The organism is Nonomuraea soli, from assembly GCF_013761175.1.
GTDB classification, from domain to species: Bacteria; Actinomycetota; Actinomycetes; order Streptosporangiales; family Streptosporangiaceae; genus Nonomuraea; species Nonomuraea soli.
The window spans coordinates 114480-170426 of record NZ_JACDUR010000009.1; the positions used below are offsets into that span (position 1 = coordinate 114480).

Sequence of the window (55947 nt, forward strand, 5' to 3'; positions counted from 1 at the left end):
CTCCAGGTGGGCGATCCCCTCGACCCGTCGACCGACGTCGGCTCGATGGTCGACGACGAGGCGGCCGAGCGGGTGGTGCGCTGGAGCGCCGAGGCGGGCGGCACGATCACCGTCGGCGGGGGCCGCAACGGAGCCGTCATGTCCCCGACCGTGGTGGCCGGGCCCGCGCCCGGCTCGACGCTGGTCAGGGAGGAGGTCTTCGGCGCGTGCGTGGCCGTCCTGCCGTACGGCTCGTTCGAGGATGTCGTGGAGACCTGCAACCGCAGCAGGTACGGCCTGCAGGCCGGCCTGTTCACCCACGACGTGCGCCGCATCCTCGCCGCCTGGCGCGACCTGCAGGTCGGCGGGCTGGTCGTGAACGGCTCGTCCAACTTCCGCCTCGACCACGTGCCCTTCGGCGGTGTGAAGGACTCGGGCGTCGGCCGCGAGTCGCCGCGCTGGATGATCGAGGACTTCACCGTGACCAAGACCCTCCTGCTGCGCGGGACGTCCATCTGGGGAGAGCAGTGACCACAGCAGCCGAAGCCCTGGTGAGCCAGCTGGAGGAGCTCGGGGTCGAGATGGTCTTCGGCACCTGCGGGCACACCAACATCGCCGTGCTCGACGCCCTGGGCCGCAGTTCCGTCCGCTTCGTCATCGCCCGCCACGAGCAGGCCGCCGCGCACGCCGCCGACGGTTACGCACGGGCCTCGGGCCGGCCTGGCGTGGTCCTCGTGCACGTCGGCCCGGGGCTCACCAACACGATCACCGGCGCCATGACCGCGGCACTCGACTCGGTGCCGCTCGTGGTGATCTCCGGCGACATCCCCTCCTACTACCGGGGCCGCCATCCGCACCAGGAGATCAACCTGCACGCCGACGCCGACCAGGCCTCGCTCTTCCGTCCGTTCGCCAAGCGGGTGTGGGACGTGCACCGCCCGGAGGACCTGGGCCGCGCGGTCGAGCGGGCGTTCTGGACCGCGACCACGGGACGCCCCGGCGCGGTGCTGGTCAACGTGCCGATGGACGTCTTCTCGCGTCCCGCCTGGCCCTACCCTCGCCGCAGTGTGACCGGCCCGCCCGGCCTTCCCGCCGGTACGGCGGAGCGGATCGCCGCCGAGCTGGCCGGGGCCGAGCGCCCGCTGATCTACGTGGGCGGCGGCCTGCGGGAGGATGCGGCCGCGCTGATCACCCTGGCCGAGCACCTCGACATCCCGATCGCGCACTCCCTGATGGCCAAGGGCACGGTGCCCGACGCCCACCCGCTGCAGCTGGGCATGACCGGCTTCTGGGGCAGGGAGCTCACCAACGCCTACGCCCGCGAGGCCGACGTGGTCCTCGCCCTGGCCACCCGCTTCGCCGAGACCGACGCCAGCTCCTGGGATCCCCGCTTCACCTGGGACTTCTCGCGGACCACGCTGATCCAGATCGACATCGACCCGGCCGAGCTGGGCCGCAGCTACCCGGTCTCGATCGGCGCCGTCGCCGACGTGGGCCTCGCGATCAGCGCCGTCGCCGAGGCCGCCCTGTCCCATCCGCCGGTCGAGCGGGCCGATCTCAGGCGGCGGATCGCCGCCTCGCAGGTCTTCGTCCACGACCGCGGCGAGGACTTCCCGCTGCGTCCCCAGCGCATCCTCACCGACCTGCGCGAGGCGCTGCCGCCCGACACGATCCTGGTGACCGACGTGGGGTGGAACAAGAACGGCGTCGCCCAGTGCTACGAGCTGCCGCAAGGGGGGCGTTTCATCACGCCCGGAGGCGCCTCCACGATGGGCTTCGGCCCGGCGGCGGCGGTGGGCGTCCAGCTGGCCCTGCCGGAGCGGACCGTCGTGGCGCTGATCGGCGACGGCGGGATGAGCGCCCAGCTTCCCGCCCTGTCCATGGCGGTCGAGCAGGACGCGCCCGTGCTGTTCGTCGTGATGAACAACCAGTCGCACGGCACGATCTCGGACCTGCAGTCGACGTTCTTCGGCAGCGGTTTCGGCTGCGACTTCGCCTCCGGCCCCGACTTCGCCGCGCTCGGCGTGGCGTGCGGGGCCGACGGCCATGCCGTACGCGCTCCACGAGAGCTGGCTACGGCCCTGCGCCAGGCCGTCACCAGGAGAAGGCCTGCCGTCATCGATGTCCCGATGGTGAACGAGCCGGTCCCCACCCCGGGCCACTGGAACATCAAGGACATCTACCAAGGCATCTTCTAACCGTTGCCGGACAGATATTTCACCGGCCTTTCCAGCACGTTATAACTAACGTACTAGTTCGTGAGTTACGGCACTCAGAGGTGAACCGTGAGAATCACGCTCGTCGCCACCGCCCTCTTAGCAGCCTTGACCGCCTGCGCCCCTCCCGGACAGTCCGGGAGCACGGGCACCCAGGCCTCAGGACCTATCAAGATCGCCAACATCAACGCCCAGAGCGGCCAGCTCAGCTCCCTCGGCCAGTGGGAGAACAAGGGCGTCAAGCTCGCCATCAAGGAGGTCAACGCCGCCGGAGGCGTCAACGGCCGCCAGATCCAGCTCGACCTCTTCGACGACCAGGGAGACCCGACGGTCGGCACCAACCTGGCCAGGAAGATCGCCGCCGAGGGCTACATCGCGATGCTCGGCACCGCCGAGAGCGCGGTGACCCTGGCCATGGCGCCCATACTCAAGGACGCCAAGATCCCCAACATCACCTCAGGGCAGTCGCCCAAGCTGGCCGAGCTGAAGAGCCCCTTCCTCTTCCTCAACGCCCCGACCAGCGTCACCTTCGACGAGACGCTCGCCAAGTACCTGGTCGACGAGAAGGGCTACAAGAAGATCGCGCTGATCAGCAACAACGGCGCGTACGGCAGCGGCGAGCACGACGCCTTCCTCACCTCCCTGAAGACCAGGCGCGTCACCCCGGTCGCCGACGAGGTCGTCACCCCCGACCAGAAGGACTTCAACGCCAACCTCGCCAAGATCCGCGAGCAGGACCCCGAGGTGCTCTTCATCGGCGCCGAGGAGGTCCAGTCGGGCCTCATCGCCAAGCAGGCGCGCGAGCTCGGGCTGAAGGCCGTCATCGCGGGCGGCGCGCCGATCGGGACCGACGTCTACGCCACCACCGCCGGGCTCCCGAACGCCGAGGGCTCGATCGTCAGCTCGCCCTACCTGAGCAACGAGGCCAGCGACGCGATCAAGGCCTTCGCCGCCAAGTACAAGACCGAGTACAACGAGGACGCGCGCATGCACGTGGCCAAGGCCTACGACGGCGCGATGATCATGGTCGAGGCGCTCAGGGCCACCGGCGGCGAGGGCGGCCAGAAGCTCGCCGACGCCATCCGCGCCGTCAAGCGCGACGGACTGCTGGGCGCCTACACCTACGACGAGTTCGGCGTGGGCATCCACGAAACCAAGATCGGCCTGGTCAAGGACGGCAAGGTCGTTCCCGAGGCCGCGAGCTGACGTGCAGGTCCTCCTTCAGACACTGATCGGCGGCATCACGTTCGGTGCGGTGTACGCGCTGGTCGCCATGGGCTTCTCGATCGTCTACCGCACCATGGGCCTGGTCAACTTCGCCCACGGCAGCGTGGTGATGATCGGCGCGTACGCCGCATCGACGTTCTACATGGCCACCAGGCTGCCCTTCGCGGTGGCCATGGTGGTGGCGATCGTGGTGACCGGCCTCATCGGCCTGATCATCGAGCGGTTCCTGCGCCCGCTGGAGAACAAGGACTTCACGCTGATGCTGATCGGCACGATCGGTTTCGGCGCCGTGCTGGAGGCCCTGGCCATCCTCATCTGGGGAGCCACCGGGCACGCCGTGCCCAACCCGGTCGCCACCGAGCCGATCGACCTCGGCGGGGTGCGCATCCCGACCTACAGCCTGCTGGTGATCGGCGTGGCGGCCCTGGCCACCGCACTGCTGGCGCTGTTCCTGCAGCGCACCAAGACGGGCGCGGCCATGCAGGCCGTCGCGATGGACCACGAGGCGGCCACCGCCTGCGGCATCCACGTCGGCCGCAGCAACGCGACCGCCTTCGCCATCGGCGCGTGCCTGGCCGCCGTGGCCGGCAGCCTCATCGGGCCCATGCTCTACGTCAACCCGACCATGGGCGGCACGCTCGGCATCAAGGGCTTCGCCGCGGCCATGCTGGGCGGCTTCGGCAGCATGCCGGGAGCCATCGTGGGCGGCATGGCCTTCGGGCTGCTCGACGCCTTCGCGGCGGGCAACTTCCAGGAGTACTCCGAGCTGGTGACGTTCGTGGTCTTCGCCGTGGTCGTGATGATCCGGCCGATGGGCATCTTCGGGGAGGCGACGGTGAACCGGGCATGAGATGGCTCCTCGGCATCGCCGCGTTCGCCGCGGCCTGGCTGCTGCCCTACGCCCTGGGCGGCTACTCGATGCACGTGGTCGACGTGGCGATCATCTTCGCCGTCCTGGCCATCGGGCTGGGGCTGACCATGGGCGTGGCCGGGCAGATCAACCTGGCGCAGGTCGCCTTCTTCGGCGTCGGCGCCTACGCCGTGGCGATCCTGACCACCGGGGCCGGGCTCGGCTTCTGGACCGCCTCGGTGCTGGCCCTGGTCGCCGCGGTGGTGGCCGGGCTGCTGGCGGGCATCCCCGCGCTGCGCATGCAGTCGCACTACCTGGGCATCGTCACCCTCGGCCTGGCGCTGGCCTTCATCAACTGGGTCACCAACGCGCACGTCGCCGGTCGCGCCGAGGGCATCAGCGACATCCCGGTGCCGCCCATGTTCGGCATCGACCTGTCCAGCGCCTACCTCTTCTACTACGTCGAGCTGATCGTCTTCGTGGTCTTCCTGGCGCTGGCGCTGTTCGTCACCCACTCGCCGCTCGGCCGCCGGCTGCGGGCCATGCGCGACGACGACCTGGCCGCCGGCGCGCTCGGGGCCGAGATCCCGCTCCTGCGCATGACCGCGTTCGTGCTGTCCGGCCTCTACGGCGGCGTGGCGGGCGTGCTGTACGCCGGGCTCATCCGCTTCGTGGCGCCCGAGACCTTCAGCATCGGCAACATGTTCCTGCTGCTGGCCATGGTCATCATCGGCGGGCGCTCCAGCATCGTCGGCTGCGTGGTCGGCGCGCTGGCGCTGGCCTTCGTCCGCGAGGCGCTGCTCGACGTGTCGGCTTTCGCCCAGCTCGGCTACGGCGTCATCGTCGTGCTGGTGGTCGTCTTCTTCCCGAAGGGCCTGGCCGGGCTGCTCTCCCGGCGCAAGGCGGGCGGCCGGGCCAGGCTCGGCCCCTTCCAGGAGTACGGCACGGCCGCCGCGGACGAGGGCACCGTGCTGGAGGTCGAGGGCGTCACCAAGCGGTTCAGGGGCCTGGTCGCCCTGGAGGACATCACGCTGTCGGTGCCCGCCGGGCAGATCCGCGGCATCGTCGGGCCCAACGGCTCGGGCAAGACCACGCTGTTCAACGTGGTCAGCGGCTTCTACTCCCCCACCAGGGGCCGGGTGCGGCTGCACGGGCGCGACGTGACGAACCTGGCGCCCTACCGGCTGTCGTTGCGCGGCGTGGCCCGCACCTTCCAGAACCTGCGGCTGTTCGAGGACCTGAGCGTGCGGGAGAACGTCCTGCTCGGCCTCGACCGCACCCGCACCGCGTGGATCTGGCGCTACCTGGCGACGCCCTGGGCCGTGGCCCGCTACTCGCGCGGGCTGAACCGGTCGGCCGAGGAGATCATCGCCAGGTTCGGCCTGCAGGAGGTGGCCGACGCCGTCCCGCGCGCGTTGCCGTACGGGATCCAGCGGCGCGTGGAGATCGCGCGGGCCATGGCCATGTCGCCCTCCCTGCTCCTGCTCGACGAGCCCGCCGCCGGGCTCAACGGAGAGGAGGTGCGCCAGCTCGCCGAGATCGTGCGCTCCATCCGCGGCTCCGGGGTCACGGTCGTGGTGATCGAGCACAACATGGGCCTGGTCATGTCGTTGTGCGACCACGTGACCGTGCTCTCCAGCGGGCGCGTGATCGCCGACGGCCCGCCCGACGAGGTCGCGGTCGACCCCGACGTGGTGGCCGCCTACCTGGGGGACTCCATGGCCGCCCCGACCGAGAGCGAGGTCGAACATGCTGAGGGTTGAGGGCCTGAGCGTGCACTACGGCGGGGTCCGTGCCGCCCACGACGTGAGCTTCACCGTGGTTCCCGGCCAGTCGCTGGGCATCATCGGCGCCAACGGCGCGGGCAAGACCTCGACGCTGAAGGCGGTCATGGGCCTGGCCCCCCGCCAGGCCCGCGGCCTGCGCTTCGGCGAGGTCGACCTGCTCAAGGCCGCCCCGCACACGCTGGTACGGCACGGCCTGGGCTACGTGCCCGAGGGCAGGCACGTCTTCCCGGGGCTGCCGGTGGAGAAGAACCTGCTGCTCGGCGCCTACACCTCGTCGTGGAAGCAGACCCCCATCGACGAGGTCTACGAGCTGTTCCCCGTCCTCAAGGAGATGCGGCACCGGCTGGCCGGGGCCCTGTCGGGCGGCCAGCAGCAGATGCTCGCCGTGGGCAGGGCGCTGATGTGCCGGCCCAAGGTGATGTTGCTGGACGAGCCGTCGATGGGCCTGTCGCCGATCCTCGTGGCCGAGATCGCCGCCGTGCTCAAGCGCCTCAACGACGACGGCCTGGCCATCGTGCTGGTGGAGCAGAACGCCAAGCTCACCTTCGAGGTCACCACCACCTGCCTGGTGATGGAGAACGGCGAGATCGCCGCCACCGGCACCTCGGCCGACCTGCGCCACGACCCTCGGGTCAGGCGGATCTATCTGGGCCTTTGAGGTAGGACACGACCATCTCCCCCACCATGCGGCGCAGGCGGGCGCGGTGTTCGGGCGCGGCCATGTCGCGCCCGAACAGGGCCCCGAAGGTGTGCTGGTTGGCGACGCGGAAGAAGCAGAACGCGCTGATCATCATGTGTACGTCGATGGCGTCGGCCTCGGTGACGAACTCGCCCGAGGCCGTGCCGGAGTCGAGGATGCGCTCGATCAGATCCAGCACGGGCGTGCCGAGGTTGGCCAGCACCTCGGACTTGCGGATGTGCTCGGCCTGGTGGATGTTCTCGATCGCGACCAGCTTGATGAACTCGCGGTGCGCGTCGTGGTGGTCGAAGGTCAGCTCGGCCAGGGTGCGGATGGCCTCGACGGGGGCCAGGTGCTCGACGTCGGCGGTGCGCTCCACCTCGCGGACCTCGGCGTAGGCCTTCTCCAGGACCGCGATGTAGAGCCGTTCCTTGCTGCCGAAGTAGTAGTAGATCATGCGCTTGGTGGTGCGCATGAGCGCGGCGATCTCGTCGACCCGCGCACCCGCGTAGCCGTTGCGGGCGAACTCGCGCTGGGCGACCTCGAGGATCTCCGCCCGGGTGCGTTCAGCGTCGCGCTGGCGAGTGGCTTGCGGCAAGGTCACGGGCTCATCCTAGAGTGCTGCACCGCCAGCCGGACCGGGGCGTTGGCCGCGCCGTAACCCTGGTAACCGCCGAACCGCTGGACGAGCTCGAAGAAGACCCTGCCCACGGTGACCGTGTACAGGTGCAGGAACTCCCCGTGCTCGTCGCGGTCGTACAGCACGCCGAGCTCGCGCAGCTCGGGATCCACCTCGTGGCGGGCCTCCAGGTCGTCGTAGTAGTTGGCGGGGATCGGCAGCAGCAGCCCGGGGTGTTCGGCACGGAGCCTGCGGGCGAGCCTCAGCAGGTCGGCGCAGGCCAGGGCGACGTGCTGGCTGGGCGGCTGCCCGGCGGCGTGGGCGACGTTGAGCACCATCCTGGTCCCGCCTCCGGTCATGGCCTTGCTGCGCAGCAGGCCGTAGGGGTCGGCGAACTCCAGGCTCTCCTGCGGGCTCAGGCCGAGCACCTGGCGGTAGAACAGCTCGGCCTCGTCGAAGTGGTGCACCGGCTGGGCCAGGGCGATGTGGTCGATGTGGGTGACGTCCTGGGAGCCGGCCCTGGCCGGGTCGAAGTCCTGGAGCCAGCCGCCGGGCTGGGCCGTACGGCAGAAGAAGATCTGCGTGCCGTCGGGCGCGGCGATCGCGTCGAGCTTGGCCTCGTCGCGTGCCCGTACCCTGGGCAGCACCGGGGCCAGCAGCGACTCGGCCCGCTTGACCGCGTCGGTGGGCTCCGGGCTCTCCAGGCCGATCGCCGTCAGGGCCGCCTCGTGCCCGGTCGCGTGGAGCAGCAGGCGGGCCTCGCCCTGCTCCCACAACTCGACGGGCTTGGTGCCGTGCACGCCCGTGCGGGTGAAGCCGAGCGCGGAGGCCAGGTCCCGCAGCCCGCCGGTCAGCTCGGCGAAGGCGAACCCGGACGGGGCCGCCGCCTCGTGCGCCGTCCCTTCGAGCGCGATCAGGGAGCGCATGGCGTCCAGGGCCGTACGGCGGGCGTCGGTCTGGCGGAAGTGGTCGTTGAAGACCTCCAGCGACAGCGGGCCCCGGTATCCGGCGGCGCGCACATGCGACAGGAATCCGGGCAGGTCGAAGCCGCCCTGTCCGGGGAAGCACCGGTGGTGGCGGCTCCATTGCAGCACGTCCATGGCCAGCAGCGGCGCGTCGGCCAGCTGCAGGAAGAAGATCTTGTCACCGGGTATCGCCTCGATGCCGATCGGGTCGGAGCCGCGCGACAGGATGTGGAAGCTGTCCAGGCAGACGCCCAGGTTCGGATGGTCGGCCGCGCGCACGATGCGCCAGGAGTGCAGGTAGTCGTTGACGTGCCGGCCCCAGGCCAGCGCCTCGTAGGCGATGCGGATGCCGTGCTCGGCGGCGCGCCCTGCCAGCAGCCGCAGGTGCTCGGCCGCCAGATCGTCGTCCCCGGCCGCCAGGGGTGAGACGTTGGAGCAGACCAGCAGCAGGTCGGCCCCGAGACGCTCCATGAGGCGGAACTTGCGGTCGGCCCGGCGCAGGTCGAGCTCCGGCATGGCCTCGAAGTCACGGAAGGGCTGGTAGAGGTCGATGGTCAGGCCCAGGTCCGCCGCGCGCCGCCGTACCTCCTCGGGAGGCAGCGGGCAGGTGATCAGGTCGTGCTCGAAGATCTCGACCCCGTCGAACCCCGCCGCGGCGATCGCCTCCAGCTTGTCCACCAGGGTCCCGGACACGGACACGGTGGCGATCGACTTACGCATGGACGATCTCCTTGAAGTGGGCGAGCATCCGCTCGCTGTCGGGCTCGCGTCCTGTGAACAGGCGGAAGGCGTGCACGGCCTGGAAGACGGCCATGCCGCCGCCGTCGAGGGTCCTGCAGCCGTGCGCGCGGGCCTGGCTGAGCAGTTCGGTGACGAGCGGGCGGTAGACGATGTCGGCCACCCACAACGGCGCCTGCAGCAGCTCGGCCGGCACGGGGATGCCTGGGTGGTGCGCCATGCCGACCGGTGAGGTGTTGACCAGGCCGTCGGCCTCGCCCAGCAGCTCGGGCAGTTCCTCGCGGCCTGCGTACCGTACCCGGGAGGCGCCGAACCGGTCTCCCAGCTCGCCCGCGAGCCTTACGGCGGGCTCGGGGTCGGCGTCGACGACGGTCAGCCGGTCGGCTCCGAGCGTCAGCAGCGCGTGGGCGATCGCCGCGCCCGCGCCTCCGGCGCCGAGCTGGACGATCCGCCGGGTGGGCACGTCGGGCAGGCCGCGGGCGAAGGATTGCGCGAAGCCCGTCCAGTCGGTGTTGTGGCCCACCGCGCGCTCGCCGGTGAACACGACGGTGTTGACGGCGCCCAGGGTGGCCGCGTCGGGCGACAGCTCGTCGAGATGCGGGATGACCGCCTGTTTGTGGGGGTGGGTGATGTTCAGCCCGTCGTATCCCATGCGCCGGGCCGTACGGACCAGCTCGCCGACGTCCCCGCCCAGCACGTCGGTGTCGAGCAGCCGGTAGACGTAATGCAGGCCATGGTGGGCGGCCTCGTCCTCGTGCAGGGTGGGGCTCAGCGAAGGGCCGATGCCGGAGCCGATCAGTCCGATCAGGTACGACTTGTTCACGGCTCTAATGTACGGACTAGTACGTTAACTGCCTAGAGGGCCTTGACACGCGCCACAACCCGCGACCACGATGACAGCCACGTTAATTAACTATCTAGTTCGTAAGATAGTTGGCCAGAGGAGCCGTCGTGATCGACCCACCCCCCGGGACACCACGCAAGGCCGCGGTAGCCGCCTGGATCGGCAGCGCGCTGGAGTACTACGACTTCTTCATCTACGGCAGTGCCGCCGCCCTCATCTTCTCCAAGGTCTTCTTCGACGCCTCCGACCCGGCGACCGCCACCCTGCTGTCGCTGGCCAGCTTCGGCGTCGCCTACGCGGCCCGTCCCGTCGGCGCGTTCTTCCTGGGCCACGTCGGCGACCGCTTCGGGCGAAAAAAGATCATGGTCTTCACCCTGATCCTCATGGGCGTCTCGACCTTCCTCATCGGCTGCCTGCCCACCCGCGACCAGGTCGGCGGCCTGGCGCCGGTGCTTCTGGTGCTGCTGCGCGTGCTGCAGGGCCTGTCGGCCGCCGGAGAGCAGGCCAGCGCCAACTCCATGACGCTGGAGCACGCGCCGCAGGAGCGCCGCGGCTACTACACCAGCTTCACCCTGAACGGCACGCAGTTCGGCCAGATCCTGGCCACCTTCGTCTTCATCCCGGTCGCCGCGCTCCCCGAGGAGCAGTTGCTCAGCTGGGGCTGGCGGGTGCCGTTCTGGCTCAGCGTCGCCGTGGCCGTGGCCGGGTGGGTCATCAGGCGCAAGCTCGACGAGACCCCGGCCTTCGAGGCGGAGAAGGCCCAGGGCACCGTCCCCAGGCTGCCGCTGGTCGTGCTCTTCCGTGATCACTGGCGGAGCGTGCTGCGCGTGATCTGCGCCGCGCTGATCGCCACGGTGAGCACCATCTTCACCGTGTGGGCGCTCAACTACGCCACCAGCGACGAGATCGGCCTCGACAAGGCCACCATGCTGTGGGTCAGCGTCGCCGCGAACGCGGTCGCCCTGATCGCCCTGCCGATGTGGGCCAGGCTCTCCGACCGGATCGGCCGCAGGCCGGTGTTCCTCATCGGGGCCGTCGGCAGCCCGATCATGATCTTCCTGTACCTGGCCGCGATCAACTCCAAGAACTACCCGCTGATCTTCCTCGTCGGCATCCTGACGCTGGGCGTCGTCTACAGCGCCTCGAACGGCATCTGGCCCTCGCTCTACGGCGAGATGTTCACCACCCGGGTACGGCTGTCCGGCACGGCCATCGGCACCCAGATCGGCTTCGCCGTCGCCGGGTTCGCGGTCGCCTCGGCCGCCGGCATCGTCACCCCCGCGGGATGGCTCGGGCTCCACGGCTGGACGGGAGTGGCGGTCTTCACCGCGATCCTGTGCGCAATCAGCGCCGTCGCGGTGGCGACGGCGCGTGAGACCCATCGGGTGCCGACGGCCGAGCTCGGCCTCCCGGCAGGAGAGCCGACAGCGGCCCGATAGCGGGGACAAGGCCCGCCACCACGCCCCTGCGGTGGTGGCGGGCCTTGCGGTCACCGGACGTAGAAGAGGTAGGTGCGCTCGGGACCGGGCGATCCGGCCCGGTCGACGCTCTTCACCTCGAGCCGGTGCGGACCGGCGGCGGAAGGAGTGAACGGGATGACCGCCGTGCCGTCGGCCGCGGCGGGCACATAGGCGTACGTCGGATCGGACGAGTACAGGGTGTAGAAGTAGCCGGCGACCTCGTCCGCCCCGTTGGGCGCCAGCACGATGTCGCCCCGGACACCCACGCCGCCGCTCCACTCCTCCTCCGGGTAGGTGTCGCTGGTCACCGAGGGCTCATGGCCGGGCGGCGTGGTGTCGACGCCGAAGGCCGCCCACTCGCTCCAGCCGCTGGTGTCGAAGCCGTCCTCCGACCTCACTCGCCACTCGTAACGTCCGCCGTCGGCCAGACCGCCCTCGGGCACGGTCAGGCGTGCCGGGACGTGGTGCTGACTCGAAGGCTCGCTGGTCGCCTCGCCCAGGAGCTCGCCGCCGACCGGCCGCCACTGGAAGCGGCCCCAGATCTGCTGCGGCCCGGTGCCCGCGGTGTCGCCGTCGCTCATGTCGGCGGCCAGCGTGGGCGTCGCGGTGGGCTGGTAGCCGGTGGGCACGCACGGCGCGGGCCAGAAGTAGCAGTTGTCACCCGGCTCGATCCGCATCCCCGCGGGCTTGGCCGGCGGGTTGTTGAACGAGATGCTCAGCCCCGGGCTCAGGTACTTGTGCATCTCGAACTCCTGGACGTCGCGCGGGTCGGCGGCGCGCAGTCCGAAGGTGAGGTGCCGCGTGCCCGCGGCGGCCGCCTTCGTGACGGCCGCGGCGACCTTCCAGGTGACGGTGGTCGTACCGGAGCAGCTCGACACACCCAGCTTCTCGATCCACGACGGCTGGCGCAGCCAGGTGGTCGACTCGGTGATCTCTCCGGTCAGCCACAGCTCCACCGGCGTGCACTCGCCGGCGTTCCGCTGGACGTACAGGGCCGCGTCCAGGATACGCGCGCCCGTCACACCTGAGGTGTCGAGCCGGAAGAAGGCCCGGTCGAACCTGCCGACCCTGGCGTCCTCCGTGCTGTTCCAGAACGACTGCCGGGGCCTGGTCAGCGAAACGTACGTCCACGCCTGCTTCGCTCCCACGAAGATCGGGGGAAGCGGGTCGGCGTGAGCGGCGCTCGGCACCGCGGTGAAGGCGAACGCCGTCATCGTGACGGCGACAGCCGTACGAGCCAGTCGACTCATGCGTCTCCAATCGGGGGATCTGTGGTGATCAACGATCCCCCGGCCGGCTATACGCGCCCTATACGGAGCGATACGACCTGATATGGACGGCGAGCGGGAGACCCATGTCCTCCGCCATGGGCAGGGCGCGCGCCCAGTGGCGGTCCGCCTGCTCGTGCTCGCCCAGGGCGTGGTGGATGCGGGCCAGCCCGTCGAGCGCCCTGGTCTGCTCGTACCTGTCGCCTCGCGGCTCGGCCAGCGCCAGCGCCGCCTCGTAGTGGGCACGGGCCTCCCACAGGTGGCCGCCGTGCCGCAGGAGGTCGCCGTACTCCACCCTGACCTCGCACTCCAGCTTGTCGTACTCCAGCTCGACAGCCATGTCGTAGGCGTGCCGTACGCAGGCCAGGGCCTCCTCCTGGCGGCCCGACACCCGCAGGAGTTCGGCACGGGCCTGCAGCGCGGTCACCTCCCTGGCCCGCATGCCCGCCACGCGCGCACCCTCGACGGCGAGCTCCACGCAGGCGCCCGCCCTGGAGAGCTCGCCGAGGGCGATGGCGGCGCGGGCGGCGCTGGTGGCGGCCTGGATCACGGCGTCGGTGTGATCCAGTTCCGTGGCGAGCTCCAGCGCTCCTTCCAGCACCCGCAGAGCCTCCCGCTCCCGGCCGAGGAGCGTGAGCACGTCACCGTGAAAGGCCATGACGACGGCCTCGGTGTAGCGCTCCCCTGCCCCGCGCGCCCACTCGACCGCCCGCGCGAAACCCGCCTCGGCCTCGGGGAAACGCCCCACCCGCTGGTGGAGCGAGGCCAGGAACCTCCTGGACGACCAGGTGAGGCGCTCGTCGCCGAGCTCTTCTGCGACCACGCCCGCCTGCTCGGTCAGCTCGACGGCGCGAGGCAGGTCACCGCTGTGCGACAGGCTGGAGGACAGGTTGAGGAGGCTCAGGGCGAGCAGGCGCCGGTCGGGCAACCGGCGCGCGAGCGACACCGCCGCCTCCTCCAGCTCCAGGACGTCGGCGGGGTGGGCGGTCTTCATCACGTAGACGCCCAGGTCGCGGGTGAGATGCCAGGCGGGCAGCTCCAGGCCGAGTGTGCCGGCCCGGTGGACCGCCGCCACCAGCGTCGCCTTCTCCTCCGCGAACCAGGCCGTCGCCTCCTCCGCGCTCTTCAGCGCGGGAGCCTCGCCCGGTGTGCGCCGCAGCCCCAGGTCGAGGGGCATGCGGCCGGGCTGGAGCAGGTCGGCGCCGACCCTGGCGGTGTGGGAGAAGTAGTCGAGCACGCGGTTCACGGCCACCAGCCGCTCGGGACCGGGTTCCTCCAGCTGCGCGCGCTCCGCGGCGAACTGCCTGATCAGGTCGTGGAAGGTGTAGCGGCCCAGAGCGGGCTGCTGCAGCATCTGCGCGTCGAGCAGCGCCTCCAGGAGCAGGTCGGCCTTCTCCAGGGGCACATCGGCCAGCGCCGCGACCGCGTAGGCGTCGGTCTCGACGCCCGGCGTCAGGCCCAGCAGCCGGAACAGCCGCTGCTGGTCGGTGTCGAGCTGCTGGTACGACAGGGTGAAGGCCGCCTCCACGCTGCGGTCGTGGCTCGATAACTCCGCCAGCCTCCTGCGCTCGTCGCGCAGGCGGCCGACCAGGCTGTGGACCGTCCACTGCGGCCGGTTGCCGAGCCTGGCGGCGGCCAGGCGGATCGCGAGCGGCAGCCGTCCGCACAACTCCACGGCCTCGGCCACCGCCTCGGGCTCGGCCCGTGCCCGCTCCCCCACGATCGTGGCGAACAACGACGCGGCCTCCGCGGGCGGCAGCACGTCGAGCACCATCGGCCGGATCCCGTCGAGGTCGGCCAGCCTGCGCCGTGATGTCACCAGCACGAGGCAGCCGGAGGATCCGGGCAGCAGCGGCCGCACCTGCTCGGCGCTGACCGCGTTGTCGAGCACGATCAGCATGCGCCGCCCGGCCAGCTCGCTGCGCCACAACGCCGAGCGGGCGTCGAGCCCGGCCGGGATGCGGTCGTCGCCGACACCGATCGCGCGCAGCAGGACGGCGAGCGCCTCGGCGGGGCAGGTCTCCTGGTACCCCGCGGTGTGCGCGTGCAGGTCGACGAAGAGCTGGCCGTCGGGGTACCACTCGGTGAGCCGGTGGGCGACCCGTACGGCCAGCGCCGTCTTGCCCACCCCCGCCATGCCGTCGATGGCCGTGATGATCACCACGCCGTCGGCGGTGCGTTCCTCGTCGAGCCTGGCGAGGATCTGGGTGATCTCCGCCTGGCGGCCGGTGAAGTCAGGCACCGAACGCGGTAGCTGCGCGGGCCTGCGCCTGCTCGGGCCCTGGTCCGGCTCCAGCGCGGGATCCCTGGCCAGGATGCGCCCGTGCAGCTCCGACAGGCCGGTGCCCGGCTCCAGCCCGAGCTCTTTCGTCAGGCGCCGCCTGGCCCGGGTGTAGGCCTCCAGTGCCTCGCTCTGCCGTTGCGCCCGGTAGAGCGCGAGCATGAGCTGGCCGGTGTAGCGCTCGCGGTAGGGATGGGCCTGGGTCAGCGCCGTCAGCTCGCCGATGACGTCGTCGTGCAGCCCGAGCGCCAGATCGGCCTCGACGCGGTCCTCCAGTGCCGCCAGCCTCAGCTCCTCCAGCCGCACGGCCTCTTCGCGCAGGCACAGCTCGCCGGCCAGGTCGCCGAAGGCCGGCCCGCGCCACAGAGCCAGCGCCTCGCGCAGGATCCGGCTCGCCGTCGGCGCGTCGCCCGCCGCCAGCGCCTGCGCTCCGGCCTGCGCCTGCTCGGCGAACCTGTGCGCGTCGACCGCCGGCGCATCCACGGCCAGCACGTAGCCGGGCCGGCCCCTGCCGGTGATGGTCTCGGAGCCGAGCACGCGGCGCAGCTGCGAGACGTGCTGGTAGACGTTCTCGACGGCCGAGGCGGGTGCGGCGTCGGTCCACAGCGCCTCGACCAGCCGGTCGACGTCGACGGCCCGGCCGGGCGAGCAGAGCAGGACGGCCAGCAGCAGCCGCCGCTTGGGCGGCCCGAGCGGCACCGCCTCCTCGCCCATGTGCGCCGAGACCGGCCCCAACACTCCGAACCTCATGGTGCCCCCGGCGGTGCGCTGTGTCGCAGCGATGCTGCCAGTCGGGCGCGACTCTGGCAAGAGGTTCTCCATGCCGCCGTACAGGCCGCGTATAGGGCCGCGCGCAGGGCCCGCCGTCCCACCGGATCGGGATGTTCTACGTCGCCCCTGACGCCGGACGGCCGCCGTGACGACTACTGCTCCTTGAGCCGCCGCGCTTCCTTGCGCACCTCGGCCTGGATCGAGCGCTCGTGCTCCAGCCAGGCGGGGTTCTCGTCCTTGAGCTCGTCGATCTCCTCCGTCGTCAGCGGCCCGTCGATGCCCGCCCGGGCCAGCCCGGAGATCGAGACGCCGAGCTTGGCCGCCACGACCTGCTTGGGGTGGGGGCCGTTGCGGCGCAGGTCGGCCAGCCACGCCGGCGGCTGGGCCTGCAGAGAGTTCAGCTCCTCGCGGGAGACGACGCCCTCCTGGAACTCGGCAGGAGTGGCCGACAGGAGCACACCCAGCTTCTTGGCCGCGGTCGCGGGCTTCATCGTCTGGGTGCTCTTCGGCTTGGCTGAGGTCATGGGTCAAGGGTAGTCAGTCGCGGGCGCCCGCCCGGACATCGGTACCCTGAGCGAGTGACTGACGGCAAGGAGTTCCGGCTGGCCTACGTGCCCGGTGTGACGCCCGCGAAGTGGGTCAGGGTCTGGACCGAGCGGGTGCCCGACGTCCCGCTCACCCTGATCCAGGTGGCTCCGGGACAGGCGGCGGCGCTCCTGCTCGACGGCGGCGCCGACGCGGCGTTCGTGCGGCTGCCCGTCGACCGCGAGAGGCTCAGCGCCATCCCGCTCTACGTCGAGACCACCGTGGTCATCGTGCCCAAGGACCACGCGGTCGCCGCCGCCGACGAGGTGACCGTCGCCGACCTGGCCGACGACGACGTCTTCCATCCGCTCGACGACAGCCTGGAGTGGGCCGAGCGTCCCGGGCAGCCGGCCTTCACCCGCCCTGAGACCACCGCCGAGGCGGTCGAGCTGGTGGCGGCGGGCGCGGGGCTGCTGGTCGTGCCGCAGTCGCTGGCGCGCCTGCACCATCGCAGGGATCTCACCTACCGCCCGGTCGTGGAGACGCTCCAGTCGCAGGTCGCGCTGGCCTGGCCGACCGAGGCGACCACGGATCTGGTGGAGGACTTCATCGGCATCGTGCGCGGGCGCACGGTGAACAGCTCGCGTGGCCGAGCCCAGGCCGACGATCCTCCCCGCCGTGCGCGCAAGCCCGCTCCGCCGAGGAAGAAACCCGCGCAGGGAAGCGGAAAACGGCGCCGAACTCGGTGAATGTCGGTTTGTTGGCGCTTGTCCGATAAACTGGTTGTCCGTGAGCCTGCGTCCGGTGGTACTCGTGACCGGCCCCTCCGGGGTCGGGAAATCCCTGTTCGCTCAGCGGACCGGTCTGCCGGTGCTCCGGCTGGACGACTTCTACAAGGAGGGGCACGACCCGACCCTCCCGCTGCTGCCCGACGGCAGCGCCGTCGACTGGGACTCCCCGCTCTCCTGGGACGCCGACGCGGCGATGGAGGCGGTGCTCGCCCTGGCGACGACCGGCCGGGCCGAGCCGCCGCGCTACGACATCTCCACCAGCTCGCGCGTCGGCGTCGACCACGTCGACCTGGGTGAGGCGCCCGCGTTCGTCGCCGAGGGCATCTTCGCCGCCGAGCTGATCGCCCGCTGCCGCGAGCACGGCGTCCTGGCCGAGGCGCTGTGCCTGCGCGGCAAGCCGATGCAGACCTTCCGCCGCAGGCTCTGGCGCGACCTGCGCGAAGGGCGCAAGTCGCCGTTCTTCCTCGTACGGCGGGGCTGGATGCTCATGCGCGCCGAGCACTCGATCGTCGAGCGCCACCGCGCCCTGGGCGCCCGCGTCTGCGGCAAGCCCGAGGGCTACACCCTGGTCGAGCCCTTCGCCCAGGCCCCACTGGTCACCACGCCGGTCACCCCACCTGTCACCACGCCGCTTTCCACCCAGGGCTGACCGGGACCGCCGTCCCGAACCCGAGGCCGCCGGTGCCGTTCCACACGTGCAGCGTCCCGGTCTCGGCGTGCACCGCGACCAGGTCGTCGCGCCCGTCGCCGTTGACGTCACCCGCCGACACCAGGCTCTGGGCGTACGGCTCCCAGCCGTGACCCGAGCTCACGCCGGGACCGTAGGCGTCGTTCCCCGTGCCCCTGCGCATCGACAGCCGCGAGGGGTCGTCCTTCCTCACGAGGATCAGGTCGCCGATGCCGTCACCGTCGAAATCGCCGGCGACCGGCCGGTGGTGCCCGGTCAGCCCCTGGCCCAGCCACGCCGTCAGGGTCGCGGGAGTCGCGCGGCCGAACTGGTTGCCGCCCTGGCCGTGCCACACCTGCAGGACGCCGCTCTCGCGGTGGACGGCGCCGATGTCGGGGCGCCCGTCGTCGTCGACGTCACCCAGCGACGTCAGCGTCTCGGCGTACGGCTCCCAGCCGGGGCCGAGCCGCTCGGGGCCGGCGAAGGCGTTGCCCCCGAGTCCTTTCCATACGTACAGGTAGGAGCCGTCCTTCTTGGCGGCGAGCAGGTCGGCGACGCCGTCGCCGTCGAAGTCGCCCGCGACCGGCCGCGTGTAGGCCTCCCAGCCGCCGCCGGCCGCGACGGGCGCGCCGAAGCCGTTGGATCCGTTGCCGTTCCAGATGGTCAGCGTCCCGGTGGAGGTGGAGAACAGGTCACCGGCGCCGTCGCCGTCGAAGTCGGGCTCCGCCGCCGCCCCGACGCCCGCGACCTCGGGGTTCTCGGCGTGGGTGAGGGTCTCCCAGCCCAGGAAGTGCGAGACGCCCGCGGGCCGCTCCCGCTCGACGAACTGCTCGGCGTAGGGGAAGTCGCCGTAGCCCAGGCGGGTGCTCAGGGCGTTGAAGCCGACCTCCAGGTGCGCGTCCAGCCGGTCGAGCTCGACGTCGCCGCCGCACAACCACGACGGCACCATCCTCGTCAGCTCCACCTTGGCGTGCAGGTCCATCGCCCGTCGCAGGCGGTGCTTGGCCTTGGCGTACAGGTCGAGCCCCTGGATCGCGGCCGTCTCGGCGACGTGGGAGATCGCCGCGATGCCCCAGCCCGCGTACCAGAAGTCGCGGCAGGTCTCCTGGGTCAGCCCGTCGACGAACGTGGTCTGGTCGTGCCAGTAGTCGACGATCTCCGCCTTGGTGTCGTAGGTGCTGCCGGGCGGCGCCTTGGGCAGGGAGCCGTCCGTCGTGAGGTAGATGTAGGCGGGCAGCCTGCCGTTCCAGGTCCTGACGGCCCTGTCGAAGGAGGCGCGGTCGTCGAGGTGGACGGCGATGCCGATCGCGGCGTCCGTCATGATCAGTTCCCAGTTGCCGTTGTTGTTCGGCGCGCCCTTGATCACCGTCGGCAGGTAGACGGTGCGCAGCTTGCCGGCGAACCTGGCCGCCTGGGACCAGCCCGGATAGGTGTGCTTGACGAGCTCGGCGGCGCGCGAGAAGTTGGCGCCCGCCCAGCCGGTCTGGAGCGGCGCGTTCGCGCCGGTGTGCTTGGTGATCACGGCCGACCAGGCATCCATGATCTGGATCGCCTTGACGGCGTAACGCGGGTCCTTGGACAGGTACCAGCGCAGCGCCAGCGTGTAGGCGGCGTTGGCGTCCTTGCGCTCGTCGGAGCACCCGTTGTCGGGCGTGGACGAGGGGCCGCAGTTCACCTCGGAGCGGGGGTGCGGGGTGTACGACAACGACGCGTACGAGCTGGCCTGCAGCGACGCCCACGCCGACTTCCACGGCTGCCTGCCGAGGTTGGCCCTGACGAAGTCGAGCTGGGCGCGGCTGACCAGGACCCCCGGATGCGTGAACGCCGCCGCACCGGCGGGCGCCGGGACGGCCAGGCAGCTCGCCACGATCATCGCGGCGACGAGGAGGGGACGGGTCGGGCGCATGGGTCTCCTTCGGGGAAGGAGACCCATCCAAGTGAGCCGCGTGATCACCCGTCAACGGGCTGCGCGGCCGACATACCCGGCGCATACCTTTCGTTCTCAGTTCTCCAGGTTGGCGGCTCCCGCGCCGTACCGGGCGCCCTTGACAGCGTCCGCGGGCACGGCCGCCTCCAGCGCGGCCCGCTGCTCCGCCGTCAGGACGACGTCGGCCGCCGCCGCGTTCTCCTCCAGGTAGCGCAGGCGCTTGGTGCCCGGGATCGGGATGACGTCGTCGCCGCGGGACAGCAGCCACGCCAGCGCCACCTGCGCCACCGTCACTCCTGCCTCCGCCGCGATCTTCCGCACCTCGCCGACGAGCTTCTCGTTGTGCTCGGCGTTCTCACCCGCGAACCTCGGCAGGTGGCGGCGGAAGTCGTCGGCCGGCAGCTCGCCGGCGGCCACGCCGCCCAGCAGGCCGCGGCTGATCGGCGAGTAGGCGACCAGGGCGATGCCCAGCTCGCGTGCCACGGGCAGGATCTCCCGTTCCAGGCCGCGGGTGAACAGGGAGTACTCACTCTGCAGGGCGGCGATCGGATGCACGGCCTGGGCCCGGCGCAGCGTTTGCGCGCCCACTTCCGAGAGGCCCAGGTGCCCGACCTTGCCCTGATCGACGAGCTCGGCCATGGCGCCGACGGTCTCCTCGATCGGGATGTCGGAGTTGCGGCGGTGCATGTAGTACAGGTCGACGTGGTCGACGCCGAGGCGGCGCAGGGAGGCGTCGATGGACTGGCGCACGTACTCCGGTCGGCCGTCGACCGCGCGGTAGGTGGGGTCGTCGGTCCTGACGATGCCGAACTTGGTGGCCAGCACCACCTCGTCCCTGCGGTCCCTGATGGCCCTGCCGACGAGCTGCTCGTTGCGGCCCCTGCCGTACATGTCGGCCGTGTCCAGGAAGTTCATGCCCAGGTCGAGAGCACGATGGATGACGGTGATCGACTCGGCGTCGTCGGCGGCGCCGTAGAACTCGGACATGCCCATGCAGCCGAGCCCGATGGCGGACACCTCGGGGCCGGTCTTGCCCAGATGACGCTTTCTCATCTCCTCATCGTGCGTTCTAGAGCACGCTCTAGGTCAAATCGGCGGGTCTCCCCGGAGGCCGGGAGCGTCACCCGGGTGCCGTTGACCGTGACGTGACCGCCGCGCGCCAGCGGGCAGGCCACGTGACCCGTCGTGCCGTCGATCTGCAGGAGCACCGCGCGATCCACCGTGATCCCCTCCAGGGTGCCGGGCTCGTGGAAGACGGCCTGGACCAGGCCGCCGTGCCGTACGGCCTGCACCCGCGTGGTGTTGGCCAGGACGGCGACCTCGTCGTCGCCGGCCTGGTAGGCGTAGCCGGGGGTGCGGGCGTGGCCGAGCCAGAGCTCCATGACCTCGGCGGTGATCTCGCGATCCGGCTGGGAGCGGTTGATGTCGGACCAGCGGCCCGTCCTGGCGCCGGTCCTGATGGTGAGCTCGCCCGGTTCGAGGAGGCGGTAGCCGCGGGTCGTGGGCAGGGCCGTCTGGTCGATCGTGGTGTGGACGTGCGCGCCCGTGATGCCCGCGCCGAGGGCGACGTATCCGTCGTCGAGGAAGAACCACGCCTTGCGCGCTCTCATCCCGTCGCGCTCCAGATGCATCGCCGCCACGCCGTACCAGCCGTCGGACAGCACCCCCGCGAACGGCGAGCCGCCCCTGTCTCGGTCGAGATGGTTGGGCGCCGGCGGGCCAGGCCCCTGGACCGCCGTGGTGCCCGGCACGTGCCGCCAGTCCAGGACCGGGCTGAGGTCGGGATGGTCCTCGCCCTCGCGCCACAGGTGGAGCGCGCCGTCGCACAGGTGCCGCCCGCCCAGGCCCTCGCCGTTCATCGACTCCGACAGGACCGTGCGCGTCGAGGAGAGCTTGACCGCCGCCGACCACGCCGGGCGGAAGACGGCCAGGTAGTCGGAGCGCCAGAACGCGCGGGCGCCGCTGGGCCGCTCGAAGCGGATCAGCTCATCGGCCCTCGGCGCGCCCGCGCGGGCCAGCGCCCCGGCCGCCCCCGCCAGCTCGCGTGCCTGCCCGGCGTTGCCCTCGCGCGAGCTCTCCCGGCCCATGCAGGCGATGTCGTAGCGGCCGCCGTGGATCATCCAGCGCTGGCCGTCGAGGAGGAAACCGGACAGGACGGCGAGTGCCCGCGGCGAGAAGGCGTACGGCGTGCCCGCGGCCAGGTCGGCGAAGGCCGCCGTGTCCACGGCGAAGGCGTGGCCGTAGCCGCCGTTGTAGAGCTGGGGGCCGTGCTGGTGGAAGCTGTGGTCGGGCTGGACTCCCTCGGCCTCGCCGGTGACCAGCAGGGCCTCTACACGGCGGAAGGCGTCGGCGAGGCCCTCCTCGTCGCCGGTCAGGAGGCAGCGGCGGACGGCGACCTGGGCGGCCCAGATCAGGTTCTGGCCGGTCATGTTCTCCCAGGTCGCCCTGGCGAGAACGGCGGTGACGGCGTCGCTCGGGGCGTTCAGGATCAGCGCCGCGTCACCCAGCAGCCGGGGGGCGCCGAGCTGGTTGTACCACCAGTTGGGGCAGACGGGGTCGAGGTCGAGCCAGGCCCGGAGGGCGATCGCGGCCTGATCGGGCGCCGATGCGGCCAGGGCCCTGAGACGGACGAGGTGCTCGAAGGGCTCCCAGTCGGCGACGTCCCGGCCGGCGTAGTCGATGTCGGGCCACCGGCCGTCGGGCGCCGGAGGCACGGGGTCGGCGCCGGGTGTCAGGAGTGCCAGGAGCTTCGATCTGACGGTGTCCATGGGAGGCGTTCTCCATCGCGCGCTTCGATGAGCGGGATGATAGCCGCCGACGGCGCCGGCCGGTGCGGACCGGCGCCCCCCGAGCTCACGCGACCGCGCCGACCGGATGGGCGAGCTCGCGGTAACGCCCCGAGTGGAAGATCAACGGCTCCCCTCCCGACCGCTGGAACCGCTCCACCTCCCCCACGAAGATGTGATGGTCACCCCCGTCGTGGACGCGCACCGTCCGGCACACGAAACTCGCCAGTGTCCCCGCCAGCAACGGCGGCGCCCCGTCGGCCAGCTCCACCCCGGCGAACTTGTCGGCCGCCGGGGTGGCGAACCGCTGCGACAGGTGGTCCTGGTCGGCGGCCAGGACGTTGACCGCGAACCGCTCGGCCCGCAGGAAGAGCGGCACGCTCGGCGCCCGGCCCGACAGGCACCACAACGCCAGAGGCGGGTCCAGGGACAGCGAGGTGAAGGAGTTGACCGTCACCCCGGCCCGCTCCCCCTGCGCGGTGACGGTGGTGACCACGGCCACCCCGGTCGCGAACTGCCCGAAGGCCTCGCGTAAGGACCTCATGCCGCCACCCGCTCCAGGTAGGCGGCGGCCCGCTCGGCGTCCATGAACCACTCGGAGAAGTCGGCCGGGTCGTCGAACCCGTTGACGAAGCGGGAGGCGATCGCCGGCACCTGGCCCGCGGTGCCCAGGAGCGCCAGGTGGTGGGGCTCGGCGGGCGCGAGCAGGGCGTTGGTCCAGGCGGTGACGTGCTGGGCCTGCGTCCAGAACCGGTCGAAGGTGCGCCGCATCCAGGCCGCGTCGAACGGCTGCCCGCCCCGCTCCAGGATGGCCTCCAGGTAGGTGGCGGCGCACTTGGCGGCGTTGTTGCTGCCCTGCCCGGTGATCGGGTCGTTCAGCACCACGACGTCGGCGACGCCGAGGACGGGCGCGCCCGAGGGCAGGATCGCGACCGGGTGACGGACGGTGGGGGCGAAGCGGCCGGTCAGCACGGCGTTGGCGTCGGTGAGCTCGATCCCGGCGCAGCGCTCGGCCTCCCACGGGAAGAAGTCCTCCAGGATCCGGCGGCTGCGCGCCAGGTGCTCGGCGGGGCCGCGCACGTCGTCCCAGCAGTCCATCGGCCCGCCTGGGGCGCCCTCGAACACCATGATCTCGCAGGGCCCGCTGTGCGTGAGCGCCGGGAAGACGAAGTACTCGCCCACTCCCGGCAGGAGGTTGAAGCAGACCGCCGAGTGCTCAGGCCGCGGGGCGAGGCCGTGCACGTAGGTGACCGCCAAGGCCCGTTGCGGGGTGGCGTACGGCGAGCGCGCCGGGTCGCGCTCGAACAGCGAGGCGATCTGCCCCTTGCCCGCGGCGACCAGGACCAGGTCGTACTGGGCGGCGTAGTCCTCCAGGTCCGCGGCGGTGGCGTCGTGCAGGACGAGCTTGCCGCCGAGCCGTTCGAACTCGGCCAGCCAGGCCGGCATCTTCACCCGCTGGTCGACCGAGCGGGCCGGGGTGTCGAGGCGGGCGGCCCAGCCGATGGCCTTGCCGCCTCCGGGTGCCGGCACCGACAGTTCGATGCCCTCGATCGGCGGGCAGGAGTCCGACCACAGGTCGAGCCCGAGGGCCCGCTCGTGGGCCTGGGCGGTGCCGAACATGGCCTGGCCGGACATGACCCGGCCGTCGCGGATGGACTCGGGGGTGCGGTTGGAGACCACGGTGACGTCGTAGCCGTTCTGGAGCAGGCCGATGGCCAGGTGCAGTCCGGCCTGTCCGGCACCGACGACGAGGATGGTGCGCATGAGGGTGTTTCCTTCTCTGTCCGAAGCTGACGGGGTGATCGGCGCCTGACAGAAAAGGTAGGACGGGGCGGGCCCGGCGAGCCATCCGCTGAGCGCGGATCTCATCCACCTGGCGCGGCGCCCCGGCGTAACGTCTCCGACGGGGATCGTCCGTACTTCTCGCGATACTGGGCGGCGAACCGTCCCTGGTGCAGGAAGCCCCAGCGGGCGGCCACCGTCGTCACCGTCTCCCTGGCCGGGTCCCCCGCCGCGAGCTCCTGGTGCACCCGCTCCAGCCGTACCTGCCGCAGATGGGCCATCGGCGTCAGTCCCAGGTGCGCGCGGAAGCCCTCCTGCAGGGAACGGCCGCTGACCGCCACCGCCCTGGCCACGTCGTCGGTGGTGAGGGGGAGGTGGGCGTGGCCTTCGATGAACTCCACCGCGCGCCGTACGGTCTTCGGCAGCGCGGGGGGCCGCGGCGAGGTCAGCCGTTCGAGGTAGTTGGACGGCTGGCTGGTCAGCAGCGAGGCGATCAGGGCGTTCTCGAGATGCGCGACCGCCAGCGGCTGGGCGGTCAGCCCGTCCTCGTGCTCGGCCTCGCGCACGATGAGGTCGAGCATGCCGCGCCAGGCCCTGGCCCAGCCCTCAGTCATGTCCACGCCGAGGTCGAAGACGACGGGCCGGTCGAGCCGCTCGCCGAGCAGCTGCTGCACCGCGTTCTCGATCGCGTTGCGCTCGAACTTGACGATCAGCTGGGGGCAGCCGGCGGCCCACCGCATGTCGAGGTGGCGGGTCGGCGACGGCAGCGCGGCCAGGGAGGGCGTCGAGACGATCTCCGTGTTCCCGCCCCTGATCAGGCTCCGCCCCGCGAGCGGGATCATCATCAGGAAGAACGTGTCGAGGTCGCCCGGCTCGATGCGCACGTCGGCGCCGTAGTCGAGGTAGTTGACGCGGACCGATCCGAGCTGGACCGAGTTGAACCGGGCCGACAGCAGGCCGGGCTCTCCCACCAGGTCCAGGCGGTGCGGGCAGAACACCTTGGCCACCTGGTCGCGGATCTCGTCGAGGTCGGTGCCGGCGAACACCGGACGGCTGCTGAGGAGCACACCAGATGATCGTGGGAGGGTCGCCGGGCGTTCCACGTAAAAGTACGGCTACGGCTCGCGGAGCCCGTCACCCGCATACCTCCGGCCGGAGGGGGCAGCAGGATCGCACCCGATGCCATTACCGGACAAAGGAGACCGATCGTGTCCGCGCGGTTCGTGATCAAGAAGGCCAGCAACGGCTTCCGCTTCAACCTGGTCGCCACCAACGGAAAGATCATCGCGACCAGCGAGTCCTACACCACCAAGGCCAACGCCCTGAAGGGCATCGAGTCCATCAGGACCAACGCCCCCCAGGCTCCCATCGAGGACCTGACCAGCTGACCCCGCCCGGCCCGCCCCCGCGGGCCCGCGGGATCACCCGTCGCCCTCCTGGAGCAGGTCGACCTGCCCGTCGATCTCCCACCCGCGCGGCAGGCCCGTGATCCGCAACCGCCTCCCCGGCTCGATCCCCAGCCGCCTGCGGCACGTGGGACCGATGAAGAAGCCGAGCGACTCCGGATCGCGGAGCCGGCGCTTGCAGGCACGGCAGCGGGCGACATGGCGGACCACCGCCTGCTGCTCCGCATCGCCGAGCAGATCGAGCTGGTCCATGCTCCCGCCCCCTCCGCCGACCTTGTACGGCACAGCCAAGCATGCCCGCTTCAGCGGCGCGGACACGCTCCGCCGTACCCCGGACCCGGATCAGGCGACGCGCGACCAGCCGACGATCTGGTCCGCCACCGCGTCCGGCGCGTCGAGGTGCACGAACGTGTGCGCGTGCGGCACCTCGACGAAGGTCGCGTCGCGGAAGGCCCCTTGCAGCCGCCGCCCGAGCGCGGTCTTGAAGGCCCGGTCGGCCCCACCCCAGACGATCTTCACCGGCCCGCCGAAGTCCTTGAGCCGGGTCGAGACGTCGAGCAGTTCCTTCGGATCGACGGCCTTGAGGAACCGCACCGCGTCCCGGCGTACCTCAGCGTTGCGCAGGCTCGGCTCGATCCAGGACCTCGTCTGATCAGGGTCGAGCCGGTCGGCCAGCAGCCCGAAGCCGAGCGGCGAGTGGCGGAAGGCCTGCCACCGCATGGGCAGCAGATTGACCTTCATCAGCCGCTCGCCCTTGAGGAGCTGGAAGATCACGTTGAACGGGAACGGCGGGAAGGTGTCGAACGCGTCGCAGTTCGTCAGCACGACCCGGCCGATCCTGGCGGCGTCGATGGTGAGCAGGAACTGGCAGAGCGCTCCTCCCGTGTCGTTGCCCACGAGCGTGACGTCGCGCAGGTCGAGGGCTTCGAGGAAGGCCAGGATCTGGCCGGCCACCCCGCGTGGCGACTGGTCGGCGTCGGCTCTCAGCGGGGTGCGGTGGGCCCCCAGGGGCCAGTCGGGCGCGTAGGAGCGCACGCCCTGGTCGGCGAGCCGGTCGGCGACGGCCGACCAGATCGAACCGTCGGTCAAGAACGCGTGGACGAAGACCACAGGGGGCGCTTCCGACTGCTCGGGTCCGGCGACCCGGTACTGGACGGCGCCTTGTGGCAGGTCGACTGTAAGCATGCGAGAATCCCTAGAAAGATACAACCTGCATGTAACTTACGGACAGACTGTATGCAAATATCTCGCCGCACGCAAGCCGACCGGACCGCCGCGACGCGCACCGCGCTGATCGCCGCAGGAAGGAGACTGTTCGCCGAGCACGGCTTCGCCGGAGTCGGCACGGAAACGATCGTCCGCGACGCCGACGTCAGCCGCGGCGCCCTCTACCATCACTTCGGCGACAAGACCGAACTCTTCGCCGCCGTGCTCGCGGACGTCGAAGGCGAGGTCACGCAACAGCTCGCCGCCACTATCGACGCCGACGCCGACTTCGTCACGCTGATGATGCGCAGCGTGCAGGCGTGGCTGGACGCCTGCCAGCGTCCTGAGGTGCAGCGGATCGTCCTCATCGACGGGCCTGCGGTGCTGGGGTGGGCGCGGTGGCGCGAGATCTGCCAGCCTCACATCCTCGGGCTGATCGAGGGAGTCCTGGCCGTGGGCGTGCGGGACGAGACGCTGAAGGAGCTGCCGGTCAAGCCGCTCGCGCACGTCCTGCTGGCCGTCGCCGACGAGGCCGCCCTCTACGTCGGCGCCTCCCAGGAGCCGGAGGCGGCCAGGCGCGACATGGAGGCGGTCATCCGCCCCCTCGTCGAGGCCCTCCTGCGGCGGTGAGTCCGGCGGAAGCCCGCGGTTGGCCTGGCGCTCCTTGTTGACGCGCGGTTCCAGGGCACTGCGGCCGGCTTGGCACTCCTTGTTGACGCGCGGTTTTCGGGGTGCTGCGGCCGGCTTTGGCGCTCGGCGTTGCCGCGCGGTTTTCGGGGTGCTGCGGCCGGCTTTGGCGCTCGGCGTTGCCGCGGGGGTTCAGGAGGTCGTGTCCGGCTCGTCGCCGGACGCCCGCGGGATGCTCGCGCTCAGCACGAAACGGCCGTCGTCTCCCGGCCCCGCCACCAGCACCCCGCCGAGCGCGGCGACCCGCTCGGACATGTTGCGGATCCCGCTGCCCTGCCGATCGGCCTCACCCGGTTCCCCGTCGTTGACGATGCGCAGCCGCGCCTGCCCGCCCTCGTGCGTGACGGTGATCTCGCACAGCCGTCCCGTGCTGTGCCTGAGCACGTTCGTGACCCCTTCGCGCAGCACCATCGCCAGCACCGTGCCGACCTCGGCGGGCAGCTCGCCGTCCGCCTGCCGTACCTCCATCGTCACATCGAGCCCGGCGGCCACCAGGAGCGCCCGCGTGGTCACGCACTCGGCCTCGAGAGACATCTGGTGCCGGTCACCGGCGACGGTGCGGGCCTCGGTCAGGGCGTGATGCGAGATCTCCATCGCCTGCCCCAGCACGGCGCGGGCCCGATCCGGATCCCGCGCGATCAGCCGATGGGCCAGATCGCACGTCAGCGTGATCGCCGAGAGGCTCAGCCCGAGCAGGTCGTGCAGGTCCTGGGCCAGCCGCAACCGCGTCGAGGCCAGCGCCGCCTCCGCGAGCTGCCGGCGGATGGCTCCCAGATGGTGCACCAGCCGGGCCATCCAGATCAGGCCATAGGTGATCAGGCCCAGGTCCATGGTGACCAGGACGTGGTTGAAGTCCAGGGGCAGGTTGCCGCCGAAGCCGGCCTCGATCCACGCCATGGAGGCCACGACCGCGGCGAACACGCTCCAGCCGAGGGCGGGTCGCAGGACCAGCAGCGCGCTGCCCGCCAGGAATCCCTGCACTCCCGACCACGGCTGCTGGAACAGCAGGGTGGGCAGGTACACCAGGACAGCCAGTACGGCCAGCGGCAGGTAGCCGGTCGGGGCCGGCGCCCGGGTCGCCGACCTGCTGAAATAGCCCACCTGCAGCCCCAGGGCGGCCGCGATGCATCCGGCGGCGAGCGTGAGCTCCCAGACGTCCTGGGGCTGGAAGAGCTGGCGCATGACCGCCTGGAGGAAGAGCCCCACCATGACCGCCACGACCAGCCCGCCCGCGAGCCTGGTCGCCGCCTGCGTGTCGGACGCCGTGGCCTCCAGCCCCGCGTCGGCGGGCAGGTCCTCGGAGGCGGCCTCCCTGTTCTCCCGCGCGATCGAACGCACGTCGGCCAGCATCCGGCGGGAGATCTCCAGGATCTCCCCGAGCTCCCGCGCGGCCCGGTCGGGCTGTGGGCCCAGGAGCCGCAGGGCCGCCTGCCCCTTGAGCGTGATCTCGGAGAGGCTGAGCCCGAGCGAATCGTTCAGTTCCCGGGCGAAACGCAGCCGCTCGTGGGCCACCGCGCTCCTGGCCAGCTCATCACGGGCCTCGTACAGGGCGGTGACGAGCCGGGCGAGCCGGGTCAGGCCGTAGATGTACAGACCCGCCGTCGCGGTGTTCACGAGGATGTAGGTGACGTCGAGCCACACACCGTTGTCGACGTACTTGGCGACCCCGGTGCCCAGCACGACCAGGGCGAACAGGGGCCAGGCCACACGTTGGGGGAACATGAGCAGCAGCACCCCGGCCAGGAACGACGGCAGGCTGATCCACGCCCCTTGGAACAGCAGCAGCGGCAGGTAGACCAGGAGAGCCTGCGCGCCGAGCGCGGCGTAGGCAGCCGGTGAGCGAAGATCGGTGCCCGGATGTCCGAAGCAGAAGTACTGCAGGCTGAGCAGAGCGATCAGGAGGGCGGCGGCCAGCGCGACCTCGCCGCCCGTGTGCCCCAGCTCCAGGACCCACAGCAGGGCGATCCCGGCGAAGCCGCAGAAGACGACGGCGACGATGGTCCTGGCCAGCGTCGGCGCCATGAGCACGCCCCTGGCCTCGGTCGCCCCCGGCGACCAGGCAGGCAGCGGCGTGGCCGACGCCCGCTCATCGGATGGGACCATCACCCCGCCTCGCTCTCGCAGCGCCGCACCCCGGCGCACGGTGTCGGCGATTATAGGCACGGGTGACTTCGCGCAGATTCGGGAGAAATCAGACCCGTCCGTGGATCTGGGATGAGTGGCGGGAATCCTGCGGCGCCTCACCCGGGCGGTCCCGGGCCGCCGCCCCTCGCGAGATCACGAATGGTGCCTATGAGCACGTCAGCGGGGCCGTCCTTGACGAGAAAGGCCGCCGCTCCGGCGGCCAGGGCGCGGCGCACATGCTCCCGTCCCGTCAGCCCGGTCAGGATCACCGTCCGGCAGGCGGGCAACCGGTGTCGCAGCTCGGCGGCGGCGGTGAGCCCGTCGACGAGAGGCAGGCCGATGTCGAGCACCGCCACATCGGGCCGATGCAGGAGCGCGGCGGGCACGATCTCGTCGCCCGACACCAGCTCGGCGACGACCTCGAGGTCGTCCTCCAGCTCGAGCAGGGCGACCAGCGTCGCTCGCACGCCGTGCACGTCTTCGGCGATCAGCACCCGGATCGGCCGCGGACGGCCGCCCGGGTGATCGCGCAGCGTCTGGCTGCCCATGCTCTCAGTGTTCGCTCACCCCGGCGGCCGCCGCCAGTGTCCGGGGGCGGGGCTTCGGCGTGCAGAATGCACCGCCGCGACGTGCACCCGGCCCGACGCCCGCGCACGCCGGAATGGAGCTCGCCGAGCGAAGCTCGCCGTGCGGGCCGGGCCAGCATCCCGCGCCTTGCCCGCTCCGGCGCGCGGGCCGGGCGGGGGCGGCCGCGCCTTCCCGCTACGCCGCGCGGGCCGGGCTGGGCGGGGGCGACAGCGCCTGGGGCGCCCCACCGCGTGGGCCACCCGAGCGCTACAACGCCTTGCCCCGCTCCGGCGCGCAGGCCGGGCGAGCACGACAACGCCTTGCCCCGCTCCGGCGCGCGGGCCGGGTGGCGCTGGGCGGGCAGGACAGCGAGGGCGATCACCGCTCCGGCCCAGCCGCGAGGTGGTCTCAGAAGCGCCATCGCGTCGCGGTCAGCCCGTCCGCCCCGTACCCATAGGCACGCACGGGCGCGATCCGATAGAAGGCGTACTCCGGCGAGCCGGGCAGGCTGTCATCGTGCACGAAGCCGTCTCTCAGCGAGAACTCCCACTGGTACTTGGCCAGAAAGGCGGCGGCCACCTCTCGCTGCAGGACCGAGTCGTGGAGGAGCGTGGCGACGCCCTCGACCATCAGGTCGAGCTCGGTCCCGGAGACCGCCATGACGCAGTGGCCGTTGATGGCGAGGTTCCTGGCCTTGCGCGAGGAGGGACGGGTGGCGATGCACGGCGCCTGACCGGCCCACACCAGCATGACGGGCATGGCGTGAGGCCGCCCGTCAGGCCGGACGGTGGACAGCCAGCCCTTCGGGGCCGTCTCCAGGCAGGCGCGCGCTTCGCTCCATGGTTTGACGGTGGCCGGGTCGATGCTCATGGGGACGGCGTCCGCCTCGCTGAACAGCAGTTCGGCCAGGGGTGTGAGGTCGCTCGACATGATGGGTGTTCCGTTCAGAAGGTTTCTTCAGGAAAGGGACTCTCTCGCACCGTACACCTGGTGACTTTCCTAAGGAAAGCCACCAGGCTAGGATGGGTTCATGCAGCGCACCCGGTTCGGCGACATGACCTGCTCGATCGCCCGATCGCTCGACATCATCGGCGAGCAGTGGTCACCCCTGATCCTGCGCGACGTCTACGCCGGCATCACCCGCTTCGAGCCGCTCCAGCGCGACCTGGGGATCTCCAGCAAGATCCTCAGCGAACGGCTGCGGTGGCTGGTCGACAACGGGGTGCTGGAGCGCCGGGAGTATTCACAGCGCCCGACACGCTACGAGTACGAGCTGACCGAGAAGGGGCTCGAGCTGTGCGACCTGCTGCTGGTGCTGGTGCGCTGGGGCGACAAGTGGACGGCCGGAGCGGCGGGCCCGCCCGTGCTCTACCGCCATCACGCCTGCGGGCAGATCAGCCATGTGGAGCTGCGGTGCTCGGTGTGCGAGCGCCCCATGAACGCCACCGACATCGACCTGCTCCCCGGACCTGGCGCGTGACCTGGCACCCGGACCGGGCGCGCGACCTGCTCCCCGGACCTGGCGCGTGACGCCCATCGCCAACCCTCAGCCCAGCCCAGCCCGTCCCGGCCGCGCCCATCGCCCCGACCTCGCCGGTCGCCCCGCCTCGTCGATCGCCCCGCCCCACCCGTCGCCGTGGCGCGTCCCGGTGTCGGCCGCCTGCCCGAGGACGGCGTCGCCGCGTCAACCCGCTTGATCACCACCATCCACCCCCGGCGCCCCCTCGGACGCGAGTGCCGCGAGTGCGGCGAGGAGTTCGGCCTCGCGCCCCGCGCTGAGCCCTGCCCCCCGTTCACGATCCAAGCCCTGCTCACGCTCCCAGGCCAGGAGGTCGTCCACCATGTCACGCCGCGAACGGTGCCGAAGACCGGCGCCGACGGCGGCAGCGCCGGTCCTGGCGGACCAGCCCTCGTATCCGGGCGCGACCAGCCACATGGGCAGCGACTCCCGCCCCATGTACTCGGCCACCCCCTCCCTCAGCAGCCAGTCCGAACCGGCGGCCACGACAGCCCCGGTGTGCCCGGCCGCGGCACGGCTGAGCTCGATCCACTCCGAGAACGAGACGATCGGCCCGACGGTGTCGAACGTGCCCGTGACACCCTTCCCGGCGCAGTCGAGCAGCCAGGCCACCAGATCTCGCACGTCGATCGCCTGTGTGGGCCGCTCGGGGCAGTCGGGGACGAGCATCGGCGCAAGCGGGTCACGGGCCGCGCGGGCCGGCCAGTAGCCGGTGCGGCCGCTCCGGTCTCCGGGACCGCCGATGAGGCCGGCACGGGCGATCAGGAGGCGGTCGCCCACCACGGCTGAGGAGGCGAGCTCGCATGCCACCTTCGCCGAGCCGTACAGGGAATGATCGACCTCGTCCTGATCGGTGGGCTCCATAACGGCGGCGGACTCGTCGGCGCCCGGCTGATCGTGGGCGGCGTAGGCGTTGACGGAGGAGATATAGGTCCAGTGGCCGCTCCGGGCGCCGAGCGCGGCTAGCGCTCCGCGGACGAAGGCGGGCTGCCAGCTCACCTCGAACACGGCGTCCCAGTCCTGGTACGGCAGCGCGTCGTAGGCCGAGGGGTCGCGCCGGTCGGCCACCACCAGGGTCGCGCCCTCGGCGACCTCGCCGCTCTCACCACGGGCCAGGCAGGTCACCTCGTGCCCGCGCCCGATGGCCTGCCGCGCCAGTTCCCTGCCCACCCACGCGGTGCCGCCGAGGATCAGAACGTTCATCGTGCCAGCCAAGCACCGTAGACGGCGCATGCCGAGACGCATTCGCCGACGGCTGAGCTTCTTCGCTGACAGCGGACCCTCAGAGCACCCGGCCGGCGCGGGGAAGATCGTACGCCCCGGTCGCACGGCAACGGAGAGTCACAACGAGCCTGAGACGACGGAGAGTCGCAACGACCTGAGGTCACGGAGGGTCACAACCAGCCGAGGGAGCGGAGCGTCACAACCACCCGGCCTCCTCGGCGATGCGCGCCGCGTCGACCCGGTTGCGCGCGCCCAGTTTCGCGACGGCCGCCGCCAGATAGTTACCACGGTGCCGTACGACAGGTGCGTCTCCGCGGCGATCTCCGCCGCCGACGCGCCGGCCGCGTGACGCCTGAGCACGTCGGCCTCCCTCGGCGAGAGCGGGTTGTCCGACGCCTCCAGCGCCGCCAGCGCCAGCTTCATGTCGATCACGCGCTCGCCCGCGGCCACCCGGCGGACCGTGTCGACCAGCTCCTGGGACGGCGCGTCCTTGACGACGAACCCCGAGATCTGGGCGGCCAGTGCCCGGCGCAGCATGCCCGGCCTGCCCAGACCTGTCAGGACCAGCGTCCGGCACTCGGGCAGCTGACGGTGCAGCTCAGCGGCGGCGGCCAGCCCGTCGACACCGGGCAGGTCGATGTCCAGCACCGCCACGTCGGGTCGGTGCCGGAGCGCGGCGGGCACGATCTGGTCGCCGGTCGCCAGCTCGGCGACGACGTCGATGTCGTCCTCCAATTCGAGCAGCGCGACCAGGGATTCGCGGAGGATGCGCATGTCCTCGGCGATCAAAACGCGGATCATCCGTTCCCCCAGAACCTCTCCACACCCGCGACCGGCATCAACGTAACACCCGTGGCACCCATCCATCCCGATCTGTCCGGTACCTGCAAAGTGCACCTCGGCGGCGGTGCGAAGACCATGCCCGCTTCGCGCTCAGGGCACTGGGGACGGCCACCCGCGAAGTCCGACACTCGGCGGTGAACCCGAAACCGCGCCTGGCCGCTCGTCCCTTCCCACCGCCAGGCACCGTGCCTTCAGGAGGACTCATGACCCTCACACCCTCTGGCCCGAGCGCCGGCAAGGGCCGTGTGATCGCTCGCCTCGTCTGGCGCTCCCTCGAGATGATGATCGCGGGAGTCGTCGGCATGATGGCGCTGCCGGTGTTGTGGAACGCGGTGCTGCCCGAGATCTCCAGATTCGACGTCGCCGCTCTGCTGATGTCCGCGAACATGGCCATCGGCGTGGCCGTCTGGATGCTGGCGCGCCGTTATCGATGGCCCCGCATCGCCGAGATGGGCGTGGCGGTGGTCGCGCCGTTCCTCGTGCTCCTCGTTCCGTTCTGGTACGGCGTGCTGTCAGCCGCGATGGTGATGACGCTCGGGCACGCGGCCATGTTCATCCTCATCGGCCTGCTCGTGATGGTGCGGCGCCGCGAATACGCCGACCCGCGCCACCGCCTCCGCGTCAGGATCTCCGGCAGGTGGGCCGGACGGTCCGCCGTCGTGCTGGCGGCACTGGCGCTGCCCGGCGCGGTCTCCGCCGTCAACACCGTCGGCAAGTTCGGCGACCTGTACAGAGCACGCGACGACACGGTGACAGCCCAGCCCTCGCCCAGGGCGCACGACCCGGCCAAGCCCACGGTCGCCTTCGTGACCAGCGCCGCGGGCACGAACGCCGCCGACCTGCTCGCACCCTACGAAGTGCTCACCGGTACGGGCCGCTTCAACACCTACGTCGTCTCGACCGGCGCGGCCGCCGTGCCGCTGAGCGGCGGCCTCGACCTGGTCCCCGACCTCACCCTCGACCAGCTGACCAGCCTGCTGGACCAGCAGGACGACCGCCTCGACGTGGCGCTCGTCCCCGCCCTGTACCAGCGGGACGCGGGCGAGCGCCAGGCGATCACCGGCTGGCTGCGACAGCAGCACTCCACCGGCGTACTGACCGTCAGCGTCTGCCACGGCGCCAGAACCCTCGCGGAAGCGGGACTGCTCGACGGCCGCACAGCGACCTCCCACTGGTGGCGGCTGCCCGCCCTCCGCGCCGACTTCCCCACCGTCACCTGGACCGCCGGACGGCGCTACGTCGACGACGGGAACGTGATCAGTACGGCAGGCGTCCTGTCCGGCATCGACGGCGCCCTGCGCATCATCGAGCGCCTGATCGACCAGGACACCGCCCGCCAGGCGGCCCAGACCGTCCGCTGGGGCCACTACTCCCCCGGCACCCCCGCCCCGGTGCCCGTCTCCACCCTGGAGTGGGCCGACGCGGTCGTCGCCCTCAACGCCTCCTACCAGCCCGGCCCCTCGGCCATCGGGGTCCAGCTCACCGAAGGCGTCGGCGAACTGGACCTGTCCTCGATCTTCATCTCCTACACCGAGGAGGCCATGGTCGGGCGCACCCTGGCCATCGGTGACGGCCCGATCCGCTCCGAGCACGGCCTGACCTTCGTCCCCCGCCACACCCTCGCCGCCAAGGCCGACGACCTCGACCGCCTCCTCGTCCCCGGCCGGGCCTCAGCCACCCCCCAGGCCACCAGCACGGGACCGCGCCCCGAACACCTCCACCTCGGCGACGAGTTCGCCTACGCCCCCGTGCTGCGCGACATCGCCACCACCTACGACCTGCAGACCGCCCGGTGGACCGCCAAGACCCTTGAGTACCCCACCGCCGACGCCAAGGGCTGGTCAGGCAGTTCCTGGCCCTGGCCCGCCACCCTGGTCGCGCTGGGCCTGGCCCTCCTGGGAGGCACCGCGGCCCAGATCATCCGCCTGCTCGTCCGCCGCCTCCGATCGCACGCCCAGCCCTCCGCCCGGCAGCCGGGACCGCTCGACGACTTCCCCTCCGGCCTCACCCCGAGCCGGCCATGACGAGAACCCTCCAGGGGGTTGCCGTCTGCCCTCGGACGAGTGCCCCTCAACCCGCCAACTTCGACGTTTGCCCCGGCACCAAATCCAGACGTCTCGCCCTTGGCGGCGAGGCATCTCGATCGAGCGATTAGCTGGAAGACAGACGTGGCCCATGGCCTCTTGGTCCGCTGAGCTTGCCCTGGACGTGGCAGGCGGGAAGATCAGACGCACAACAGGCACTCGACTACGTGCGGTCGCCGGCCAGGTAGCCAGTTGCTCTACGCGTGTAGGTGGGGAGCATAGGGGTGTCCGACAACTCTCCTTCAAGGAGGCGCTCTCACGTCAATGATCGCGAGGAGATCTCGGTCCCTGGCGACCCACGACCGGCCGCGGACGGAGCGAGCGCAACCACGCCCGACCAGCCATGCGGGGTCTGGGGCGGAGCCCCAGTGTCACAGCCTGAGCCGAAGGCGAAGACGATGCCGTCAGCAGAGAAAGAAAGTGGGGTGGACGGTACTGGGTTCGAACCAGTGACCCTCCGCTTGTAAGGCACATCGAAGTCTAGTTCGAAAATCTACAACGCTTTCGACCCCGTCTCCAAACGTCCACAGACATGCACCGAAGGACGTATCCGGCGTTGACGGTTGTCACGCAGGTAGTCACTCGCCCACGATCCCGAACCACCAATTTCAACCGACGACAACGATCGATGCCCGGGTGCGCTCCGCTCGCGCCGGGCGGTTGTTCTACGACTCGAAACCCGGTCGGCTGGCGCCGTAGCCCTACTATGGCCGGCCATAGGACGCCTACGTTCTGGCTGTCGGTCACTCAAGATGAAAAGCGCCTCGTGCGCGCGTTGCCGTGAAAATACTTACGGTTCTTCTGCGGGCGAAAGCGGTCGTTCGTTTTCCAGAATCTCCACCTCGACTAGGTCGGCGTCCAGGTCCCAGTGCATCTTGACTCGACCGCCGGGAGTGAGAGCCTTGAATACGAACTTCGTCTTTATGACGCTTGGAGTCACCGTGATCGCGCACGGTGGATAGACCGTCTTGTCGAGCACCCTAAGCACGTCACGCATCATGGCGCTCTGAATCTTCGGTCGCCCATAGGCAAACACTGTCACATCGGCCCCTTTGTGCGCGAATGCATGCTCGCGGCGTTCACCGATGGGCCAGCCCGCGCGTACTGCTTGGGCTCTGTACCACATCTCCGCGCTCCAGCGCACCGTGGTCCCAAGTTTGCGTCTCGTAACCGAACGAAGAGCTGCTTGTGTGAATCCGAGGGCTGTTATCAGCTTGAACAGCTTGCCTGGCCGTGCGTTGATCAGGGCGGCGAGTTCTTCAGAGCGGATCGCGGATCGCTCTGGATCCTCGTACTGCCGGCAAGCAGCCCATCGGACGAGTTTGTTGGCGAGCCAGGGGGACACCTCGCTCATCTCGTTGACGAGCAGCCCGAGGATCACGCCCAAGATGATCTCCCAGCTGCTCACCAGGTTTCACCGGCCAGCCGGGCTCCGACCCAGTCGATCGGAGCGAATCCGAGTGTGGGTCGCGCCTGGAGGGTTCCTGGACGACGCTCTGCGAGCAGAGCGCGCGCCGCGGGGGCGCCCTCGCCGGTGAGTCGATAGAAGCGGCGTCGCGGCCCGGGTTGGTCGGAACCTAGTTCTTCCCATTCACCGGAGATCCAGCGGGCATCTTCGAGCCGGTCGAGCACCTTGTACACGGTGGGCCCGGCACGCTTGGCGGCTTTCATGATGGCCCAGCCATGGATGTCCTGGTTGGAGTCGAAGGCTGAGAGCAGCACTTCGAGGACGTCCAGGGTGGGCTGGGTGACTCGTTCTAGACCTGCCATCTCTATTCCTACCTAGGGAGAATCAGCCTGCTTGTCGCCAAGCCCTCCTAAGACGGTTTGGGTGGGACGTGTAGCTTCCGCGGCTCCATCCAGATCGTGACCTTGGACTCTTCACGGCGCCTTTTGATGGTGGGCAGCCTTCGCTCGGTGAACGTGTGGGCCACGACCCTGGGCGCTATGCGAATCGCCGTCTCGACGTAGAACCGAACCCGGAGACTCTTGCCTTTCACCCCCGCTGCGCCCCAGAACGACACCGCCGTAAACAACTTGAACAGGTTGCCTGGGCGATGAGCGATGAGGGCTTCGAGCTCCTCGGTGCGGATTGCCCCGCGTTCGGTCTCGCCGTATTGGATCCGCGCAGCGCTTCTCATGAGACGACGGGAGAGCCGAGATGTCGCCTTGATGCCCTCAAGAGTCATCAATACTGTGATGACCACGGCGAGGATCACCGGGAAGAGCCCGTCCATGCCTCTATCTTACCTAGGTGAAATAAGAATTCCTAGGTGCTTTCAGCGATTGTGCGGAAGCTCTTGATCCACGCCATCACGAAACAGAGCCTTCCGGAGCGGTAGGACGAGATCGTGCCGGTGAGGCTGCCCTGTCCTTGCTCTTGGAAAGTTCCTCGCTGAGTGCGGGGGACAGCAGGGGCACGCGTCGCGAGGACCCTCGATGGAGCCAGCTCGACGCTTGACCGAAGGCTGCCGAGCACTCCGAGGCACCCAGGCAGCCGATCGACAACCTTAAGATGCCGATTCTGGGTGCTGACGCCTACCTCCCTCGGCACGATCTGGGCCGGACCTACGAAGTAGGACATAAGCAGCCCGTGAGCGAACGAATAGGCCCGATCCTTAACGCTGGAATGGGCAGACATCGGGCGACGATCAAGGTTCAGAGCACTCAGCACAGCCCTGGGCCGTGGACGGAAGATCCGACGAGTGCACCAATAGCAGGGCCTCCAGCACAGCTCCCGCTAAGCACTGGCTCAGCCGTGGCAGATGACTGGAGTTCCGTGGTTGAGAGATCCAGCACCGGCACGCCTTGCGGGTGGCCACCGCTAGCCAAGACTCCATAAATCAGGCACGAAATAGCACAAAGCACTCCATAAGGTGCAACCTACGGCAACAAAACGTTCTCGATGTGACTGGGCGTGTTTACTCTGCCACCCAGCTGTGATGTCCTCCCAACATCAACCGTCCAGACGGGCCCAGTGGAGTTCCGGTGAGTGGTTCTAGCAGTGTCTTCGACGCCTCAGCCTCAGCCATTGGCTACCTCTATCAGCTGCGCTATGCCCTCCTGGCCGGACTCAACGAATTCGGGACAGACGCCAGCTGGAGTGTTTCGGTTGAAGTAGTTGACGACGTCGAAATCGTGGCGGCTGGCGAGAGTCGGCGCTGGCAGTTGAAGCATCGGGCGAGCGGGACGCGAATGACGGACGGCACTACCGACTTGTGGAAGACACTGCGCATCTGGAGCGAAGCGGTCAGAGAAGGGTCTTTGGATCCCACACGGACGCAGCTTCTGCTGCTAACGACCTCAACAGTGCCCGCTGGGTCGGTTGCTCACTTTCTACAGCCAGGCATAGATCGAGATGTCGATAAAGCCTATGAGCTACTCGAAGCGGCAGCAGAAAAGTCGACCTCTGATGCAAAGAAGAAGAGCATCGAGGCGTATCGAAACCTGACGAAGGGGCAGCGGCTAGCAATGCTCGCTTCCATCTCTGTACTTGGCGATGGCCCTACAATCGAGACCGTCCATAAAAGCCTGCTTAAAATCTGTCATCTAATTGTCGGCCGAAATGCAGCAGAGTCGCTTTTGAATCGACTTGAAGGATGGTTCATGCAGCGATGCATTGAAACCATGCGCGTTGCGACCGCATCGCCGATCACTGGTTGCGAGATCGACGAAAAGCTGAGTGAGCTTCGCGAACAGTTCAGAAGTTATAACCTACCTATCGATGACGACATCGTTGAGATGACAGCAACCCGACAAGAGTATAGCCACAGAACGTTTGTTCAACAGCTCGATATGATCGAAATTGGTAACCACAGGATTGAAATCGCGGTGCGCGATTATCTGCGGGCGTCTACGCAGCGCGCACGATGGTCGCGCGAGAACCTGCTCCTACCCGGGGAGATCGGCGCCTATGAGCGTCGCCTGCGCGAAGAATGGGAAACGCACTTCGCTGTAATGAAGGACAAGCTTGGCGCGAACGCCGCAGAAGACGCCAAGGTCGAGCTCGCCAAGCGAATCTATGAATGGGTGGAGACGGAATTTCGTAGGAACATCCGCCCCGATTGTCACGATCCATTCATTTGCAAAGGGTCATTTCACATCCTAGCGGACGGCAAGCGCGTGGGGTGGCATCCAGACTTCGAGGTACGACTCCTCTCCATTCTTGAGCCTGTGGGCGGTGCTGTGAATGGCAGTCTTTGAATCCCTGAGCCGAGAAGAGCGGAACCTCTACAATCCCGCGTTTGCGGGGCTCCTAGTTGCTCGGACCGCGCAGGGATATGAAGAGGAAAACGGTCTAGGCTGTCACATCTCTCTCGCCGTCCTTGCGCCAGTTATGGCACTCACAGCCCCGGTGCGGACGGCGTTGCCGCGAACGACGTCGGCGACGCCCGTCAACTGGATTGAGCGTGAGTCGACAGCACGGATTCATCTCCAAGCGGCGGCACCGCTGCTTGGACCTCTCGTTAGGGATGGACTCCTGCTCGGCCTACAGGCAGGAGCCCTCACCCTTGATGGGCGACGCCGCATCCAGGCAGCTAAACGAATACCCAAGCGCATCACCGGTGGCACTCCCGAAGTAGTCCAAATCCAAAAGGCCAGCGTGTTCTTAGGTCGATGGTTGTCCAGGGCCGGCGACCTTCCGACGATATTCACTCTCCTTGGAGTCCGTCCTTGAGCTTCCAGATCAGGCACGTCGTCGTCTATGGCCGTGGCGAGCGCATGCGCAAGCTGACCTTTGAGCTGGGACAGCTGAACATCATCACCGGCTCCTCTCGTAGAGGCAAAAGTGCCATCGTAACGATCATTGACTACTGTCTTGGCAGTAGCGGCTACCCGGTGAAAGCCGGGGTGACAAGAGACCACTCCAGAGGTTTTGGTCTTGTGATCGTTAGCGGTGGGCGGACCATGTACGTCGCCCGCCCTGCCCCGGAGCGGCTCCGCAAGACCGCTGATCGCATGTACGTCGGCATCATCTCGGATCCGGAGTCGATCCCGGCGTTCGATACTCTCGAGTTCAATACCAACGTCGACACGGCTCGACAGATCATCGGAGATCTGTGTGGGATCGACCGCTCGCTAAGACTTCCTATGCCGGGTACCGCTGGTCCGCTCCATCCCGGTATCCGGCACGCACTCTTCTTCGTCATACAAGAACAGAATGAGATAGCAAACCAAGACGTGCTCTTCCATACCCAGGGAGATGAGCATCGCCCCAACGCGATCCGCGCGGCCATCCCCTATTTCTTGGGAGCAGTAGACACCGAGTACGCAACTCTCACGATCAGACTACGCACGCTTAAACGAGAGCTCGTCGCCTTGAGACGCTCCCTGGATGAACAGGCTATAGCGCTTGGCGCTTCAGGGCAGGCGCGCGCCCTTCTCGCTGAGGCAGCGGCCGTCGGCCTAATCGATCAATTGCCACCACAGGGCATCAACGAAAGCGAAGCTGTTAGCATCCTGAGGCCGCTCACTGATGCCGATGTACGCGCCGCAGGGCTGCCCGAAATTCAAGGAGATCGACTGGGGGAGCTTAACCAACAGCGAGCGCAGTTGCGGGATCGCATAGCTGGCTTGAACGTCCGGCTCACGCGACTCCGTCGCGCTGCGGACGAAAACGGCGAGTTCGCCTCTGAGGCTAGTGAGCAGCGGGCGCGTCTCGCATCGCTCGGATTTTTTGGCAACGCAGAGGGCCCCTCGCGAGGTTGTCCGATGTGCGGCACCGACACACCCGATGCTCCAGGGATATGGGTGGAGTTGCGCAGCGAGCTGCTACGCCTTGATGGAGAGATCGTCGCCATCCGCACTGACACTCCAAGGATCGATCAGATGATTGCGCAGCTGGCCGAGGAGATCCAAGGAGTAACGCAACAGCTGCGAGCGAATAGGGCTGAGATCGACGAGTTGGAGGCCGGACTTCAAGCCGTTGCAAGGTTGCGCGCCGCCGAGTCACGTGCCGCCCTGATTCAGGGCAGAATTGGCTTTTATCTGGAACTCCTCGATCGGCGATCTCATGAAGCTCCAATCCAAGACCGCACCGTTGAGCTTGAGACTGCAATTGCCGATATCGAGGCAAGGCTAGAAGAAAGCGGGAACCCCGACCTACTTGCGTCCTTTCTGGCGCGAATAAACCAGAACCTATGGGACAAGGCTCGCCATCTTGAGCTTGAACACTCGGCATCACCAATCCGCCTGGACCTGAGGCAGCTCACCGTAGTTGCCGACACACATGCCGGCGCAGTTCCGCTATATGAGATGGGAAGCGGCGAGAACTACGTCGGCTACCACGTGGCAACATTCCTGGCTCTTCACGAATGGTTTGCAACGGAAAATCGACCTGTTCCACGCACACTCATTATGGATCAGCCATCACAAGTTTGGTTCCCAGCCGACTACGCTGGCGACGGTTCACATGTTCTACCCGATGATGACCGTGAGTCGCTCGTCCGCATTTACCAATCGGTTCTGGCAACCCTCGCACGTCCTGATGTGGACCTTCAGGTCATCGTCATGGAACACGCCGATCTTGAGGAGCAGTGGTTCAGCGACGCGGTCAGGTATCGATGGCGAGCGGAGGGCGAGGCTCTGATTCCCGCGGACTGGGTGGAGGAGCTGTAGCAAGCTTTAACCCCGCAGTGCTTTGTGGCTGTTCGAGGGCAGGGGTAGTGGGTGGACTACGTCCGTAGACGCGGTAGCGTCCCCACTTTCGAGCCGCTTCCCCGCTCAATCCACATTTGCGGATAGTGACGGCTATCGCAGAGAGTCGGCCAGCTCTCCGATACACGTCACAACTAGATCCGCACCGACGGCATCCAGCCGGGCCACCTTATCTAGGCGATTGGCATATCCAATGGCCGTCGCTTGCGCGGTTTGAGACGCCTCGATGTCCGTAATCGAGTCCCCAACCAGAAGCACTGCGGAGGGCTCCACGGATCCGTACGTCGTGTCTTGGTGGACAGAGGAGGGCGTCGCGCAGGGCTCGGCTCAGAGCTGACAGCACAGTAAGAGGGGGCACCAACGTCCAAGCCCATCCGGGATCAGCCAGAGTTACTGTCACGCAGTTGGTCACCCAGATAGCACTAAGTGCCCCGTGACGCACGCAGGAGGCGCACCACGCCCGCGTCTCAGGCCCTTAGGGAGTCCATTGCCATGAGGATTAAGCCACTCCTAAAACCTTGATCGGCTAGGTCCCGCTGCCCCAGCATCGAACAGGTCAACGCGAAAATCGACAAAGGGGATCGGGTGAGAGCTGTAGCAGTTCGGTTCGCCGTCGTTGTGTCCATGGCGATGACGGCAGCCGTGGTAAGTGTGGCGCCTGCTTCGGCAGGAACAGTCACGAGCTGCCGAGTAATTGCTCGCGAGTCAGGCAGCGAAGTCGAGCCCGGCTTTGCAGCGGTCAAGTGCGGCGGGATCGGCGGCAGCTTCCAGGCAGTGCTGTTCTGTGGCAACGAGCAAAGTTACGCGGAAGCTTACGGACCATGGGTGCCAGCGGGACAGATCAGTGCAGCTGAGTGCCCAGACGTGTACTATCTGCGACCACTAAAGGGGGTGGGCTGGAATACCTGGGGTTAGGCACTCACACCACGCACATAGGCGCTCCGTGAGGGCTATGGCTGCCGCACTTGCCCCCAGCGTTTCAGCCAATCAGCCCGCCTAAGGCATAAGAAGCGTCGATCTTGTTGGCTCTTCGGCGGACACGGGGGCAGTGCCCGACGCAAAGAAGCCCTGGAAGCCGGACGCGCTTCCAGGGCTTCGTGCTCAGGGTCGGATTCAGCCGACGTAGTGGAAGGTCGGCTGCGGATGCATCAGGAAGTCGTGGTGCGAGATGTTCCATGCGTAGGCCCCAGCCATAAGGAACTCAACCACATTCCCTGTCTTCAAGCTCACCGGTACGTGCTTCGCCATGGTGTCCTTCGGCGTGCAGAGCTGACCCACAATGGTGGTCACCTCCCCCGGCTGGTCAATGACCATGGGCTGGCTATGACCCTTCGTCGCCGGGGTCCGGATGTGATGGGTTCCGCCCGCCACCACGGCGAACAACTCACCATGAACGCGCTTCACGTCCATGACCCGCGTGACGTACCGCCCGCAGTACACCGAGATGGACCGGCCCGGCTCGATGCGCAACGTCTCGCCAGGGCGTCGGAGGGCGGCGAGGCCCGCGCCGTACGTCTGCCAGTCGAAGCGCGCCTCTGGATTGGTGTAGGACACGGCCATACCGCCGCCAACGTTGACCTCCGTGACACCAATGCCACGGGCGTAGTCGAGAATCGCGCTGGCCAGCTCAAGCATGGTCAGTGCGTCAAGACCGCTGGCCAAGTGCGCGTGGATGCCGCGAATTCGTACGGCGTCCTGACCCTTAAGCATGTCGAGACACTCGGCGACGCCCTCCGGGTCCATGCCGAACGGTGTGGCACCGCCGCCCATTGCCAGCGATGCGCCCTTGATGGGAATGTCGAGGTTGACTCTCAGAAGCACGTCAGCTGACCTACCCGCTGCGAACAGGCGTCGGATCTCGCTCGGGCTCTCCACGTGGAGCCTGTTGACGTCGGCGAAGAGTTCAGCGTCCGTCTTGCCTGGACCTCCAAGGGCGATGCGCGCTCCGGGGAAGTGTTCGCGCACATGAGCAAGTTCTCCCCCGGATGCGATCTCGAAGCCCTGGACGTAGGGCTCGATGACCTTCATCAGGTTCGGGTCCGGGTTGGCCTTAACGGCGTAGTAGACCTCAATGTCGCCCATGGCTGCCCGGATGGCGGCCATGTGGGCGTCAAGGTCGGCCAGGTCGTAGATGTAGGCGGGCAGTTGGCCCGCTTCGGCCAGTTCCAAGGCGCGGGCGCGGATCGGCAGGGTGGAAGCCGTCATCTCGCATCGTCTCCTTTGGTCGGTGTGGCCGTACGTCAGCTCAGCGGGAACGTGTGCTCGATCATCAGGTAGTGAGCGGGCGTCACGGTAATGGTCACCTCGACAGCCTGCCCTGATGCCGTCTTGCCGACGTGAAAGATATCGAAAACCGTGCGCTCGGGACTGATCTCCAAGGCATCCGCCTCATCCTCCGTGGGAGGACGAACGTGGATGCGCTCCGTCGCTTCGGTCTGCGCGTAGCCGAGTTCGGATAGGGCAGACTTGACGCCTCCCCGGATGCTTGGCCCTTCGGCTTCCAAGTCGGTGCCCTCCGCGATGGAGAGGGGAAACCACGAGGCATTGAGCCGTACCGGGATGCCGGAAGCCAGAAGACGCCGCCGGCGAACGAGGGCATTCTCCTCACCGCGAGCCAGGCCGAGAGCGTCGGCTACGTCATCGGGCGGTACCGCACGCTCCACAGTGATCTCATGCTGCGGTTCGAGCCCCAGTGCACGCACCTCTGCGTCGAAGGCGCCACGGGCGGCGCCGCTCTCGCGTGCTTCGCGGGAGTAGCGAGCTGCCGAGTGAGGCATCGGCGGGATGTAGGTCACCATTGTTCCCCTTCCTTGACGAGGGCGGATCATGCCCTCTGCCGCGAGTACCTGCATCGCCCTGTTGACCAGGCTTCGCGACGAGCCGTACTTCTCCGCGAGTACCGGCTCAGGCGGGAGAACCGAAGCCGTCGGGTAAACGCGTTCGGTGATCTCCTGCCGGATCTGCGCTGCGATCTGGCGGAAGCCCAGCTTGCTTGGGATGCCCATCTCCCTCTCCTCAGTTGGTCACCAACTTTGAAACAACAAACGTTTGGCGTTTGTTGACATTCCCTCTCAAGGCGCTCACTATCGGAGCTATCGACAAACGTTTGGCGTTTCCTTGGCAGCATACCTGCGACGCCCGGCCAAGTCGAACAACCGTGGTGAGGCGTGCCTCACCACGAGAACCACGCGGAAGGCGGCCTGACGGGGCCGCGCGCCGACGCTGACGGAACCGCGCTCTGGCCGACGGGACAGACGGCGCTAGCTGCTGATCGCACAACTCAAGAAGTGGGTCACCGCCTCCCCCAGAAAAAGGCGGCTCGCGCAGGCCTGGAGCCGCGCACTGATCGTTCAATCGCCCGATCTACGCGCGACCGGGGACGGCCCTGCCCGCCAAGACACGGTGCCGTCCCCGGTCCTCCTCCCCTTCTCAGAGAGGTGTCCTCATCATGACCTACCGGTCCCTCTTCGCCGGTATCCCCTGGGTCTGCGTCGTGTGCGACGGAGGAGAGATCTCCGCGCCGGGCGACGAGCCGCCCTCCCCGCCCATCTGCCCCTCCTGCGTCCGTCTGCAGGTGTCCGAGGTGCTGGCCACGCTGGAGGTGGCCCCGTGACCGCCCCCGAGACGACCGCCCACCTGGGCGGCAGGTCAGCTATCCGGCTGCTGGCCACCATCGACGACGCCGGTTCGTCCTGCGGGCAGGTGGACCCCGACCTGTTCGTCGGCCCTGACGGGTTCGAGTCCCCCCGCCAGCTCAAGTTGCGCGAGAACGCCGCCAAGTCGGTGTGCCGCGGTTGCCCGGCGATCGTGGCTTGCCTGGCCTACGCCCTGGAGATCCGCCCCATGCACGGCGTGTGGGCAGGGCTGAACGCCAGCGAGCTGCGCGCCCTTGACCGGCCGGTGGTGGCCTGAGATGAACCGCTTCCGCTGTACCGACTGCGGCCAGCGCTCCGCCAACGTGATCGGCTGCCGCCGCTGCAACGCCACGACCGGACGCCGTATCGCGCTGTGCCCCATGCACGGAGGCCGATGCCGCTCTGGCTGCCGGACCTGCCGAACCCGCTTCCGCGCCCACGCCTGACCGGAGGGCATGCCGTGATCGCTTTCGTTTCGCACGCCCTGGCGTTCCTGGCCGGGCTGCTGATCTGCGACCTGATCCGCCTCACCCACAGCCGCTACCGCCTGCGGCAGACCTCCCGTCTCGTGGTCCGCATGGGCGGACCGCTGGAGCTGGCCGTCACCCGGTGGGCGTCCGACCCGCACAACTGGTGCAACCGGCCCGGTTGTCCCCGCTGCTGGCAGGGGTGGGGCCGTCCATGAGCCGCATCCGTGCCCGCTTCTGGGACCCCGCCGGAGCCCGCTACGTTGTCCCCACCTACCCGTGGCACATGGCCCCGCCACACCTGCGCACCCTGCGTCAGCTGGCAGCTGACAAGCTGCGTCCCGGCGGCCAGGGCATCCAGGCGCAAATCCTGTGGCGCTCTCGCCGCTACAGCGCCCCCGGAGGGGTGCGCGTGGCTTACCTGTACGACGTGCGGTTCGCGCTCCCCAAGCGCGTCCCGACCCCGGCGCAGCTCGCCGCGCTGGCCAAAGCCAACGCGGCCCGCCGTACCTGCCCCGAGTGCCTGACCGATGTCGGCTACGTGCTGCCCCGCCAATGCGACTCCTGCCCCGACTGCGCAACGGAGATCGCCGCATGAACCTCTTCAAGCGTCCGTGCCCCATCACGTTCGTGCCCGCCGACGGCAGCCCCGAGCTGGAATGCACCCGCACCGGCTGGCACGGCCCCTTCCACGCCACCGACCGCGAGCGCTTCACCCGCCTGCCGGGTCGCGCCCTGGTCAACCCCCGTAAGCCCGCCCCTAGAAAGGAGGGCTGACCCATGACAGTGAACCTCCCCGACCCCTCGCCCGAGCCGACTCCGGAGGAGATCGCCCGTGGGCTGGCCGACCTGGAACGGCACCTCTCCGCCAATCAGCCCGTCCCCCGCGCAATGCCTGTCACCGCGTTCGGCTCTGCCCACCGACGTGAGAGCAGGAGGGTGCGCAAGTTGCGCGCCGAAGTCGCCGAAGCCCGCACGCTGGCCGACCTTCAGGGCGATGACGCCCCGCTGCTGCTGGACACGCCCAAGGTGCGCAAGCGCCGCAAGGCCGCCCGCCAAGCCGCCCGCCTGCACGCCCTGGCCCACGACCCGGACATGCGGGCCTGGCAGGCCGCCCGCATGCGCCGCACGCTGGTGACCGCCGCACTCGTCTCGCTCACCCTGGCGCTGGCCTGGTCCACCGCCGGCGTGCAGACCTTTGCCGCCGACGGCGCCGCGGCCTGGTCGCCCGGATGGGTGTTCGCCTGGCTGGTGGAGCCGTTCCTGTCCCTGGCGCTGCTGGTCGTGGTGGGCGCCCGCGCCTATCTCGGCACCTGCGGCCAGCCTGTGGCCGACCGCGCCCTGGTGCGGATCGAGTGGCTGTTCCTGGCCCTCACGCTCGGCATGAACGCCTGGCCGTATCTGCCCGGCGTGGCCGACACCTTCTCGCTGTCCCGGCTGGTGCTGCACATCCTGGGACCGATCGTCGCGGTGGCCATCGTCACCGCCCTGCCCATCATCTTGGCCGCGTTCGCCCGCCTAGATCACGGCATGCCCGGGACTCCTACCGGCCCTACCGGCCCTACGTACAGGGCGAACGCCGCCGTCCTGGCCGCCCTTACCGCCCGCGCCCGCCACCTGATCGACGCCGGCGAGCTGCCCGCCGACCCCGGCGCCGACAAGATCCGCCGCGCCCTGGGGTGCGGCATGGACTCCGCTCGGGCGGTGCGTGACGCGCTGCGCTTCGACACCCCCTCCCCCTCCTGACCCGAGGAGCTTTGTCATGACCGCGTTCATGTTCACCTTCATCGTCGTCACGGGGCTTGCCTGCCTGGCCGTCCCGGTCGTCATCGCCGTCGTCGCCCTGCTCGACCGACCCCGTGTGCGGGTTCTGGTGCATGACCGGATGGAGCACATCGCCGCCGAACTGCGCGCTGACCGGACCGCCGATCAGTCGGAGGATGCCTGGTGGTGATGTCGATGCCCCGCCGGCCGCGTGTCGTCTACGTCATCACCGACGCTGCCCCTCCCCGCTCTGCCGCCTCCCGCGGCCTGCGCCTCCTGCTGGCCGGGCTGCGGGAGGTGCTGGCACTGATCCTTGCGGTGCTGGTGCTCCTGGTCACCGCGCTGGACGCGTGGGTCACCGCGCGGCTCGGCATCCGCCCGGTGATCCCCGCCGGCCGCCGCGCGCTGGCCGTCCTGCTGCGCGAAGCGCGCGCCTGGATCGAAGACATCCCCGAAGCCGACCTGATCGACGATTGCGAGGTCCGCCTGTGACCGACATCGACACCGGCAGCGGCGGCACTCGCCCCAGAGCGATCACCGAGCTGGCCGGGATCGAGTTCACCGGCAGCCTGGGCGAGGCGTTTCACGCCTACGGCAAGGCGCTGACCGCGTTGGCCGACCGGTGGAACCTGGAGCTGGACATCGCCGCCGTGGATGCCGAAGCCGCCATGACCACGATGAAAGGCCAATGGCTGCTGTTCGGCCTGGACACCCGTGTGCGCGCCCGCCGGGTCGCCAAGCGGCTGCACCGCGCCCGCCAGCTGGCCGCCGCGCTGGCCGAACGTGGCGAGAACTTCCCCCGCACCTACCGCAAGCACTTCACCCCGCCCCGCTGACCAGGCCGAAGGAGGACACCATGGGCACCGGACAGACCCGTCTCGACGAGATCGCCAATATCGAGTTTCACGGCAAGGTCCCCAAGAAGATCGCCGACTACGCCACCGCGTCCCAGCGGTTCGCGCATGACCTGGCCCGCGAGCTGGACAACGCCGCCGGCGCAGCGGAGGCCGCGATGCGCCAGCTCAAGGGGCACCCGCTGCTGATGGGCGTGGACGTGCGCGCCCGCGCCAGCTGGGTCGCATCCGTGCTCGACGATGCCCGCGAACTCGCGCTGGGCGTCTCCGCGGAGCTGGTCAAGTTCCACCTGCAGTTCCAGCGGGAGTTCGCCGACGCCCTCAGCGACAAGCGTTCCGACAAGCGGAAGGACTACAAGGGGCAGGTGGATCTGTGATGCGCCGTTCCGCCACCTCTCTCCAGGTGGTCCAAGAGGCCACCATGGAACGTCTGGCTGCCTCCGTGCTGTCGAAGGTGGGCGTGCTGGTCCCGCCGTGGCTGCTGCTGGGCCTGCTCACCGTGGCCGGGCTCGTCTCGCACCACTGGTGGGGGCAGCCGCCCGAGGTGACCTGGGCTGCGATTGGCTGCACGCTCGGGGTCACTGTACTGACCGGCCTGACGTGGGCCGTCTCCCACCAGCGGCGCCTGATCGGCCGCGCGCATTCGACCCTGACCACGGCGCTGGTGGGTGGCTGGTTCACCGCCGCCACCGTCACCGGCCTGGGCCACCCGGTCATGCAGGGCACGCTGTTCTTCGGCGGGGCCACCCTCGCCTTGTCGTGGAACATTCGCACCGTCATCCGCCGCGCCACCGGCGACGAAGCCGACCACGGCGCCGACGCGCTGGGATCGCTGTTCGACCGGGCCAAAGACCAGGTCGGGCTGAAGGGCACCCGCGTGCGCGCCATCGAGGTCAACGACCACAAGGTCAAGGGCCTGATGAACCTGCCGCCCGGTGAGAAGACCGCCGACGACGCCATCAAGGCCACCGACCGGATCGAGTCCGGCATGAAGCTTCCGCCCGGCAGCGTCATCGTGGCTCGCGACGACGACCGCGCCGACCGGGCGTTCATGACCGTCTCCGACCCGCGCGCCATCCGCCGGCCGATCTCGTGGCCTGGCCCGTCCCTGCCCAGCGGCTCGGTGAACCAGCCGGTGCGGATCGGGCTGTACCAGGACGGCGACGACATGCGGTTCCGGTTCGTCGGCTTCCACCTGCAGATCATGGGAGCCACCGGGTCGGGCAAGTCGATCGGTGGCGCGTGGAACATCTGCGCTGAGCTGATGACCCGCCACGACGCCGCGATCTTCTCCATCGACATCAGCAAGGACGACCAGACGATGGGGCCGCTACGCGAGGGTCTGCACCGCTTCGAGCACACCAAGGCCGGAGCGGTCGCGCTGATCCGCGCCATCCACGCCGCCATCCCCCAGCGCACCAAGTGGCTGGCCGAACACGGCTACAGCGACTGGGAGGAAGGCTGCGGTCTGACCTACTGGTACCTGCACATCGAAGAGATCGCCAAGCTGGTCAGCGAGCTGGGCGCCGACGACGAGGAGAAGCTGGGCGAGATCCTGAAGGAGATCCGTTCGGCCGGTGGCAGCGTCATCTTGTCGTTGCAGCGTGCCGACTACACGCAGATCCCGACCCTCTTCCGCTCCCAGATGGCCAAGATGTGCTTCGGCCTCAAAGACCCCGACGACGTCAAGTTCGGCGTCTCCGCACGCCAGCGCAAAGCCGACGTCGCCCCGCACGAATGGGAAGACCACTACCCCGGCATGGCGCTGCTGGACGCCCGCGGCATCCCGGTCACGCACTACGCGATGCCGCTACGCACCTACGCGTGGGGCCGCAACAGCGCTGAGGCCCGTGCTGCGATGACGGCGCACGCCGCCGCTTACCCGGCGTCGGTCAAGCAGGTGGATGAGTTCACCGCCGCCCTGGCCCGACCCACCACCGCCAACAGCGCACTGGCCGCGGCCTCAACCCCGCCCCCTGGCGGTGCAAGCAACACCAGCGGGCAGGCGGATGAGCCAGCGGAAGACGAGTTCGCCGCCGACTTCGCTGACCTGCTCGCCGATGCCGCCGAACTGGTCATCCACGCCCAGCATGCTTCCCCGGCGATGTTGCAGCGCAAGCTGCGCATCACGTGGGAGGACTGCCTGCGCCTGATCGAGGCGCTGGAGCGTAAAAGCATCATCGGCCCACCCGACCCCGACAACGAAGCTCGCCCTGTGTTCGTCAAGCCCAGCGACCCCGGCGCCGCTGACCTGATCGACCAGCTCCGCCACCGCGGAGACGTGGTCACCGCAGCCCTGGCCGACGCCGGCGATCCGGACCCGTCCATCACCGCTGGGCCAAAAGAAGAGATACGGCAGCCCACCCCCGAGGAAGCCGACGCCCTCCGGGCCGACGCACCGACCGTCAAGCTCGAACCCGTCCAAGCCCGCGCCCTGGTGCATGCATGGCTGCGCCAGCGCCACCAGAGCGGACGGCACACCATCAAGGTCAGCGATGAGGACCTGACCGAGGTCCGCCAGCGCACCGGCCTGGGCCGCGCCTGGATCTACAAGGTGCTCGACGACCTCACCAGCCGGGGCGTGCTCAACGCGGCTAAGGCCGGCAGCAGCAAGACCTACACCATCGCCGACATGTCCCCGCTGGAGGGCGACGACTACGATGCCGCCGCCTGATCGGCTGCCGGCCACCACCGACGCCCCGCCGGGGCCGTAACACCCAGCGGGGCGCCCCCTTGTGCGGCTGCGCGTGGGAGGCGTGCGCGCAACGAAAACGATCTTCTTCTGGTTGTCACGGGGATATGTCACGCCGCCATCACGGGGCCTCTGTCACGCCGTCATGACCCCGTTGACCAGTGACTCCCCACCCCGCCCCCTGCCCGTGACACCGGCGCGCTGTCACCGCACCCCGCCATGATCATTCAACCGTTGGTCTGGGAGACCGTCGTGTCCAACCTCGCCATGATCACCGCCGCCGTCATCGGCGGAACACTCCTCCCCTTGGCCGTCGTGCTCGCCATAGTCGGCTACCGGCACGGCCTGACCCGCAACCCCTTCACCGACTGCCGCCTCTGCCAGGGCACCGGCGTCAAACGCGGCGCCCTGTTCACCCGCTCCTTCCGCTTCTGCCACGCCTGCGACGCCACCGGGCTCACCCTCAGGCTCGGGGTCCGGATGTTCAACATCCCTGTCCCGGCTGATCAGGAACACCTGCGCCGTCTGCGCCGCGACCGGAACAGCATCCGCTGATGCCCGGCCCTAACCGAGCCTTCCAGGGCCGCATCATCATCACCTGGCGCAAGCATCTGGAGCATTGGGGAGGCGGCCGCCAGCGCCCCTGCCGCTTCTGCCAGCTCCTAGCCTCCCTGCTGGATTACGACGGCTTGCCCGTCCACAAGGTGTGCCTGGAACAGGCCCTCTCTGCCGCTCCTCAACAAGCTGAGAGGTACGCCGCGTGACCGCTCCCCCAACGCACGCGCTGGCCGCCACCGGCGCCCCCTCTGCAGCACCGGTCTTCGTCACCGGAGTGCCTGAACCGTCATGGTTAGGCCGCATCACCTTCCCGGCCATGGTCAGCTACAGCAGGCTGGCCCGCCGGCCGCTCCCCCGCCATCTGACCGCGCGCTGTCCCACCTACGTGGACTCGCGCGGGTTCACCGAACTGAAGAAGCACGGCCGATGGACCATCACCGCCCGCGAATACGTGGAATGGCTACGCAGCCACGGCGAAAAGATCAACCTTCAGTGGGCTGCCCCGCAGGACTGGATGTGTGAACCCGCCATCCTCCACGGCGGACGCTTCGGCCGCGAAACATTCGCCGGTACTCACCTCAGCGTGCGCGAGCACCTGCACCGGACGGTCGATAACTACCTGACACTCCGCCAGTTGGCACCGGAGCTTCCCATCTTCCCCGTGGTCCAGGGCTGGGAACTGGATGACTACCTGCGCTGTGTCGTCCTCTACACCGCCGCCGGGGTGGATCTGGCTGCGCTACCTCTGGTCGGGATCGGCTCCGTCTGCCGCCGCCAGTCCACAGCTGAAATCGGCCAGATCGTCACCACCCTCGCCGGGTTAGGACTGCGCCTGCACGGCTTCGGAGTCAAGACCCTGGGACTGCTGCGATATGGCCGCTACCTGGTCTCCGCCGACTCGATGGCCTGGAGCAAAGACGCCCTCCACAGCCCACCCCTGCCCGACTGCGTCCATCGCAACTGCGCCAACTGCCTGCGCTACGCCGTGCGCTGGCGTGCCCGGCTCCTGGCCAAACTGCACGCGCTCCCGTCCCGCACCGTCGAAAGACCCGCCGCATGACCAGCCACCCCCACACCCGCGCGCGACCTGGCGCACCCCACCTACGGCGCCGCTCCAGCCGGATGACGTCTACGCGACCTTCTACCGGGTGCCGATCTCCTGGCTCGGCTGGGACGGCGAACACGTCTTCGGCCTGGGCCGCCACCCGCCACGACGGTTCGTGGCAGCCGCCTGCCGCCTGCACCGCGACGTCGGAGTCCAGCCGAGCCAGGCGCTCGGCCCCGCTCCCGCCGCCCAGGTGCTCACCGAGGTCTGGCACACCTGGGCCGTACGGCTGCCCGCTGCACCTTCCCCCGCCCACTGCCAGGGCCCGGCCGAACCAGGCTGGCGCATCCGCTGGGGTAAGCCCGTCCACGCCACCACCCCCGGTGCCTTCCCCATCACCGCCCTGTTCGTCGCCTGACCCTGCCAAGGAGCCCACCATGGGACGCCGCTTCATGACTGCTGAACTCCTGCCCGGCATGCCCGACACCATCGGACGCAAGCCCGTCAAGGCAGACCAGTCACCACCCGCCCGCACCCTGGCTGAAGCCATCACCCGAAGCCACGACATCATCGCCGAAGCCCTCGACCGCTACCCCATCGTGGCCCGTCAGGTGCTGTTTTCCGGCGGCAACGACTCCACAGTGCTGCTGCACCTGGCCCACCCCTACCTCGACTCTTCTCCCCACGATGCCGTCGTGCACGTCAACACCGGCATCGGCATCGACGAAACACGTCAGCACGTGCGCGAGGTGGCCCACACCTGGAACCTGCCGCTGCGTGAACTCCACCCACGCGACTCCTATGACGATCTGGTGCTTGGGCAGGTGATCGCCCGCACCGGCAAGAACGCAGGCATCCGGTCGGTCTGGAAGGGCTTTCCCGGCCCCGCCGGGCACGGCGTCATGTACCGGCGGCTCAAGGACGAGCCCCTTCAGCGCAACCGCGCTCAGATCGTGGACACACGCGGCCGCTCCCGCAAGGTGCTGTATCTGGCGGGCATGCGCTGGGGCGAGTCCGAGCGCCGCATGCGCAACGCCGCCGAGATCGACCAGGCAGGCGGCATCGTGTGGTGCTCACCACTTGTGCACTGGACCAACGCTCAGATGGCCGAATACCGGCACACACACCGGCTGCCGCAGAACCAGGTGTCAGCCCATCTGCACATGAGTGGCGAATGCCTGTGCGGTGCCTTCGCCAAGCCCGGCGAGCTGGACGAGATCGAGTTCTTTTATCCCCGTACCGCCTACCGCATCCGCTCTCTGGAGCAGCGTGTCAGGGCGGCCGGAATCCCCGCCTGCAAGTGGGGCCAGAAGATCACAGGCCAGAACACCCCTCGACCAGGCAGCATCGCCGGCCGGTTGTGCTCTTCCTGCCCGGCACCGGTTGAGGGTCAAACAGACCTGATGGACCTGTGGACTCAGCAGGGACTACTCACCCCTGCGCCGACACCCGCAAGCCCGACCGGAGTGGCCGTATGAACAACCCCATCCGCTACGCCCTGGCCGCCGCCGCCCGTGGCTGGCACGTCTTCCCCATCACCCCGGGCGCCAAGCAGCCACCGCGAGGCTTCACCACCTGGGAATCTCGCGCCACCACCGACCCGAACCTGATCCACCGATGGTGGTCACGGGCGCCGTACAACGTCGGCATCGCCACCGGCCCCAGCCAGCTCGTGGTGCTCGACCTCGACACCCCCAAACCCGGAAAGGAGGGGCTTCGCCCCCCGCCCCCCTGGGACCTGCCGGGCGTCACCGACGGCGCGGACGTGCTGGCCGTCCTGTGGCAACGCGCAGGCCACCCCCTCCCGTTCGAGACCTTCACCGTCCGCACCCGCCGCGGTGGAACCCACCTGTACTTCACCGCCCCCGACGGCGTGCGGCTCACCAACACCGAAGGCGGCAAAGGCCGCGGTCTGGGCTGGCTGATCGACACCCGCGCGGCCGGCGGCTACGTCGTCGGCCCCGGCAGCCACGTGCACCTGCCCGACGGCATCGGCACCTACCAGGTGCTCCACAACGGCCCCGCCGCCCCACTACCCCCGTGGCTGTTCAAGCAGCTTGAAACCTCGCCCCCGACGCCGGGCAAGCCCGTCCGCCTGGCCCTGCCCGCTGACCGGCACGGCGCGTTCCTCCACGCTGCGATCACCGGCGAACTCAACCGGCTGGCCGCCGCCCCCGTCGGGGAGCGCAACCGCACCCTCTTCCTGGCCGCCACCGCCCTGGGTCAACTCGTGGCCGGTGGCGCGCTCAACGCGGACGAGGTGACAACCCTGCTTGAACAGGAGGGGGAAGCCGCCGGCCTGAGCCGAGCGGAAACGCGTTCCACCGTCGCCTCCGGACTGCGCAACGGCGCCCGCCGCCCCCGCAGCGTCGCCGCATGACCAGCCCACCCAACCCCGCAGGAGACCGCCACGTGGACCCATCCCCCGAACCCGTCAGCCACGGCGCCGCACT

The 55947-nt window shown here is 69.2% G+C and carries 56 protein-coding genes and 1 pseudogene (2 of these 57 running past the window's edge); 33 read left to right on the plus strand and 24 right to left on the minus strand.

Annotation, left to right across the window (positions count from 1 at the left end; genetic code table 11):
• From HNR30_RS39615 to HNR30_RS39640, 6 genes are all read left to right on the plus strand, one after another.
• Window positions 1-510 carry the 3' end of an aldehyde dehydrogenase family protein gene (locus tag HNR30_RS39615; protein WP_181615325.1) on the plus strand. It extends 930 nt beyond the left edge of the window, so the window shows 510 of its 1440 coding nt (coding positions 931-1440); its start codon lies off the left edge, out of view; its stop codon occupies window positions 508-510.
• Window positions 507-2177 carry a thiamine pyrophosphate-binding protein gene (locus tag HNR30_RS39620; protein ID WP_220134546.1) on the plus strand — a complete coding sequence of 557 codons (1671 nt, stop codon included), beginning with the start codon at window positions 507-509 and terminating at the stop codon, window positions 2175-2177. Before HNR30_RS39615 ends, HNR30_RS39620 begins: the two co-directional genes overlap by 4 nt.
• An 87-nt stretch (window positions 2178-2264) precedes the next feature.
• Window positions 2265-3401 carry an ABC transporter substrate-binding protein gene (locus tag HNR30_RS39625; RefSeq protein ID WP_181615326.1) on the plus strand — a complete coding sequence of 379 codons (1137 nt, stop codon included), beginning with the start codon at window positions 2265-2267 and terminating at the stop codon, window positions 3399-3401.
• A gap of 1 nt (window position 3402) precedes the next feature.
• Window positions 3403-4272 carry a branched-chain amino acid ABC transporter permease gene (locus HNR30_RS39630; protein ID WP_181615327.1) on the plus strand — a complete coding sequence of 290 codons (870 nt, stop codon included), beginning with the start codon at window positions 3403-3405 and terminating at the stop codon, window positions 4270-4272.
• Complete coding sequence (locus HNR30_RS39635; protein ID WP_181615328.1) at window positions 4269-6035, plus strand: branched-chain amino acid ABC transporter ATP-binding protein/permease; 1767 nt, start codon at window positions 4269-4271, stop codon at window positions 6033-6035. The genes HNR30_RS39630 and HNR30_RS39635 overlap by 4 nt, the downstream gene beginning before the upstream one ends.
• Window positions 6022-6717, plus strand: a complete 696-nt coding sequence (locus tag HNR30_RS39640) for an ABC transporter ATP-binding protein (protein ID WP_181615329.1) — start codon at window positions 6022-6024, stop codon at window positions 6715-6717. Before HNR30_RS39635 ends, HNR30_RS39640 begins: the two co-directional genes overlap by 14 nt.
• Here the strand turns inward: HNR30_RS39640 and HNR30_RS39645 are convergent.
• The 3 genes from HNR30_RS39645 to HNR30_RS39655 are packed head-to-tail and all read right to left on the minus strand — an operon-like array spanning window position 6692 to window position 9883.
• Window positions 6692-7342, minus strand: coding sequence for a TetR/AcrR family transcriptional regulator (locus HNR30_RS39645; protein WP_181615330.1), 651 nt, complete (start codon window positions 7340-7342; stop codon window positions 6692-6694). The two genes, HNR30_RS39640 and HNR30_RS39645, sit on opposite strands and share 26 nt — an antisense overlap.
• Window positions 7339-9042, minus strand: a complete 1704-nt coding sequence (locus tag HNR30_RS39650; protein ID WP_181615331.1) for a sugar phosphate isomerase/epimerase and 4-hydroxyphenylpyruvate domain-containing protein — start codon at window positions 9040-9042, stop codon at window positions 7339-7341. Before HNR30_RS39650 ends, HNR30_RS39645 begins: the two co-directional genes overlap by 4 nt.
• Window positions 9035-9883: a shikimate dehydrogenase gene (locus HNR30_RS39655; protein ID WP_312894981.1), complete on the minus strand. Its 849-nt coding sequence runs from the start codon at window positions 9881-9883 to the stop codon at window positions 9035-9037. Before HNR30_RS39655 ends, HNR30_RS39650 begins: the two co-directional genes overlap by 8 nt.
• Window positions 9884-10011: 128 nt before the next feature.
• Here HNR30_RS39655 and HNR30_RS39660 point away from each other — a divergent pair, with 128 nt between their 5' ends.
• Window positions 10012-11343, plus strand: coding sequence for an MFS transporter (locus HNR30_RS39660; protein ID WP_181615332.1), 1332 nt, complete (start codon window positions 10012-10014; stop codon window positions 11341-11343).
• A gap of 50 nt (window positions 11344-11393) precedes the next feature.
• Here the strand turns inward: HNR30_RS39660 and HNR30_RS39665 are convergent, their stop codons facing one another.
• From HNR30_RS39665 to HNR30_RS39675, 3 genes are all read right to left on the minus strand, one after another.
• Window positions 11394-12614: a hypothetical protein gene (locus HNR30_RS39665; RefSeq protein ID WP_181615333.1), complete on the minus strand. Its 1221-nt coding sequence runs from the start codon at window positions 12612-12614 to the stop codon at window positions 11394-11396.
• Between the two features lie 58 nt (window positions 12615-12672).
• Complete coding sequence (locus HNR30_RS39670; protein WP_181615334.1) at window positions 12673-15663, minus strand: AfsR/SARP family transcriptional regulator; 2991 nt, start codon at window positions 15661-15663, stop codon at window positions 12673-12675.
• Between the two features lie 173 nt (window positions 15664-15836).
• The gene (locus HNR30_RS39675) at window positions 15837-16208 is read right to left on the minus strand and encodes a DUF5997 family protein (RefSeq protein ID WP_181615335.1); all 372 of its coding nucleotides are present in this window, start codon (window positions 16206-16208) and stop codon (window positions 15837-15839) included.
• Between the two features lie 54 nt (window positions 16209-16262).
• On the opposite strand from HNR30_RS39675, the gene HNR30_RS39680 reads away from it, so the two are divergent.
• Both HNR30_RS39680 and HNR30_RS39685 read left to right on the plus strand, forming a co-directional pair.
• Window positions 16263-16958, plus strand: a complete 696-nt coding sequence (locus HNR30_RS39680) for a LysR family substrate-binding domain-containing protein (protein ID WP_312894982.1) — start codon at window positions 16263-16265, stop codon at window positions 16956-16958.
• Window positions 16959-16998: 40 nt separating this feature from the next.
• The gene (locus HNR30_RS39685) at window positions 16999-17649 is read left to right on the plus strand and encodes a uridine kinase family protein (protein ID WP_181615336.1); all 651 of its coding nucleotides are present in this window, start codon (window positions 16999-17001) and stop codon (window positions 17647-17649) included.
• Here the strand turns inward: HNR30_RS39685 and HNR30_RS39690 are convergent.
• From HNR30_RS39690 to HNR30_RS50470, 6 genes are all read right to left on the minus strand, one after another.
• Window positions 17621-19573, minus strand: coding sequence for an FG-GAP-like repeat-containing protein (locus HNR30_RS39690; protein ID WP_181615337.1), 1953 nt, complete (start codon window positions 19571-19573; stop codon window positions 17621-17623). The genes HNR30_RS39685 and HNR30_RS39690 overlap by 29 nt on opposite strands.
• Window positions 19574-19669: 96 nt before the next feature.
• Window positions 19670-20647 carry an aldo/keto reductase gene (locus HNR30_RS39695; protein ID WP_181615338.1) on the minus strand — a complete coding sequence of 326 codons (978 nt, stop codon included), beginning with the start codon at window positions 20645-20647 and terminating at the stop codon, window positions 19670-19672.
• Complete coding sequence (locus HNR30_RS39700; protein WP_181615339.1) at window positions 20644-22362, minus strand: polysaccharide lyase family 8 super-sandwich domain-containing protein; 1719 nt, start codon at window positions 22360-22362, stop codon at window positions 20644-20646. Before HNR30_RS39700 ends, HNR30_RS39695 begins: the two co-directional genes overlap by 4 nt.
• An 85-nt stretch (window positions 22363-22447) precedes the next feature.
• Window positions 22448-22924, minus strand: a complete 477-nt coding sequence (locus HNR30_RS39705) for a flavin reductase family protein (protein ID WP_181615340.1) — start codon at window positions 22922-22924, stop codon at window positions 22448-22450.
• Window positions 22921-24144, minus strand: coding sequence for a styrene monooxygenase/indole monooxygenase family protein (locus HNR30_RS39710; RefSeq protein WP_181615341.1), 1224 nt, complete (start codon window positions 24142-24144; stop codon window positions 22921-22923). The genes HNR30_RS39705 and HNR30_RS39710 overlap by 4 nt, the downstream gene beginning before the upstream one ends.
• Before the next feature lie 101 nt (window positions 24145-24245).
• Complete coding sequence (locus tag HNR30_RS50470) at window positions 24246-25229, minus strand: AraC family transcriptional regulator (protein WP_181615342.1); 984 nt, start codon at window positions 25227-25229, stop codon at window positions 24246-24248.
• A 141-nt stretch (window positions 25230-25370) separates the two neighbouring features.
• Here HNR30_RS50470 and HNR30_RS39720 point away from each other — a divergent pair, with 141 nt between their 5' ends.
• Window positions 25371-25550, plus strand: a complete 180-nt coding sequence (locus HNR30_RS39720; RefSeq protein WP_181615343.1) for a YegP family protein — start codon at window positions 25371-25373, stop codon at window positions 25548-25550.
• A 33-nt stretch (window positions 25551-25583) separates the two neighbouring features.
• On the opposite strand, the gene HNR30_RS39725 is transcribed toward HNR30_RS39720, so the two are convergent.
• Together HNR30_RS39725 and HNR30_RS39730 are read right to left on the minus strand one after the other, a co-directional pair.
• Window positions 25584-25820, minus strand: a complete 237-nt coding sequence (locus tag HNR30_RS39725; protein WP_181615344.1) for a DUF6011 domain-containing protein — start codon at window positions 25818-25820, stop codon at window positions 25584-25586.
• Between the two features lie 90 nt (window positions 25821-25910).
• Window positions 25911-26753, minus strand: coding sequence for an alpha/beta fold hydrolase (locus HNR30_RS39730; protein ID WP_181615345.1), 843 nt, complete (start codon window positions 26751-26753; stop codon window positions 25911-25913).
• A 51-nt stretch (window positions 26754-26804) separates the two neighbouring features.
• Here HNR30_RS39730 and HNR30_RS39735 point away from each other — a divergent pair, with 51 nt between their 5' ends.
• Entirely contained in the window at window positions 26805-27404 is a 600-nt protein-coding gene (locus HNR30_RS39735) for a TetR/AcrR family transcriptional regulator (RefSeq protein WP_181615346.1), read from the plus strand.
• 189 nt (window positions 27405-27593) lie between these two features.
• Here HNR30_RS39735 and HNR30_RS39740 read toward each other — a convergent pair whose 3' ends face one another.
• The 3 genes from HNR30_RS39740 to HNR30_RS39750 all read right to left on the minus strand — a co-directional run bounded on the left by HNR30_RS39740 (window position 27594) and on the right by HNR30_RS39750 (window position 31082).
• The gene (locus HNR30_RS39740; RefSeq protein ID WP_181615347.1) at window positions 27594-29564 is read right to left on the minus strand and encodes a sensor histidine kinase; all 1971 of its coding nucleotides are present in this window, start codon (window positions 29562-29564) and stop codon (window positions 27594-27596) included.
• Between the two features lie 137 nt (window positions 29565-29701).
• Window positions 29702-30133 carry a response regulator gene (locus HNR30_RS39745; protein ID WP_181615348.1) on the minus strand — a complete coding sequence of 144 codons (432 nt, stop codon included), beginning with the start codon at window positions 30131-30133 and terminating at the stop codon, window positions 29702-29704.
• Between the two features lie 427 nt (window positions 30134-30560).
• Window positions 30561-31082, minus strand: a complete 522-nt coding sequence (locus HNR30_RS39750) for a pyridoxamine 5'-phosphate oxidase family protein (protein ID WP_181615349.1) — start codon at window positions 31080-31082, stop codon at window positions 30561-30563.
• Between the two features lie 100 nt (window positions 31083-31182).
• Here HNR30_RS39750 and HNR30_RS39755 point away from each other — a divergent pair, with 100 nt between their 5' ends.
• On the plus strand, window positions 31183-31632 hold the full coding sequence (locus HNR30_RS39755) for a winged helix-turn-helix transcriptional regulator (protein WP_181615350.1): 450 nt from the start codon (window positions 31183-31185) through the stop codon (window positions 31630-31632).
• Between the two features lie 204 nt (window positions 31633-31836).
• On the opposite strand, the gene HNR30_RS39760 is transcribed toward HNR30_RS39755, so the two are convergent.
• Both HNR30_RS39760 and HNR30_RS39765 read right to left on the minus strand, forming a co-directional pair.
• Window positions 31837-32874, minus strand: a complete 1038-nt coding sequence (locus HNR30_RS39760) for an NAD-dependent epimerase/dehydratase family protein (protein ID WP_181615351.1) — start codon at window positions 32872-32874, stop codon at window positions 31837-31839.
• 217 nt (window positions 32875-33091) lie between these two features.
• Window positions 33092-33696 (minus strand): annotated as a pseudogene (locus HNR30_RS39765) (response regulator).
• Between the two features lie 245 nt (window positions 33697-33941).
• On the opposite strand from HNR30_RS39765, the gene HNR30_RS39770 reads away from it, so the two are divergent.
• Window positions 33942-35762: a DJ-1/PfpI family protein gene (locus tag HNR30_RS39770; protein ID WP_181615352.1), complete on the plus strand. Its 1821-nt coding sequence runs from the start codon at window positions 33942-33944 to the stop codon at window positions 35760-35762.
• An 850-nt stretch (window positions 35763-36612) separates the two neighbouring features.
• Here the strand turns inward: HNR30_RS39770 and HNR30_RS39775 are convergent.
• From HNR30_RS39775 to HNR30_RS39785, 3 genes are read right to left on the minus strand one after another with little or no spacing between them, the layout of a single operon-like run.
• On the minus strand, window positions 36613-37203 hold the full coding sequence (locus tag HNR30_RS39775; RefSeq protein ID WP_181615353.1) for a hypothetical protein: 591 nt from the start codon (window positions 37201-37203) through the stop codon (window positions 36613-36615).
• Window positions 37204-37226: 23 nt separating this feature from the next.
• Window positions 37227-37592: a PadR family transcriptional regulator gene (locus HNR30_RS39780; protein WP_181615354.1), complete on the minus strand. Its 366-nt coding sequence runs from the start codon at window positions 37590-37592 to the stop codon at window positions 37227-37229.
• Between the two features lie 47 nt (window positions 37593-37639).
• Window positions 37640-38059: a hypothetical protein gene (locus HNR30_RS39785; RefSeq protein ID WP_181615355.1), complete on the minus strand. Its 420-nt coding sequence runs from the start codon at window positions 38057-38059 to the stop codon at window positions 37640-37642.
• 751 nt (window positions 38060-38810) lie between these two features.
• Between HNR30_RS39785 and HNR30_RS39790 the strand changes: the two genes are divergently transcribed.
• Genes HNR30_RS39790 through HNR30_RS39795 form a run of 3 tightly spaced genes read left to right on the plus strand, consistent with a single transcriptional unit; the run spans window position 38811 to window position 42440 of the window.
• A complete protein-coding gene (locus tag HNR30_RS39790) occupies window positions 38811-40025 on the plus strand; it encodes an ABC-three component system protein (RefSeq protein WP_181615356.1) in 1215 nt (404 codons plus the stop codon).
• Entirely contained in the window at window positions 40012-40500 is a 489-nt protein-coding gene (locus tag HNR30_RS50700) for a three component ABC system middle component (RefSeq protein ID WP_220134547.1), read from the plus strand. Before HNR30_RS39790 ends, HNR30_RS50700 begins: the two co-directional genes overlap by 14 nt.
• 44 nt (window positions 40501-40544) lie before the next feature.
• Window positions 40545-42440 carry a DUF3732 domain-containing protein gene (locus tag HNR30_RS39795; RefSeq protein WP_181615357.1) on the plus strand — a complete coding sequence of 632 codons (1896 nt, stop codon included), beginning with the start codon at window positions 40545-40547 and terminating at the stop codon, window positions 42438-42440.
• 1152 nt (window positions 42441-43592) lie between these two features.
• Here HNR30_RS39795 and HNR30_RS39800 read toward each other — a convergent pair.
• Both HNR30_RS39800 and HNR30_RS39805 read right to left on the minus strand, forming a co-directional pair.
• Window positions 43593-44684, minus strand: coding sequence for an alanine racemase (locus HNR30_RS39800; RefSeq protein ID WP_181615358.1), 1092 nt, complete (start codon window positions 44682-44684; stop codon window positions 43593-43595).
• 35 nt (window positions 44685-44719) lie between these two features.
• On the minus strand, window positions 44720-45484 hold the full coding sequence (locus tag HNR30_RS39805; protein WP_181615359.1) for a GntR family transcriptional regulator: 765 nt from the start codon (window positions 45482-45484) through the stop codon (window positions 44720-44722).
• 443 nt (window positions 45485-45927) lie between these two features.
• Between HNR30_RS39805 and HNR30_RS39810 the strand changes: the two genes are divergently transcribed.
• From HNR30_RS39810 to HNR30_RS39890, 17 genes are all read left to right on the plus strand, one after another.
• Window positions 45928-46092, plus strand: coding sequence for a hypothetical protein (locus HNR30_RS39810; RefSeq protein ID WP_181615360.1), 165 nt, complete (start codon window positions 45928-45930; stop codon window positions 46090-46092).
• Entirely contained in the window at window positions 46089-46391 is a 303-nt protein-coding gene (locus tag HNR30_RS39815) for a WhiB family transcriptional regulator (protein WP_312894984.1), read from the plus strand. The genes HNR30_RS39810 and HNR30_RS39815 overlap by 4 nt, the downstream gene beginning before the upstream one ends.
• A 183-nt stretch (window positions 46392-46574) precedes the next feature.
• Window positions 46575-46799, plus strand: coding sequence for a hypothetical protein (locus tag HNR30_RS39820; RefSeq protein ID WP_181615361.1), 225 nt, complete (start codon window positions 46575-46577; stop codon window positions 46797-46799).
• Entirely contained in the window at window positions 46796-47179 is a 384-nt protein-coding gene (locus HNR30_RS39825) for an RRQRL motif-containing zinc-binding protein (protein WP_181615362.1), read from the plus strand. Before HNR30_RS39820 ends, HNR30_RS39825 begins: the two co-directional genes overlap by 4 nt.
• Window positions 47176-47358 (plus strand): hypothetical protein, encoded by a 183-nt coding sequence (locus HNR30_RS39830; protein ID WP_181615363.1) that lies wholly within the window; start codon window positions 47176-47178, stop codon window positions 47356-47358. The genes HNR30_RS39825 and HNR30_RS39830 overlap by 4 nt, the downstream gene beginning before the upstream one ends.
• A gap of 3 nt (window positions 47359-47361) precedes the next feature.
• Entirely contained in the window at window positions 47362-48327 is a 966-nt protein-coding gene (locus HNR30_RS39835) for a hypothetical protein (protein WP_181615364.1), read from the plus strand.
• A 16-nt stretch (window positions 48328-48343) separates the two neighbouring features.
• Entirely contained in the window at window positions 48344-48535 is a 192-nt protein-coding gene (locus HNR30_RS39840) for a hypothetical protein (protein ID WP_181615365.1), read from the plus strand.
• Between the two features lie 5 nt (window positions 48536-48540).
• Complete coding sequence (locus HNR30_RS39845; protein ID WP_181615366.1) at window positions 48541-48837, plus strand: hypothetical protein; 297 nt, start codon at window positions 48541-48543, stop codon at window positions 48835-48837.
• Window positions 48834-49181: a hypothetical protein gene (locus HNR30_RS39850; RefSeq protein ID WP_181615367.1), complete on the plus strand. Its 348-nt coding sequence runs from the start codon at window positions 48834-48836 to the stop codon at window positions 49179-49181. Before HNR30_RS39845 ends, HNR30_RS39850 begins: the two co-directional genes overlap by 4 nt.
• A 20-nt stretch (window positions 49182-49201) precedes the next feature.
• Window positions 49202-49576 carry a hypothetical protein gene (locus HNR30_RS39855; protein ID WP_181615368.1) on the plus strand — a complete coding sequence of 125 codons (375 nt, stop codon included), beginning with the start codon at window positions 49202-49204 and terminating at the stop codon, window positions 49574-49576.
• 44 nt (window positions 49577-49620) lie between these two features.
• Window positions 49621-51873, plus strand: a complete 2253-nt coding sequence (locus tag HNR30_RS39860; RefSeq protein ID WP_181615369.1) for a DNA translocase FtsK — start codon at window positions 49621-49623, stop codon at window positions 51871-51873.
• A 270-nt stretch (window positions 51874-52143) separates the two neighbouring features.
• On the plus strand, window positions 52144-52446 hold the full coding sequence (locus HNR30_RS39865) for a hypothetical protein (protein ID WP_181615370.1): 303 nt from the start codon (window positions 52144-52146) through the stop codon (window positions 52444-52446).
• Between the two features lie 205 nt (window positions 52447-52651).
• Window positions 52652-53509 carry a deazapurine DNA modification protein DpdA family protein gene (locus tag HNR30_RS39870; protein WP_220134548.1) on the plus strand — a complete coding sequence of 286 codons (858 nt, stop codon included), beginning with the start codon at window positions 52652-52654 and terminating at the stop codon, window positions 53507-53509.
• An 88-nt stretch (window positions 53510-53597) separates the two neighbouring features.
• Complete coding sequence (locus tag HNR30_RS39875; RefSeq protein ID WP_181615371.1) at window positions 53598-53912, plus strand: hypothetical protein; 315 nt, start codon at window positions 53598-53600, stop codon at window positions 53910-53912.
• Window positions 53913-53931: 19 nt separating this feature from the next.
• The gene (locus HNR30_RS39880; RefSeq protein ID WP_181615372.1) at window positions 53932-54972 is read left to right on the plus strand and encodes a phosphoadenosine phosphosulfate reductase family protein; all 1041 of its coding nucleotides are present in this window, start codon (window positions 53932-53934) and stop codon (window positions 54970-54972) included.
• The gene (locus HNR30_RS39885) at window positions 54969-55874 is read left to right on the plus strand and encodes a bifunctional DNA primase/polymerase (RefSeq protein ID WP_181615373.1); all 906 of its coding nucleotides are present in this window, start codon (window positions 54969-54971) and stop codon (window positions 55872-55874) included. The genes HNR30_RS39880 and HNR30_RS39885 overlap by 4 nt, the downstream gene beginning before the upstream one ends.
• Window positions 55871-55947, plus strand: partial view of a DUF3631 domain-containing protein gene (locus tag HNR30_RS39890; protein WP_181615374.1) — the beginning only. The gene runs 1126 nt beyond the window's last position; 77 of the gene's 1203 nt are visible here — the first part of the coding sequence; its start codon is at window positions 55871-55873; the stop codon falls past the right edge of the window. Before HNR30_RS39885 ends, HNR30_RS39890 begins: the two co-directional genes overlap by 4 nt.

Excerpts from the sequence above, each read along its gene's own strand:
- HNR30_RS39635 (WP_181615328.1), top strand. The coding sequence starts at position 4,269 with ATGAGATGGCTCCTCGGCATCGCCGCGTTCGCCGCGGCCTGGCTGCTG.
- HNR30_RS39640 (WP_181615329.1), top strand. The coding sequence starts at position 6,022 with ATGCTGAGGGTTGAGGGCCTGAGCGTGCACTACGGCGGGGTCCGTGCC.
- HNR30_RS39650 (WP_181615331.1), bottom strand. The coding sequence starts at position 9,042 with ATGCGTAAGTCGATCGCCACCGTGTCCGTGTCCGGGACCCTGGTGGAC.
- HNR30_RS39665 (WP_181615333.1), bottom strand. The coding sequence starts at position 12,614 with ATGAGTCGACTGGCTCGTACGGCTGTCGCCGTCACGATGACGGCGTTC.
- HNR30_RS39670 (WP_181615334.1), bottom strand. The coding sequence starts at position 15,663 with ATGAGGTTCGGAGTGTTGGGGCCGGTCTCGGCGCACATGGGCGAGGAG.
- HNR30_RS39675 (WP_181615335.1), bottom strand. The coding sequence starts at position 16,208 with ATGACCTCAGCCAAGCCGAAGAGCACCCAGACGATGAAGCCCGCGACC.
- HNR30_RS39690 (WP_181615337.1), bottom strand. The coding sequence starts at position 19,573 with ATGCGCCCGACCCGTCCCCTCCTCGTCGCCGCGATGATCGTGGCGAGC.
- HNR30_RS39695 (WP_181615338.1), bottom strand. The coding sequence starts at position 20,647 with ATGAGAAAGCGTCATCTGGGCAAGACCGGCCCCGAGGTGTCCGCCATC.
- HNR30_RS39700 (WP_181615339.1), bottom strand. The coding sequence starts at position 22,362 with ATGGACACCGTCAGATCGAAGCTCCTGGCACTCCTGACACCCGGCGCC.
- HNR30_RS39705 (WP_181615340.1), bottom strand. The coding sequence starts at position 22,924 with ATGAGGTCCTTACGCGAGGCCTTCGGGCAGTTCGCGACCGGGGTGGCC.
- HNR30_RS39710 (WP_181615341.1), bottom strand. The coding sequence starts at position 24,144 with ATGCGCACCATCCTCGTCGTCGGTGCCGGACAGGCCGGACTGCACCTG.
- HNR30_RS39725 (WP_181615344.1), bottom strand. The coding sequence starts at position 25,820 with ATGGACCAGCTCGATCTGCTCGGCGATGCGGAGCAGCAGGCGGTGGTC.
- HNR30_RS39730 (WP_181615345.1), bottom strand. The coding sequence starts at position 26,753 with ATGCTTACAGTCGACCTGCCACAAGGCGCCGTCCAGTACCGGGTCGCC.
- HNR30_RS39735 (WP_181615346.1), top strand. The coding sequence starts at position 26,805 with ATGCAAATATCTCGCCGCACGCAAGCCGACCGGACCGCCGCGACGCGC.
- HNR30_RS39740 (WP_181615347.1), bottom strand. The coding sequence starts at position 29,564 with ATGGTCCCATCCGATGAGCGGGCGTCGGCCACGCCGCTGCCTGCCTGG.
- HNR30_RS39745 (WP_181615348.1), bottom strand. The coding sequence starts at position 30,133 with ATGGGCAGCCAGACGCTGCGCGATCACCCGGGCGGCCGTCCGCGGCCG.
- HNR30_RS39750 (WP_181615349.1), bottom strand. The coding sequence starts at position 31,082 with ATGTCGAGCGACCTCACACCCCTGGCCGAACTGCTGTTCAGCGAGGCG.
- HNR30_RS39755 (WP_181615350.1), top strand. The coding sequence starts at position 31,183 with ATGCAGCGCACCCGGTTCGGCGACATGACCTGCTCGATCGCCCGATCG.
- HNR30_RS39760 (WP_181615351.1), bottom strand. The coding sequence starts at position 32,874 with ATGAACGTTCTGATCCTCGGCGGCACCGCGTGGGTGGGCAGGGAACTG.
- HNR30_RS39770 (WP_181615352.1), top strand. The coding sequence starts at position 33,942 with ATGACCCTCACACCCTCTGGCCCGAGCGCCGGCAAGGGCCGTGTGATC.
- HNR30_RS39780 (WP_181615354.1), bottom strand. The coding sequence starts at position 37,592 with ATGGCAGGTCTAGAACGAGTCACCCAGCCCACCCTGGACGTCCTCGAA.
- HNR30_RS39785 (WP_181615355.1), bottom strand. The coding sequence starts at position 38,059 with ATGGACGGGCTCTTCCCGGTGATCCTCGCCGTGGTCATCACAGTATTG.
- HNR30_RS50700 (WP_220134547.1), top strand. The coding sequence starts at position 40,012 with ATGGCAGTCTTTGAATCCCTGAGCCGAGAAGAGCGGAACCTCTACAAT.
- HNR30_RS39795 (WP_181615357.1), top strand. The coding sequence starts at position 40,545 with ATGCGCAAGCTGACCTTTGAGCTGGGACAGCTGAACATCATCACCGGC.
- HNR30_RS39800 (WP_181615358.1), bottom strand. The coding sequence starts at position 44,684 with ATGACGGCTTCCACCCTGCCGATCCGCGCCCGCGCCTTGGAACTGGCC.
- HNR30_RS39805 (WP_181615359.1), bottom strand. The coding sequence starts at position 45,484 with ATGGGCATCCCAAGCAAGCTGGGCTTCCGCCAGATCGCAGCGCAGATC.
- HNR30_RS39810 (WP_181615360.1), top strand. The coding sequence starts at position 45,928 with ATGACCTACCGGTCCCTCTTCGCCGGTATCCCCTGGGTCTGCGTCGTG.
- HNR30_RS39825 (WP_181615362.1), top strand. The coding sequence starts at position 46,796 with ATGAGCCGCATCCGTGCCCGCTTCTGGGACCCCGCCGGAGCCCGCTAC.
- HNR30_RS39830 (WP_181615363.1), top strand. The coding sequence starts at position 47,176 with ATGAACCTCTTCAAGCGTCCGTGCCCCATCACGTTCGTGCCCGCCGAC.
- HNR30_RS39835 (WP_181615364.1), top strand. The coding sequence starts at position 47,362 with ATGACAGTGAACCTCCCCGACCCCTCGCCCGAGCCGACTCCGGAGGAG.
- HNR30_RS39840 (WP_181615365.1), top strand. The coding sequence starts at position 48,344 with ATGACCGCGTTCATGTTCACCTTCATCGTCGTCACGGGGCTTGCCTGC.
- HNR30_RS39845 (WP_181615366.1), top strand. The coding sequence starts at position 48,541 with ATGCCCCGCCGGCCGCGTGTCGTCTACGTCATCACCGACGCTGCCCCT.
- HNR30_RS39855 (WP_181615368.1), top strand. The coding sequence starts at position 49,202 with ATGGGCACCGGACAGACCCGTCTCGACGAGATCGCCAATATCGAGTTT.
- HNR30_RS39860 (WP_181615369.1), top strand. The coding sequence starts at position 49,621 with ATGGAACGTCTGGCTGCCTCCGTGCTGTCGAAGGTGGGCGTGCTGGTC.
- HNR30_RS39880 (WP_181615372.1), top strand. The coding sequence starts at position 53,932 with ATGGGACGCCGCTTCATGACTGCTGAACTCCTGCCCGGCATGCCCGAC.
- HNR30_RS39885 (WP_181615373.1), top strand. The coding sequence starts at position 54,969 with ATGAACAACCCCATCCGCTACGCCCTGGCCGCCGCCGCCCGTGGCTGG.